A 54,311-nucleotide genomic window follows, 5' to 3' on the forward strand; every position below is an offset into this window, starting at 1 on the left:
GATCCCGTTGACGCCGGACGGCGAACTCCTCGCCGACGCGCCGATCGGCGTACAGACCGAGCAGGCGCTCGACAACCTCGTGGCCGTGCTCGACGAGGCGGGTGCGGCGCCCTCGGACGTGCTCAAAACGACCGTCTTCCTCGCCGACATCGACGACTTCGACGAGATGAACGAGACGTACGCGGGCTACTTCGAGGCGTCGCCGCCCGCCCGGTCGGCGGTGCAGGCCGGTGCGCTTCCGAAGGGCGTCGGCGTGGAGATCGAAGCCGTCGCCGTCGTCGAGTAGATGGCCGACGACTCCGCCGAGGGGGCCGCTGACCGACCCGGCGTTCCGGCGACCCCTCGGGCGCGGGTGCGGTCCGCGGCCCTGTGGGGGCTCGTCGGCGGGTTCGCGTTCCTCGTGCTCGCGCAGGGGTACCTGCTCGTCATCGGCGGTCTCCCGGTCGGATACGTCGGACTGTTCGTGCTCGCTGGGGGGATCGCCGTCGCGTCCGGCGGGATCGCGTACGCCGTCGAACACCGGCTCCACGCGAAAAGAAGGACTTAACAGTCCCACCGGATTAACTCAGACCGAGCCAGGATGGCCGAGTGGTAAGGCGCACGCCTGGAAAGCGTGTTCCCTTCTGGGATCGGGGGTTCAAATCCCTCTCCTGGCGTTTCTGATGTCATCGCCCTCGTAGCCTCGCCTAGCGATGCGGTTCGGCGGCGCCGTCGACGTTTCTACACACCGACACAAGACTCATATGTATGGGTAGTGTTGTCACGGGTGACGATGCCAGACACGAAATCAGGTCGCGAGCAGAAGGGACAGAACAAGCGCCGGCAGTTGGAGAGTCACCTCAACCGACGCGAGCTCGACGCCGCCGACGAACCACCGGAACCGACGATCGACGAGGTCGACTCGGAGTACCTCACCGACGCCGACGAATTGGATCGGTGACCGCTCGCGGCCGACCCCGCTTCTCCGTTCTCGTTCGGTAACTCGCTCGACGGACCACCGGCGGATCCCGACAGCGACGCCCGACCGCAGGTCTGGCGACGCCTGATGACCGCTCCAGCGACGGCCAACCACGATCGAGCGACGCCACCGGTGGCGACGCACGCACAACGCGTCCCAGGAAAGCGTTCGCCGTTCGGGGAACTCCTCGAAGTCAGGGGCCCGGCAGAGACATATATAAACACACCAGATGAGGCCCTTCGATCGGATCGAAGTCCCGTGCTAACTATACACATAAACGGTACCCGATAGCCGCAGTGTACTGCGGTTTTTCTACCACACCGGCGGGCTACCGCGGTTCCAGACGAACACCAGTCAACAACACATTTATATAGAATCACAATCAATCAAACGGTGTATGAGTCAGCGAATGCAGCAGGGTCAGCCGATGATCATCATGGGCGACGACGCCCAGCGCGTCAAGGACAAGGACGCACAGGAGTACAACATCTCCGCGGCGCGCGGCGTCGCCGAGTCCGTACGCTCGACGCTCGGGCCGAAAGGGATGGACAAGATGCTCGTCGACTCGATGGGCGACGTCACCATCACGAACGACGGCGTCACCATCCTGCAGACGATGGACATCGACAACCCGACCGCCGAGATGATCGTCGAAGTCGCCGAGACGCAGGAGGACGAGGCCGGCGACGGAACGACGAGCGCAGTCGCTATCGCGGGCGAGCTCCTCAAGAACGCCGAGGATCTCCTCGAACAGGACATCCACCCGACAGCCGTCATCAAGGGGTTCAACCTCGCGAGCGAGTACGCCCGCGATCAGGTCGACGAGGTCGCCACGGAGGTCGACGCCGACGACACCGAGGCCCTGAAGAGCGTCGCCGAGACGTCGATGACCGGCAAGGGCGCGGAGCTTGACAAGGACGTGCTCGCCGACCTCGTCGTCCGAGCCATCCAGGGCGTCACCGTCGAGGCCGACGACGGCTCTCACGTCGTCGACCTGGCGAACCTGAACATCGAGACGCGCACCGGACGCGCGGCCGGCGAGTCCCGGCTGCTCTCCGGCGCCGTCGTCGACAAAGACCCGGTCCACGAGGACATGCCGACCGACTTCGAGGCGGCCGACGTGCTCCTGCTCAACGACCCGATCGAGGTCGAGGAGGCCGACGTTGACACCTCCGTCAACGTCGACTCCCCCGACCAGCTCCAGCGCTTCCTCGATCAGGAGGAAGAGCAGCTCCGCGAGAAGGTCGACAAAATCGTCGAGTCGGGCGCCGACGTGGTCTTCTGTCAGAAGGGGATCGACGACCTCGCCCAGCACTACCTCGCGAAGGAGGGCATCCTCGCCGTCCGTCGGACGAAGAAGTCCGACCTCAGCTTCCTCAAGAACGTGCTCGGCGCACCGATCGTCAGCGACCTCGACTCGCTCACCGCCGACGACCTCGCGGTCGGGTCGATCACCCGCGACACCGAGGAGGAGCTGTTCTACGTCGAGGGTGAGGACGCCCACGGCGTCACGCTCCTTCTGTACGGCACCACCGAGCACGTCGTCGACGAGCTCGAACGCGGCATTCAGGACGCCATCGACGTGGTCTCGACGACCGTCTCCGACGGGCGCACGCTCCCCGGTGGCGGCGCCGTCGAGGTCGAGCTCGCCAGCCGGCTGCGCAACTACGCCGACTCCGTCGACGGCCGCGAGCAGCTCGCCGTCGAGGCGTTCGCCGACTCGCTCGAACTGATCCCGCGCGTGCTCGCCGAGAACGCCGGGCTCGACGCCATCGACCTGCTCGTCGACCTCCGCGCGGCCCACGAGGCCGGCGACACCGACGCCGGGCTCAACGTCTTCTCCGGCGAGGTCGAGAACACGACCGAGGCCGGCGTCGTCGAGACGGCCCACGCCAAGGAGCAGGCGATCGCCTCCGCCGCCGAAGCGGCGAACCTCGTCCTGAAAATCGACGATATCATCTCCGCGGGCGACCTCTCGACCGGCGGCGACGACGACGAGGGCGGCGCCCCCGCCGGCGGCATGGGCGGCATGGGCGGCATGGGCGGTGCGATGTAAGCGAGGTTCCGAACGAACCACCTCCCGGCCGCGAATCGCCCGTTTAACTACGCACGCTCGCGTTCCCCCATTCCAATTTTTTGAACCCCGGCCGAAGAGCTGCGGCGCTCGCCGGTCGATCGTCGCGGCCAACGGGCCGGTAAACCCGAAGCAGCACTGCCGCTAGGCAACTGATAAACGGAGGAGATCGAGGGCGGCGGCCCGTTACTTGCCCTGTCGGTCGTTTCCGGTGACGCTCGGGCGGGTCTTCTCCGTACCCTTCCCGCGCGTGCGCTGGCCGCGACCCTTGGTGCCGGCGGAGGTGAGGCCGCGGAAGGCGCGCCCCTTGTGGTCGTCCGAGGTGATCCACCCGAGGTCGTCATCGTTCTCGATCGCGGGGTGGTTCGGGTCGACCAGAATCACTTCGTGCCACTTCTGGGAGCCGTCCTCACCGACCCAGTAGGAGTTGAGCACGCGGAGGTTCCGGTACTTGCGCGACGCGCGCTCCTCCGAGATGCGCTGGATCGATTTGCGGCGCGAGAGGCGGTTGACGCCCTGGCGCTTCGAGCGGCGACCCGCCTTGAAGCGCTGCTTGCGGGAGCCGCCCTTGCGGACGCTCACGCGGGCGACGACGACGCCCTGCTTCGCCTTGTAGCCCAGCTCACGGGCCTTGTCCAGGCGGGTGGGGCGCTCGATACGCTCGATGGCGCCCTCGTCGCGCCACTCCTGTTTGCGCTGCCACTGTAGCTCTGCCAGTTTCCCCTCCTTGGGGGACCGCCACGCCTCCTTGATGTGCGAGTAGAAGCTTCGTGCCATATGTTGTCCGCGGACGGTTGCGATTCAGCCGCGAAGCGGCCACATGTCGTCTCGTCCCGGGGTGCGGCGTCGACAGCGACATCGAACCGGCCCCGGCGGCGAGTGCCCGCTGTGTCCGCACCAGCGAGTTGTCCGTAATTCCCGCGGTTCCCCCTTAACCGCTTCGCTACGGCGTTCGCGTGGGTGACGGTGGCACCCGTGGTCGGGAACGGAGAGGAGTCCGTCCGAAGATCCCACACGTCGCGGCGCTACTCCGAGGCCGGCCCGTAACGATCAGTGTCTAGATCCGCCGTGTCGGGATGAGCCTGGATCCGGTTCGCGAAGTCGGGGTCATCGTCGGTCACGACGGGTTCGTCGAGTGCGATAGCTCCCACTCCGCGTCGTCGACGCCGACGCGCTCGTGCTCCGACCCGGCCTGTCTCGCCGCAGAGCTCGCAGTCCCGGTGGTCACCGCGCATCGGTCACGATGATGAGATCGCGTCTCGCGGTCGGCGCTGCGTAGTGCCGTCGCTCGGCGGTCGAGGCGTGGCGGAGCGCGATAAAGAAAAGCCGCGAAGGAGTCGACCCGTGAGGGCCGATAGTTAGCGAGTGTGGTGAATCGCTGCTGCGTTACTCGTTACGCCGCGTCGCGAGGAGCGCAGCCGCGATGAGGGCGACGAGCGCGACGAACAAGACGCCACGATTCAGAACCATCATGGCTGTCGTCGGTGTCGTTGATGGGGAGCAGGTCAGTCGCATCGTCGCCAAAGCGGAGAGATTCCGTGCGTGTAGCTCAGCAGCATGATCGTGATGAGGTGTGCCGACAGCGATCAGCGTCGCCAAGGGAAACCGCCTTCTCTCGGCGCGACCGAAACGATTAGACCGTCCGCGCGCATAGGCCGACGTGGGCATCCCCGCTCCCGCACGCGACCGGGCACCGATCAAGTAGGGTCTTCGCCCGGTCGTCTGCGGTCAGTTTTCGGCGTCGATCTGCACCACTCTCCGGAGCGACGGCGACGGGAGCCGACGATGACGACCGGAGGTCTCTCGCCGAGCCGCGACACCGACGGGCGTTCGGAGCGGCTGCCGGCGGCTCGGTCCGAGCGAGTATTCCCCAGAGACTCCCCGAATAAGAACGCTCTTGTGAATCCGGGGTGGACGGAGCGGTATGCCCAAGATAAGCGTCGAGATCCCGGGCGAGCTGCTCGAGGACCTCGACGACCACGTCGGCGACGAGGGGAAGTTCGTGAACCGCAGCGACGCCGTCCGCGCGTCGATCCGCAAGACGCTCGACGTACTCGACGAGATCGACGCCCGACACGATCGGCTCGACGACGGGGACGAAACCGATCGCGGCGACGACGGGAGCGATGAGTAGCCGGACGGACGGGCGCGCCGGGACCGGCGGGACCCGCGGCCCGTTCGCGGCCGACCCCCTCGACCGCTCCGCGGTGGCCGCGGTCGGGCTGATCACGCTGTTCGTGGTCGCCCTGGCGACCGCGCAGCTCACCGCCGCGAAGGTGATCGCCCTGCCGCTCCCGGTCGCGCTCCCGGTGGTCGGCCCCGAGATCACGCTGCCGGGCGCCGCGCTCGCGTACGCGCTGACGTTCCTCGCGTCCGACTGCTACGCCGAGCTGTACGGCCGCCGCGCCACGCAGGTGGTCGTCAACGTCGCCTTCCTCGCGAACTTCCTCGTGCTCGCGCTGGTCTGGTCGACGCTCGCCGCGCCGGGCGTGAACCCCGAGGTCGCCGCCGCCTTCGAGACCGCGCTCGGCCCCGCGGCCAACGTCGTCGCCGGCAGCCTGCTCGCGTACGTCGTGAGCCAGAACTGGGACGTGTTCGTCTTCCACGCGATCCGCGACCGCACCGGCCGCAGCATGCTGTGGCTGCGCAACGTTGCCTCGACCGCCAGCAGCCAAGCCATCGACACCGCGATCTTCGTCGGCGTCGCGTTCTATCTCGCTCCGACGCTGCTCGGCGTCGGCAGCCCGCTCCCGGGGAGCGTCCTCCTCGCGCTCGGGCTCGGCCAGTACCTCCTCAAGCTCGCGATCGCCGTCCTCGACACCCCGATCGTCTACCTCGTCGTCGGGGCGGTACGGGAGTAGCGGGTTCCGGCTCCGTTCTCCACGTTCCTACGCTCTTTCTCCGCCCTCGTTTCACACCACCGCGAGCGCCCGCGCGGGCGACGCCGGCAGGTCCGCGGACACGCGCTCGAACGACTCGCCGGCGTCGGGGGTCCGGTAGAGCCCCTCGTTGTGTACCGCCCAGACCACCCCGTCCGCTCGCCCGCTCGCGAGGACCGCCCGGTAGGTCCCCTCGCCGGTCGGGATCCCTCGACCGTCGAGCCGCTCGAAGCGGGGAGCCGAGCCGGACGCGGTGCGCCGGTAGAGGTACGCCTCGCCGCGTCGGTGCGCCGCCATGGCGCCGGTGGCCGCGCTCACGATGGCCGTCTCCGGATTCCCCGGATCGACCGCCACCCCCCAGACGTACCCGTGGTCGAACCCGCGGTCGACGACCCGCCACGACTCTCCCCGGTCGTCGCTCTCCGCGAACCCGTCACCCGCGGCCGCGTACACCCGGTCCGGCGCGTCCGGGTGCGTCGCGAGCGCGTGGGAGTCCCGACGCGACCCCTCGGGACGGTCCGTCCACGTCTCGCCGGCGTCGGGGGTGACGACCAGCGCGCCGGCCTCGATCCCCACGAACCACCGCGCCGGATCGGCCGGACACGGCTCGATCCACCTGACGTGGTGAGTGTCGGGGCGGGGCGGAAACGACCACTCGGGCGCTGACGGAACGGCTGTCAGCCCGCCGACTCGCTCGGCGGTTCGTCCGCCGTCCGTCGACCGATACACTCGGGAGGGTTCGGTACCGATCCAGACGGTCGCGGGATCGTGCGGGCTCGTCGCGATCGCGGTGACCGCCTCGGGTCCGGCCCCATCCGGCCCGAGGCTCTCGCTCGCGACGCGCTCGAAGGACTCGCCCCCGTCGGTCGAACGGAACAGCCCCGCGTCGAACGTCCCGGCGAGTACCCGGGCGTCGGCGACGTCTTCCGAGGGAGTGGCCTCGCCGCCCGAACCGACCGAGAGGCACTCGACGCTCCGGTCCGCCAGCCGGAGCGACGCCGATCCCGTCTCCGGATCGACGAGACGGAGCCCGTCGTCGTACCCCACGTAGACGCGCGCGTTCATGGCGTAGCGTTCGACGTGCGGCGGCAAAAGCCTTCGACGGGCGCAAGAGACTTATCCGACGCACCCATGAGAACAGTACGCATGGATCTCCGCGTACAGGGGGATGTTCCCCCCGACCCGTTTCTCGGCGCCGCCGACCTGTTCGAGACCGAGTGCTCCCTCGACGACCCGGTCCACGTGAAGGTGCGCGAGGACCCCGACGAGCGGACCTGGGCCGGCCACTACGACGGCTACCACGTCCTGAACGTCTCGAAGCGCGCCGCCACCAGCGCGATGGCCCGCGAGCTCGCCGTCCACGAGCTCTCGCATATGGCCCGCTACGAGGAGGGCCACGCCTCGCACGTCCAGTCGACGGAGGAAGCGCTGTACCTCGGGCTCTCCGGCGAGCAGGTGGAGCGCCGCAAGCTCGCCCACTGCTACCAGATCGCGAACCACATGAAGGACATCTACGCCGACGACATCACGCTCTCCGTCGCACCCGCGGACAAACTCCTCGGCTTCCTCGAGTCGACCCTCGCGGCCGCGGTCGCCGACCGCCCCGAGGTCTCGCGGGACGGCACCCAGCCGGTCACGGGCGGCGCGGACCCGGAGATAACTGCGGTCAACGCCGCGTTCGCGCTCGCCTTGGTCGAGCGCCACGACATCGCCGGTCCGGGCCACCGCATCTACGACCTCGCGCGCGCGGCCGGGAGCGACACCGACGCGGTCGACGTCGACGCGTTCAAGCGTCGGTTCCTCGACCTCGGTCCCGATCCCTCCGAGAGCGACTACCGGAAGGCCCTCGTGGCGGCCGCTCGCGCGTACGCCGTTTAAACCCGCGAGAAGAGCCGGTTTCGGATCGAGCCTGACGAGCGACGAGTCGGCAGGGCGCGACGGTCCTGTATAACCAAGAATGCAGTCGGCGCGCGCCTCCGAGTGGCCGATAGGCCGCGAGGAGCGCGTGCGAGGGACGCCGCGAGCGCTTTCAAGCGCGAGCGGCGAGGCTGGGGAGGCGTGAGGTGCCGTGCGGTTGCGGGTGGGTGGGACGCAAAGGGGCAGCCGCGAGGACGAAGCTCGACGACGTAAGGACCACAGCGAAGGAGCGGAGCGACTGAGCGAGGACCGCAACGAGTCGCGCGAGTCCTCGCGGCTGGGGCTTTGGAGGTGGCCACTGCGGAGTCACCGATCGCGTCTGACCGAGCGACTGGGGCTTTGGAGGTGGTCACCCTCGATCCGCCGTCAGTAATCAGTTATAAGCGATCGACAGAACTACCAGAGACGCTCTCCGTCCGATCACTGTTCACGACAACGTACTACTCCGCGTCGTTCGGGGGCGCTTCGGGCTCGGCACCCGGCTCCGCCGCCTCTTCCTCGGCGATCGACTCGGCCGTCTCGGCGGCGTCAAGCACGGTCACCCGCGCGGACATGATCCGGGTGTTGTCCACGCGCTCGATCCGGATCCGGATCCCGTCGAACTCGATCTCCTCGCCCTCCTCGACGAGACGCCCGGCGCGGTTGAAGACGAAGCCGGCGAGCGTCTCGAACTCCTCGCCTTCGGGGAGGTCGATCCCGAGTATCTCGTTGACCTCGTCGATGTTCACCTCGCCCTGCACGACGGCGACGTTGTCCTCGATGAACTCCACGGGGGCCTCCTCGTCGCCCTCCAGGATCTCGCCGACGATCTCCTCGACCATGTCCTCCAACGTGATGATCCCCTCGGTGGTGCCGAACTCGTCGATGACGGTGACCATCTGGAGGCGGTTGTCCTGCATCTCCGCGAGCAGCTCGTCGGCGTTCTTCGACTCGGGGACGTGCAGCGTCGGCTTAACGACCCGCGCCAGCGACGGCTCGCCCTCGGAGTAGCGCAGCTCGCGGACCAGGTCGCGCACGGTCACGACGCCGATGATGTTGTCGAGGTTCCCCTCGTAGACGGGGACGCGCTCGTGGTCGGCCTGGATACACTTCTCGATCGCCTCCTCGACCGAGGACTCCTTGGCGACCGCGGTGACGTCGAGGCGGGGCGTCATCACCTCCTTGGCGATGGTGTTGTTGAACCGGAAGATGCGGTCGAGCATCTCCCGCTCCTCCTCCTCGATGACCCCCTCGCGCTCGCCCGTCTCGATGATGTCCTGAATCTCGTCGCGGGTGACGTACGTCGACTCGATGGCGGACGACCCGCCGATCACCTTGTTGACTCCCTTCACGATGTAGTCGAACAGGACCACGAGCGGGTACAGCGCGTATTCCGAGAGCTTGAGCGGGCGGGCGATCCGGAGCGCCCACGACTCGGTGTTCTCGACGGCGTACGACTTCGGCGCGCTCTCGCCGAAGATCAACACGAGCGTCGTGATGCCGAACGTCGTCGCCAGCACCGACTCGCCCCGCGAGAGGTAGATCCCGAACAGCGCGGTCGCGATGGAGGTCATCGCCACGTTGACGATGTTGTTCCCGACGAGGATCGTCACCAGCAGGCGGTGGGGGTTCTGTTTCATACCCCGGATCGTCTCCGCCCCTGTTACCCCCTCGTCGACGAGGCTGTCGACGCGGTGTTGCGGCAGCGAGAACATCGCGATCTCCGACGAGGAGAAGAACGCCGACAGCCCGACCAGGACGAGAATCGCGGCGACGCCGAGGACGGTCACGACGCCGTCGCCGGGCATCGGTAGCTGGAGGACATCGGCCGCCGACACGCTGGACGACAAACCCATATTCGTTTGCTTTCTGGCTCCCCGCGATTAAAGCGTTCCCTTCGCACACTCACTGTGCCGGTCGAGTAGCGATTACGGTCGGCCGCGCTCGGTCGAGCGACGATCACCGAACCGGCGATCCGGAGGGCTCCGCCCGCGAAGTACCGCCGCCGACATGATTACCCGTCTCGCCGGCAAACGGCGATGTATGAGCGACCCACCGATCACCTTGTACCGACTGCAGGCGTGTCCCTACTGCGAGCGCGTCGCCCGCACCCTGAACGAACTCGACGTGGCGTACCGGTCGCGGTACGTCGAGCCGATGCACTCCGAGCGCAACGTCGTCAAGCGCGTCTCCGGGGCGCGCAGCGTCCCCGCCATCGTCGACCGCGAGACGGGCGTGACGATGTCCGAGAGCGCGAACATCGTGGAGTACCTGAAGGGAACCTACGGCGAGGGGGGTGCCTGAAATGCCCGACTTCGACGTCGTCTCGCTGCCCGAGACGGACCACGTCGCCGAGGGCGACACGGCGCCCGACTTCACCCGACCGCTCGTCGACGAAGAGTACTGGGAGGACTGCGCGCTCGACGAGGCCGTCGACGGGCCGACCCTCCTGCTGTTCCACCCGATGGACGGCGCCTTCCAGGCGACGTACCTCCACAACACGGTCGACGACCACGGGTGGGCGGCCGATCTGGACGTGCTCGGCGTGTCGATCTCCTCGCCGTACGCCCACAAGCGCCTCCTCGACGAGCGTGCCGACGGCGTCCGGCTCTTCTCCGATCCCGGCGCGGGCGTGATCGAGGCGTACGGTCTCGCACACGACATCGACGGGATGAGCGGGATCACCGAGACGCGACCCGCCGTGTTCCTCTTGGACGCCGACCGGACCGTCGAGTTCGCGTGGGTCGCGAGCGAACACCCCGAGTTCCCGGACGCGGAGGCGATCGGCGACGCGATCGACCGGCTCGTCGACTGACTGCGAAACTGACCGCGCAGACGATCGCCACCCCCGGCACCCGGTTGCCGGTGCCGATCGTCACCCCCACTCGTTACCCTTTTTCGCGACCGCCACGAACGCGATGGTGTGACAACGGACAGCGACACCCTCCGACGAGCGGCCGAGGCGGTCGCCGACGGCGATCTCGTGGTCTACCCGACCGAGACGGTGTACGGGCTCGGCGGCGACGCGCTCGACCCAGACGCGGTCGAACGGGTGTTCGATCAGAAGGGACGAGAGCGCTCGAATCCGCTCTCGCTCGGCGTCCCGAGCGTCGACGCCGCGCTCCGACACACCAAGCCCACCGAGTTCGCGATCTCGTTCGCCCGGGCGTTCCTCCCCGGCCCCGTGACCGTGGTCGTCGAGCGCGGCGACGCGGTCCCCGACGCGCTCACCGCCGGACGCGACCGCGTCGGGATCCGCGTTCCCGACCAGCCGGTCGCCCGCGACCTGCTCCGAGAGACCGGACCGCTCACCGCGACGAGCGCGAACGTGTCCGGACGGGGGAGCGTGACGAGCCTCGACGACCTCGGCGACCGGATCCGCGAGGGTGTCGCTGTGCTGATCGACGACGGCGAGACGCCCGGCACGGAGAGCACCGTGGTCGATCCCGAGGCGAGGACGATCCACCGCCGCGGCGCGATGGCCGGCGCCATCGAGGCGTGGCTGGACGATCCGCCGGTGTGAGAACAGAGTCGAAACCGCAGACGGACGGCGGCGTCAGACCGACAGTTCGCCCTTCGCTTTGATCACGTCGAGCTCCTCGGCGTCGATCGTGTCGACGTCGAGCCAGTGAGGGACGTACTCGCGTTTGTCGTAGGCCTCGCGCTCGTCTTCGGTGCCGACGGTACACCAGAGCTGGGGCTCGTCCGGGCCGTGCCAGCCGCCCTGGACGTTGATACCGAAACACACCAGCTCCTCGCCCTCGTACTCGATCACCGCGTCCCGCCGGATCCCGGGGTCGCCGCGAATGATGAGGTGTTGCATATCCCGTCGTTCGCGGCATCCCCGCTTAATCGCTTCGATACCGCGGATTCGGGTGGGCGGGTGAGAAGTGGAGCGGAACGGAGCGAGGACGGGAACGGAGCGAGACGGGAACGGAGCGAGGGAGGAAGCGGTGTCAGGTGGAGTAGTAGTACTCGCCCTCGCGCTTCTGCGAGCTGTCGAGCTGCGAGCCCGGCTTGTTGATCCGGGGGCGGCCCGTCCGCTCGTCGCGGCGGAAGGTGATGTCCAGGTCCGCGAGGAACTCGTTCATCCCGTCGCGCATCTCCTGGGGCGGAGTCGCGTGCCCGCGCTCGGCCGGCTCGCCGTCGAACACCATCAGGCGGTCCGCGAGGAGATCGATCATGTAGATGTCGTGGTCGATCACCATCACGGTCGCGTCGTGATTCTCGGCGTACCGGCGGATCGCGGTCGTCGCGCGCACCCGCTGTTCCACGTCGAGGTGAGCGGATGGCTCGTCGAGGAGGTACAGGTCGGCGTCCTCGGAGAGACACGCCGCGATGGCGACGCGCTGGCGCTCCCCGCCCGACAGGTCCGAGAGGTTCTGCTCCATCACGCGGTCGAGCTGGAGCGGCTGAGCGATCTCGGTGTTCCAGTAGGAGCTGCCGAACTCGTCGGTGATCGAAGAGAGGAAGGCGTCGACGCGCATCGGCTGGTCGATATCGATGTACTGCGGCTTGTACGAGATGTCGAGCGCGAAGTCGAGCTCGCCTTCGTCGGGCTCAAGCGAGCCCGCGAACAGCTTCGCGAGCGTCGACTTCCCGATCCCGTTCGGGCCGACCACGCCGAGCACCTCGGAGCGGTTGATTTCGCCGCCGTCGACGTGAAGCTCGAACTCGCCGTCGCCGTACGACTTCGAGAGCTCGGGGTACTCGATCAGCGTCTCGCTGCGCGAGGAGACCCGCGGCGCGTGCTCCTCGAAGGTGATCGCGGACGGTCGGATCCGCATGTTCTCGTTGTCCAGATACCCTTTCAGGTACTCGTTGATCCCGTTGCGGACCGACTTGGGATCGGTGATGACCCCGTACGCCCCCGGCTCCCCGTACGCGACGTGGAGGGTGTCGGCCAGGAGATCGAGGATGGCGAGGTCGTGCTCGACGACGAGCATCGAGCGCTCGGCGGTGTCGTCGTCCGCGAGCTCGCGGATGAGTCGCGCGACGACCATCCGCTGGCCGATGTCGAGGTACGGCGTGATCTCGTCGAGGAAGTAGAAGTCGGCGTCGCGGGCGAGACACGCCGCGATGGCGACGCGCTGCAGCTCGCCGCCGGAGATGGAGTCGATCGGCTGGTCCATCACCGGCGCGATGTTGAGCCGGTCGATGAGGGAGTCGAGCGCGCCGCGCTCGTCGGTGCGCTCCAGCAGCTCGCGCGTGTTGCCGTCGAACTGGTTCGGGATCTGGTCGACGTACTGCGGCTTGCGGGCGACCGTCACCTCACCCTCCTTCAGCGATTCGAGGTAGTTCTGCAGCCCGGTGCCGCGGAACCGGTCGAGCACGCGCTCCCAGTCGCCCTCCGACTCGTGGTCGCCGAGGTTCGGGACCATCTCGCCGGCGAGCGCGTGGACCGCGGTCGACTTCCCGATCCCGTTCGGGCCGAGGATGCCGGTGACGTTGCCCGGTTTCGGCGTCGGGAGCCCGTACAGCGAGAAGGCGTTGTCGCCGTAGCGGTGAACCGGGTCCTCGTCGAGCTCGGAGGGGAGGTTGATGATCTCGATCGCGTCGAACGGACACTTCTCGACGCAGATTCCGCAGGTCTCACCGAGGCAGATCTCCTCGGAGATGTGAATCTGGTCCGGGTCGCCCTCGACCGCGTCTTCGCCGCGTTCGGTGATGCACTCCTTCCCCGTCCGGTTGGGCGGGCAGTAGTTCGCGCACTCGTAGTTACACCGGTCAGGCTGGCACCGATCGAGGTCGACGACGGCGATGCTGTCGTCCGCCATCTTACGCCACCAGTTGCACGCCGGAGGTCGCAAGCACGGTGTAGCTGATGAACCACAGCGTGAACGTCAGAAACGCCACGTAGAGGTTGTCCTTGACCCCGAAGTCGCCGACGCCGATCACCTTGTACAGCGGGAACTGGGCAACCACGAACGCGCCCATCACCAGCACGCCGGTGGTGCTGGCGGCGTCAACCGGATCCGTCCCGACGTACGCGGCCGAGACGACGCCGGCGGCGATCCCCGCGAGGCAGCAGATCGTCGTGACGACCACGCTTCGGGTATGGCCAGAGATCCCCGAGTCGTCGCTCATACGAGTCGATCCGCGAGCACAGGTGAAAAGCCGTTCGTTCCGCCGAGCGCTCGGGCCCGAACGCCGCCGACGGGGACCGCCCGACCCGTGACGAACCGCTGTAACGACCGCAGAGGTGACTCGGCAGCTCCGGAGTCGACCCGGCAGGCGCTGGCGGCGAAGCGCGCGCGAGCGACATCGCTGACTGACTGGTCAGTTTGCCGGAGAGATACCGGATTATATTGCCACATCGCTCGCCAATAACCAGCAGAAATATCCGGTAACGGCGACGGATCGCCGGGTTGAACGCGGTGACGCATCAACATTTATGACGATGTGCGGTTTCCGTTCGTAACGATGGAAGGAACCCAAACGGAGGGACTCGACGACCTCCCGCCGAGCGCCAAGCTCGTCTTCAAGGTGCTCGAGTACAACGGGCCGTTGACCCAGAAGGGGATCGTCCAAGAGTCGATGCTGTCGGCTCGAACCGTCCGCTACGCGCTCGAGCGGCTGGAAGGGATCGACGTCGTTGACGAGGACGTGTACTTCGCGGACGCCCGGCAGAACCTCTACAAGCTCACCGAGCCCGCGCAGGAGTTCACCGGCGACGAGAGCGACGCGTCCTGTACCGCCGACTGATCGACGCGGTCTCCAATCTTCTACTCGCCGCCCTCTTCGGACTCGCCAGGCATGTCTCGCGCCCCGCGAACGGCTTCGGCGACGGTGAGTGCGATGGCGACGAGCAATGCGAACGTCGCCGCCAGCACGAACGCCAACAGCAGGAACCACGCGTCCGGCCCGAACAGCGGATACTCTCGGGTGTCGATCACCGGCCCGAGCAGTTCCAGCGTTCGAACCGCGTACAGCAGGACCGCGAGGGCCGCACCGGCGACGAGTCCGACGCGGACGTTCCGGTAGAACGCCAGCGACTCCAACAGCACGAGCATCGGCGGCTTGGTCGACGGGTCGGTCGGACTGTCGTCGCTCACGGACGCCCTTGCGAGCGCGCGCGCAAAGAGCCATCGGAACGATCGGGACCTCGATCGGCATGGTCTGGACCTCGCAAGGGAGAATCGACTCGCAGGGGAACCGAGGCGAAGCGACCCCGACTCGGGAGACGATCACGATCGAAAATCGGTGTTTCAGGAGCTGAAAACGCGAGAAAGGCGTCAAGTAGGGCGGGACAAATGTTGGCGTATGGCCAGAGTTGTGCTGTCGGCGTTCCCGATGATCGACCCGGAGACGTACCGCGAGACCCTCGACGACGCGGTGGACGAGCCCGTCGAGATCGAGGTCGCCGAACTGGGGTCGACCGAGCGCCTGATCGAGGCGGCAGCGGGCGCCGACGCGGTGGTGACCGACATCAACACGCCGGTCACCGCCGAGGCGCTCGACGCGCTGGACCTCCGGGTAGTCGTCCGGTCGGCGGTGGGCGTGGACAACGTGGACGTGGGCGCTGCCGCCGACAACGGCGTCACCGTCACTCGCGCCCCCGACTACTGTACCGACGAGGTGGCGACCCACTCCGTCTCGCTGCTCCTCGCCGGTCTCCGGTCGCTGAAGCGGTACGACGATCACGTCGCCGCCGGCGGATGGGGTTGGGAGCCCGGGCGGCCGATCCACCGCGTGAGCGCGTCGACTATCGGGTTCGTCTCGTTCGGTCCGATCGCACAGCGCGCGGCCGAACAGCTCGCCGGGTTCGGCGCCGACCTCGTCGCCTACGACCCGTTCGTGGAGGCCGAAGACATGGCGGAGTACGGCGTCGAGAAGGCGGCGTTCGACGAGCTGTTCGACCGCGCCGACCACGTCGGCGTCTACGCGCCCCTGACGGACGCGACGCGGGGGATGGTCGACGCCGACGCGCTCGGTCGGCTCGACGAGAGCGCGGTCGTCGTCAACGTGAGCCGCGGACCGGTCGTCGACGACGCGGCGCTGCTCGACGCGCTGGAGTCGGGATCGATCAAGGGCGCCGCCCTCGACGTGCTCGACGACGAACCGCCCGAGGACGACCCGCTCGTCGGGCGTGACGACACGGTCGTCACGCCACACGCGGCGTGGTACAGCGAAGAGGCGCGCGACGACCTCAACCGAAGCGGCGCCGCCGACGTGGCGGCCGTCCTCAACGGCGATCCCCCGGCGGGGCGGGTCGATCCGGACGCCGACTGGCTGTAGCGGGGAACGCGCTACCGCGGATCGTTACAGTCGGTCGAGGGCGTCGAAGCCGTCTTCGTCGCCGTCGCTGAGGTCGTCTTCGTCACCGCCGTCCGATCCCGCCTTGGCCGCGTCGAGCGCGCCGTCGTCGAGCCCCGCAGCGAGGCCGGGGCCGAGATCGTAGGTGTCGCGCACCGTCTGGGCCAGCACGCCCTCGCGGTCGAAGACGACGTAGACGGCGACGAAATCGTGGGCGGCGGGACGGAGAACGAACACCTCGCGGGGGTCGTCGTCCTCTCGCGACTCGTTGACGCGCGCGACGAGGGGCTCGACCGGGATCCGTCCCGCCCGGAGATCGGCGAACGCGTCGCTTCCCGGCGCGTCCGCGAACAGGTACAACGCGCCGTTCGGGTCGCCGTCGTTCGACCGGGTGGTGATCGAGCCGACCGCCTCCCCCGCGGAGCGGATCTGGTCCCACGCGTCGACGGCGGCTTCGAACATCCCCTCCACGCCGTCCGCGTAGCGAAAGCGACTCTCCCGGACGGTTTCGACATCCGCGAAGCGGGCCGAACCGTCGGTCCACGCGAGCGTCGCGTCGACGACGACCCCCGGATCCAGCGACGCCACCCGGTCGGCGAGGTCCCCCTCGTACCCCTCGGCGGCGGCGTACAGCGGGTCGAACCGATCCTCGGCGTCGGGGTCGGTCGGGTCGATCGGCTCCTCCGGATGCTCGACGAGAACGAACTCCTCCGGTGGATCAGACGGTCCGGTCCCGTCGATGTCGGGACGGGGGCGGCGGTCGTGGACGCGGAAGCGGCCGCTCGTCGTCGGTTCCATACCCGACGGTCGGGCGGCGAGCGGAAAAGCGGGTCGGAACGGGAGCGCGCGTCGGGGACGCGGCGGCGACGGCCGCAGGGGATCCGTGTCGTTATGGGGCGGGCGACCCAAGCAACCGGTAAATGGGGATCCTCGAGGACAAGTCGAACGCCCGGGTGTTCTACAAGTACCTCTCGAAGGTGTACGACAAGATCAACTGGTTCAACTGGAACGAGGAGATGCGCGCGGAGGCGCTCTCGTGGCTGGAGTTCGGCGACGATCCGAAGGTGCTCGACGTGGGGTGTGGCACCGGGTTCGGCACCGAGGGGCTCCTCGAACACGCCGACGACGTGCACGGGCTCGACCAGAGCGTCCACCAGATGGAGAAGGCGTTCGAGAAGTTCGGAAGACACGACCGCGTGAGCTTCTACCGCGGCGACGCCGAGCGGCTCCCGTTCCGCGACGACACGTTCGACGTGGTGTGGTCCTCCGGCTCGATCGAGTACTGGCCGAATCCGATCGAGGGGTTACGAGAGCTCCGCCGCGTCGCGAAGCCGGGCGGGCAGGTGCTCGTGGTCGGCCCCGACTATCCGCACAACCGCGTCCTCCAGCGGGTCGCCGACGCGATCATGCTCTTCTACGACGAGGAGGAGGCCGACCGGATGTTCGAGGCCGCCGGCTACGAGACGTACGAACACCACATCCAGCAGTCGACGCCGCGGAGCCCGCGTGCGATCACGACGGTCGCACGGGTCCCCGAACGGTAGCGGGTGACGCTCGAACCCCCGTTCCCCACCCTCGCTCCTTATCCCGAGTCGACGACCGCCTCCAGCGTCGCAACGGGTCGTCCGTCGACCGAGATATCGACGGCCACGGTCCGACCGGGTTCGAGGGTCGGATCGTTCGTCTCCGCGACTCGGAACGACGCCGTCCCGCCGACGCGCCAAGCGCCGTCTGTCGCGGCGTTGAACGCGCCGGTCGGTCCCGGGTGGAACCCGGCCGCCGAGAAGAACGGGACCGGCGGCTGCCGGGCGAGCGGTTCGCCGTCGACCCGCACACGGACCGTCAGTTCAGTCGCGTTGAGCGCGTCGCCGCCTCGGTGCGTGACCGTAATCCGGTCGTCGGTCGCCGACAGCGACAGGGCGGTCGTCGGCGCCGGTTCGGTCGGAGCGCCGATCGTCGCGGTCACGACCCCGCCCGCGAGCACGACCGTGATAGCGAGCAGCAGGACGCCGGCGACGGGCACGAGCGCACGGGAAGAAACGACGGTCGACCCCGTAGCAACGGCCGCCGGTCTCGTCTCGGTCGGTGGGCTCCCCCCGGCCGATTGGTCGGTGTCGGTTGGCACGGGGGGAGTGCCGCGGGATCCGTGAAAAGCGTCGGGGGCAGCCGCGATCCCTACGCGTCGTCTCCCGCAACCGGACGCGGCGTCGCGATGGGTTCGAGGTCGTCGACGAACACCGCGCGGGGCTCGTCGACGACGGTGACCCGATAGGACTCCGGGGGCGAGAGCGTCCGAACCACACCGTCCGCGTTGGTGGTTCCGATCGTCTGACTGTCGCCGCCGCCGACGCTTTTGGTGACCGTAACGTCGGAGACGGGCTCGCCGGTCTCCTCGTCACGGACCGTGACTGTCACCGGACCGCCGGCGTAGCTGCGGTCGACGGTGACGTTGAAGCCGTCCCCGGTCTCGGAGACGAGTTCGGTGTCGGGGAACGCGTCGAGCGCGAGGCGTTGGTGCTCCACGAACACCTGACTCGTGCCCCCGCTGACGAAGGTGCGCAGGACACCGAAATCGTGGGGAATGGTGATCCGCTGGACCGAACCGGCGCCGAAGGCGTCGGGTTCGCGGAGCGACGCCGTCTCGGGGTAGGCGGCCGACGTGACTTCGATCGCCTCGTCGTTCCCGATCGCTCCGCCACCGCGGTCCCAGCGGTCGAGCCGGAAGACCTCACGGACGTACTCGCCGTCGATGATCGCCGCCAGCACGACCGACTGGTTGCTCGACTCAATGTACAACTCAGTGGCCGCCACCTCGCCGCGCGCGGCCGAGAGCGCGTAGTCGCGGACGGGGCCCTCGTACACCTGCAGCGCGACTTGGAGCTCGTCGAGCCGAGTCGGAGAGCTGAACCCGTCGGTCTCCTCGGCTAGCGCGTCGAGCGCTTCCAGTCGCGCGTCGTACTCGCGGGCGGTCGCGGCGATCCGGACGAGCTCGTCGAGGAGCTCCCGGTCGGAGAGTTCGCCGGCGGCGTGTGCGCTGAACGCCTCGGCCTGTCGGCTGTTGAGCGTCACCTCGTCGCGCTCGACGCGGTTGATCGCGGCGAGGATACGGCGCTGCCGCTCCGGCGTCGTCTCGGCGGCCTCGACCCGCTGAACGACCGCCGCGGTTTCCATGGCCGCGTCGGTCTCGTCGACGGCGAACCCGACCGACGAGCCGAGGTTGGCACCGCGGCTCCCGGATCCGAAGCGCGTCTCGCTGTCGCTCGGCGTGGACAGCGTCCGGAAGGTGAGGTTCTCCGAGGCCACCTGCGGACGGCCGCGGTCGCCGTCGCCGCCGGCGAGCACGCCGGTCGCCGCGGATCCGACGCGCGTGACGGTTGCATCGGTGCCCTCGACGACCGAATCGGGGGCGGTCGCGGGGTCGGCGACCGACCCCGCGACGGCCGCCGGGGACGCCGCGCCGACGATCGACGCGAACAGAAGCAGCAGCGCGAGGGAGACCGGGAGGGCTCTCATACAGCGTTGGTTCGCGTCAGGATATAAAAAATCCACCTCAACGAACCGACGGGCCGGCCGGGATTCGGAGCCGGTTCGGTGGCCGCGAGCCCGTCGGCGAGCAAAACGAACGATGGAAAGCGTTTTGCCCGGCGCCTGAGTGCCCTGATCCGTATGCGGAACGCCCCGTCTCGCGCCCTCCTCGTCGGGCTAGTGGCCGTCGCACTCGTTGCGAGCGGCGTCGCGCCCGTCGCGGGAGCCGCCCCCTCGCCCGCACCCTCCCTCGACGCGGGCGCGTCGGCCGGCGACGCGTCTGCCGTCGACCCGCTGGCCGTCGACCCGTCGGCCGCCGAACAGATCGAAGAGCCGTTCGACCCGGCCACGTCGACGCGGATTCTGATCGAGCCGACGCCGGACCGGGACGCCCGGTGGACCGTGTCCGTCAGGTACGCCCTCACCGATGGGGCCGACCGCGCGGCGTTCGACGCGGTCGGAGACAGGTTCGTCGAGGGCGAGATCGGGCCCAAAGCGGCGCTGTTCGAGGGGTTCGCTCGTGAGGCCAGTCGGAACGTCGACCGAACGATGCGGATCGAAGACGCCGCGCGCGAGGTCGTCGTCCACGACGACCCCTCGTCGTTCGGCGTGGCGAGCGGCGAGACGGCGGCGGTCGGCGAGCTCCGCCTGACGTTCGTCTGGACCCAGTTCCTCGACGAAGACGGCGAGAACCTGGTGCTGGGCGACGCGTTGACGACACCCAACGGCGGGACGTGGCTGCTCTCGCTGGAGGAGGGGCAGACGCTCGAAGTGGCGACGCCGGAGGGGTACACCATCACCGGGACCTCGGACGCCACGGACCGGCTGCGGGACAACGCCGTGATCATCGAGGGGCCGCGCGTCTTCGGCGAGGAGGAGCGGGTCGCGGTCGTGTACGCGCCGGCCGCCTCGCCTCCGTGGACGATGATCACCGCCGCGATCGTCGTCGCCGCCGTGCTCATCGCCGGGAGCATCGTCGGATACCGACGCATCGACGGCGGTCCGGCCCCCGCGTCGGGCGGGAGCACGAACGGGGCGACCGTCGACAGCGACGGCGGAGAACGCGCCGGCCCCGAAGGGCGCGACGACGCAGAGGGCGCCGCGGGCGATCCCGACCCGACGGTCGACGGACCGGAAGCGGGCGACGACGCGACACCCGAGGGGGACGACGAGGACCTCTCGCTGCTGTCCGACGAGGAGCGCGTCGAGCGCCTCCTCGAGGAGAACGGCGGGCGGATGCGACAGGCCGACATCGTCGCCGAGACCGGGTGGTCGGACGCGAAGGTGTCACAGCTGCTCTCCGCGATGGCCGATGCGGGGCGCGTGGAGAAGCTTCGGCTGGGGCGCGAGAACCTGATCTCGGTTCCAGACAGCGATGGAGCCGGCGGCGACGACGGTCGCTCCGACAGCGAGCCCGGCGGCAACGGCGAATCCGAGAACTGAGGCCGATTCCGGGGACGGGAGCGGAGCGATCGGGAGTGGATCGCGAAAACTGTGCCCCCACGGTGCGGCGTTCCGAAAGCTCTTACAGGTCGAACGACGGAATGTTGATCATGAAAGTTCTGGTGACAGTCAAGGAAGTCGCGGAGCCGGACGACGACTTCGCGATCGAGGGCACCGACATCGCAGCGTCCGACCTTGAGTACGACCTCAACGAGTGGGACGACTACGCGGTCGAGGCGGCGGTGCAGCTGGCTGAAGCGGGAATTGCCGACGAGGTCGTCGCCGTCACCATCGGGCCGGAGCGCGCGGAGGAGACGATCCGGATGGCGCTCGCGAAGGGTGCCGACCGCGCCGTGCGGGTCTGGGACGACGCCTTCGAGGCGGGCTTCGCCGACGTGCCCGCGAAGGTCGCGACGTTCGAGGCGGTCGTCGAAGCGGAAGAGCCCGACCTCGTTCTCGGCGGCGTACAGGCCGCTGACACCGGGTTCGGCGCGACGGGCGTCGCGCTCGCCGAGCGGATCGGCTTCGAGCACGCCGCCGTCGTCAACGACCTCGAGGTCGACGCCGACGCGAGCGTCGCGCACGTTCACCGCGAGCTGGAGGGCGGCGTCGAGGAGCTGACCGAGGTTGACCTCCCCGCCGTGCTGACGGTTCAGACGGGGCTCAACGAGCCGCGCTACGCGAGCCTCCGCGGCATCCGGCAGGCCCAGCGCAAGGAGATCGACGCGACGGATCTGGCCGACCTCGGGCTGTCGGCCGACGACGTCGAGAGCTCGCTGACGATCACCTCGATGTACGAGCCGGAGAGCGAGTCGGACGCCGAGATCATCGAGGGCGACGCCGGCGAGAGCGCGTCGCGCCTTGCTGAGGTCCTCCGCGAGAAGGGGGTGAGCGCGTGATGTCCGACGTGCTCGTCGTCTCGGAACACCGTCGCGGGGAGCTTCGCGACGTCTCCTACGAGGCAATCGAGGCCGGCCGTGAACTCGCCGACGCGCAGGGCGGCGACCTCCACGTCGCGGCGGTCGGCGGCGATGTCGACCGGTTCGCCGAGGACCTGAACCGCGAGGGCGTGGACGCGGTCCACGCGGTCGCGAACGGCGAGGAGTTCGACCACAACGTCTACCAGTCGGCGGTCGGTGCGCTCCTCGAGAAGACCGACGCGGAGACGGTCGTGGTCCCCAACTCGGTCAACGGGCTGGACTACGCGCCCGCCGTCGCCGAGGCGTACGACCTCCAGCTGGTGACCGACGCGATCGGCTTCGAGTACGACGACGGGCTGACCGTCACCCGCGAGATGTACGGCTCGAAGGTGGAGACGACCGTCGACGTCGACGGCGACCGCTTCCTCCTCACCGTCCGCGGCGGCGAGTGGGCGCCCGCGGAGGGCGTCGGCGACGCGTCGGTGGAGTCCGTCGACGTCGACCACCCTGACTCCGGCGCGCGCGTCACGGGCTTCGAGGAGGTCGGCGGCGGCGACGTCGACATCGCCGACGCGGACGTGCTCGTCTCGGTCGGGCGCGGCATCGAGGAGGAGGAGAACTTGGAGCTCGTCGAGGAGCTCGCCGACGCGCTCGGCGCGACGCTCTCCGCATCGCGGCCGATCGTCGACAACGGGTGGCTCCCGAAGAACCGGCAGGTCGGGCAGAGCGGGAAGGTCGTCACCCCGGACGTGTACATCGCGGTCGGGATCTCCGGCGCGGTCCAGCACGTCGCCGGGATGAAGGGGTCGGACACGATCGTCGCGATCAACACGGACCCGAACGCGCCCATCTTCGACATCGCCGACTACGGCATCGTCGGCGACCTGTTCGACGTGGTTCCCGAGCTCGTCGACGAGTTCGCGTAGTCGACGCCGGCCTCGGTCCGGCAGCAACGTTCTTTTGGTTCGGCTGAGTACCGGCCGATGTCGACGGCGTCCGCCGTCGCTCACGATGACCCCGATCCGCACCGCCGTCCCGACCGTCGAGGAGGCGAGAGCGCTGCTGACCGGGCTCCGGCGGACGGCCGATGTCGACGTCGACGTCGACGCGATCGCCGCGGAGCTGGCGGACGACGAGCCGGACGCGGCGCTGCTCGATCTCGTCGCGACGCCCTTCGCGTCCGTCGCGGACGTGGACGAGCGGCTGGCCCGAGCCGAGTCGTACCTCCGTGAGCGCGGCGACCGGCGCGCGGTGTTTCTCACGGTGTACAGTCGGATGACGGCGACCGTCAGAACGGCGATCGACGACGGCGCGTTCATCGACGCGGAGTGGGCCGCGTCGTATCTCGTCGCCTTCGCGGAGCGCTACCGCCGGGCGCTGGTCGCGTTCGAGCAGCGGGACTTCGAGTCGCTCCCGCGTCCGTGGCTGATCGCCTTCGCCGCCGGCGCTCGCGGCGAAACGCTCGTCGCGCAGGACGCCCTGCTCGGCATCAACGCGCACATCACCTACGACCTCACGTACACGCTCGGCGACATCGGCATCGACCCCGACCGCGACGCCAAGCGCGCCGACCACGACCGGATAAACGCGATCCTCGCGCGGCTCGTCCAGACCGCACAGGACGCGCTGGTCGAGACGTACGCCGCGGTCGGGATTGCCGGCATCGACCGGCTGCTCGACCCCCTCGACGACCGGTTGGCCCTCCTCGGGCTGAAAGGGACTCGGGAGTTCGCCTGGCGGAACGCCGTGTTGCGCGCCGACCTCCCGGCGTGGGCCGGCGAGCGGTACGTCGACTGGCGCACCGAAACGCTCTCCACCGGCGCCGCGGCGGTCGTACTCGCACCGGACGGCGACGGCGACACGGCCGCGCGGCTGCGCGACGCGGAGGCCGAGGTCGACGCGGCGAGCGCGTTCTGTGAAACGGTCCGGCGGCGGCTGTGAGCGGATGGGTGCGGGAGAAACACCTATCAGGGTCGTCGCAGATGTGACGGTTATGCCACATATCCGGGGGACGATCCACGGCGTCGCCGCGATGGTGATGCTCGTGGTCGGCTCCATGCTGACGAACACGATCCGCGCGGAGTACGAACTGTTCGCGCAGCTCGCCGCGACGACGACGCATCTGCTCGTCGACGTGGCGAACCTGCCGATCTCGAGGGAGATCGCCGAGGTGGTCGTGCCCGTCGGGGTGCTGATGGGGATCTGGGTGTTCGCCTACGAGCTCCAGCGGCTCTCGCGGAGCGGCTGACGGCCGAGCGCCGCGGCGCGAACCGGCTGGCGCCGCGCTCCGTCGCGACCCGTTCTCGGGGCGTTTATCACCCCGCCGACCCTCCGATCCGGCATGAGCGAGGCCGACGAGCAGACGGCTGCGACCGCGACCGGCCGGGAGATCTGGATCGAGAAGTACCGGCCGCAGTCGCTCGACGACATCCACGGCCAAGAGGAGATCGTCGAACGGCTCCAGAGCTACATCGAACAGGACGACATCCCGCACCTTCTTTTCAGCGGTCCTGCCGGAGTCGGAAAGACGACCGCAGCCACCGCCATCGCCCGACAGGTGTACGGCGAGGACAACTGGCGCGGCAATTTCCTCGAGCTGAACGCCTCCGATCAGCGGGGGATCGACGTGGTGCGCGACCGGATCAAGGGGTTCGCGCGGTCGTCGTTCGGCGGCGACTTCCGGATCGTGTTCCTCGATGAGGCAGACTCGTTGTGCGTACCGCCGGGAACCGAAGTTGTGACGGGATATCCGTCGAAGCCCGAAATAAAACCGATCGAGGAGGTGAGTACCGAGGGCGAACCGATCCCGTCTGTCGATTTCGAGACCAACGAGATACAGTCCGACAAAGGGAAACTCGTCGACTCCGGTACCGCGGATTTCCTCCAAGTGGAACTGGAGGACGGCCGAACCACGATTGCGAGTCCGACTCACCCGTTCTTCGTGGTCGGCGAAGATGGGAGACTCGTAGAGAAGGAGCTCAGAGAACTATCATCGGGGGACGAAATCGCGGACTTCAAAGACGAGATCGGGGTGTCCCAGTGCGAGATCTGTGAGTCGTGGACGGCGGGGCGGTTCTGTTCCGTCGAGTGCAAAAATGAGGGCCACAGCCGGAAAATGCGCGGAGACGGTAACCCGATGCACGGGACCGAGTGGTCCGACGAGCGGCGAGAGAAGATCGTCGAAAAGCTCTCTGACGGTCGCTTTGCGGGGAGTAACAATCCGAATTACGGCGGGGATTTCCATGGCGTCAACGTGTGGGAAATGGACGAGGAGACAGTGGAACGAGTCCGCGAGACGATCAGCGAGATGCGGTCGGGAACGTCGTGGGAAGAGTGGGTTGTCGACGCAGATCCCGACGAGGTGAAAGCAGACATCGGCGCGGCCACGGTCGAGTGGTGGGAAAGCTTGGACGACGACGAGAGACAAGCGGTAATCGAAAAGAGCGTCGAAAACTGTGACTATCCGGTTTGTGACATCAGCGGCGACAATAACCCGATGCGTGATCCGGAAGTCGCACAGAAGGTGTCCGAAGCGCTGAAAGGTCACGAGCCGACCGGCGGCAACATCAGGCACAGCGACGAACTCGGACATCTGGTTCGATCCGACTGGGAGTACGATGTCGCGAAGGCGCTGCAGGAAGAAGGCATCGAGTACGAGTACGAACCGGCATTCGAGCTGTCTGACTCCGTATACCACCCCGATTTCCTGCTCGGAGACACGGTAATCGAGGTCAAAGGAGTCGCCGAGCTTTGGGGGCAGACGGAGAAAGTCGAGGAGTTCCTCGAGACGTACGGCGACGAGTACACCTACGTCGTGGTCGGCGACGGCGCCATGCCTCACCACGAGCACTACGAGAAAGAGGAGTTCGAACCGGCGGTCGTCACGGACGGCGGACTACAGGGCGTCCAGACGGTCGCGATCGACAGCATCGAATACAGCCATCGCGGCAAGGCGTACAACATTAGCATGGAGGACACTCCCAACTTCATGCTCGCAAACGGGGTGTTGACGCACAACACCGATGACGCTCAGTCAGCGCTTCGCCGGACGATGGAGCAGTTCTCCGACAACACGCGCTTTATCCTCTCGTGTAACTACTCGTCGAAGATCATCGACCCGATCCAGTCGCGCTGTGCCGTCTTCCGCTTCTCGCCGCTCTCCGACGAGGCCGTCGCCGCGCAGACCCGCGAGATCGCGGCGGCGGAGGGGATCGAGGTGACGGACGCGGGGGTCGACGCGCTGGTGTACGCGGCCGACGGCGATATGCGCCGCGCGATCAACTCGCTGCAGGCGGCGGCGACGACCGGCGACGTCGTCGACGAGGAGGCGGTGTACGCGATCACGGCGACCGCGCGGCCCGAGGAGATCGAGTCGATGGTGACGAACGCGTTGGAGGGGGACTTCTCGCGGGCGCGGGCGACCCTCGACACGCTCCTCACGGAGACGGGGATGGCCGGCGGCGACGTGATCGACCAGCTCCACCGCTCCGTCTGGGAGTTCGACCTGACCGAGCGCGAGGCGGTCGCGCTGATGGAGCGGATCGGCGAGGCCGACTACCGGATCGCCGAGGGGGCGAACGAACAGGTGCAGTTGGAGTCGCTGCTCGCCTCGCTGTCGCTGGAGGAATAGGTCGTCTCCCGCTCGGCGGCTCGTTCGGATCGCGGGCGGCGCCGCCGGACGTGTTTTTTAAGCCGGACGCGCGCCGACGGAGCGTATGCTCGTCGTCGTCTCGGACACCCATTCACGCGAGGAGTCGAAGCTGCAGGGGCGGACCGCGGAGGCGGTCCGCGAGGCCGACCTCGTCATTCACGTCGGCGACTTCTACCGCGAGCCGGTGCTCGACGCGTTCGAGTCGGCCGCCCGAACGCTCCGGGGCGTGTACGGAAACAACGACGACGCCGCGATCCGCGACCGGCTCCCCGAAGTGCTGACCGTGGAGTACGAGGGCGTCCGGTTCACCGTCACGCACCGGCACCGCAGCGGCGACACCGGGCTCGTGATGCTCGCCCGGGAGCGCGACGCCGACGCCGTGATCTGCGGCCACAGCCACCGGCCCCGGTTCGACGACTCGGGCGCGCTCCCGATACTGAATCCCGGGAGCCACGCACAGCCGCGCGGGAACCGTCCGGCGCACGCGGAGCTCGAACCGGCCTCCGAGGGGGCAAGCGCGCTAACCGGGAGCCTCGTCACGCCGGGCGGTGAGGTCTTCGAGGAGTTCCGGATCGATCCCTGAGTCGGGCGTGGGTGGGCGACAGCGGCTGGGAGCGGTCGCTGGCCGGATGAAAACGCCCGCCGAACGGGGTGGCAGGGGGACTGAAGGGCATCGGCGGACGGACACGACACCCCGCCCGGTCGGTCACGCCGGGACGCAGGGGGGGAGGGAGCATGGAGTGACCCGAACAGGCAAGCGTTATCGGTCGTCGCGGCTCGCCAGGGGGTGACCGAATGTGGGGAGAGGGCCGAAGCGGGGGTCGCATCGATAACTTGTGTCGGTGAGATCATATAGGTGACTGAGACACAAAGGCGCGTTTTAGTCACCGACTGACGGTGAGCGCATTACCCCGGCGAGAGAGCCGATCGGAATCGGCGGGCGACCGGGGTGCCGAAACGCATAACACCGTGCCGACGGATCCGACTGTATGCTCCCGGTCGAACCGTTGTTCGTCGTAATTCTCGTTGTCCTACTCGGCTTCTTCTTCTTCGCCTTTCTGCTGGTCCGGCGCACCCTGACGGGGCTCCGCGAAGGGTTCGAAGACGGGCAGCAGTAACATGGTCGTCGCAACCGTCGCCACCCTCGGCGTCGCCGCCGCCGCCAGCCTCTTCATGGCGTGGTCGATCGGCGCCGGCTCCTCCGGATCGACGCCGTTCGCTCCGGCCGTCGGCGCCAACGCCATCTCCGTGATGCGCGCGGGGCTTGTCGTCGGGGTGTTGGGGCTGCTGGGCGCGATCCTCCAGGGCGCGAACGTGACTGAGGCGGTGGGAACCGAACTGATCGGCGGCGTCACCCTCACCGCCGGCGCCGCCATCGTCGCGCTGCTCACCGCGGCCGCGCTCGTCGCGATCGGCGTGTTCGCCGGCTACCCGATCGCGACCGCCTTCACCGTCACCGGCGCGGTCGTCGGCGTCGGCCTCGCGATGGGCGGGGATCCGGCGTGGCCGAAGTACACCGAGATCCTCACGCTGTGGGTGCTCACTCCGTTCGCCGGCGGCGGCGTCGCCTACGTCGTCGCGCGGGGGCTCATCGGCGACGCGCTCCCCGAGCGGCCGCTCACCGCCGCGCTCGCCGGACTCGTCGGCGCGCTTGTCGCGAACGTCGGGTTCGCGCTGCTCGGTCCGCCGGGCGAGCAGGCGTCGTTATCGGCGGCGATCGGCACCGAAATCGGCGTCGGCGCGTTCGGGGACGCGCTCGTCACGGCCGCGGTCGCGGCGGTCGTCGCGGCCGCGGTGTACGCCGATCTCGGTCGGGACCGCGAGGGCGCCCAGCGCCGGTTCCTCCTCGCGATGGGCGGCCTCGTCGCGTTCTCGGCCGGGGGGTCGCAGGTCGGCCTCGCCATCGGGCCGCTCGTGCCGATATTCAGCGAGGTCGGGGTCCCGTTGTGGGCCCTGCTCGTCGGCGGCGGCGCGGGGCTGCTGGTCGGGTCGTGGACCGGCGCGCCGCGGATGATCAAAGCGATCTCGCAGGATTACGCCTCGATGGGACCGCGGCGGTCGATCTCGGCGCTCATCCCGTCGTTCGCGATCGCGCAGACCGCCGTCGCGTTCGGGATCCCCGTCTCGTTCAACGAGATCATCGTCTCCGCCATCGTCGGCGCCGGCTACGCCGCGGGCGACGCCGGCGTGAGTCGGTCGAAGATGGGGTACACCGTGTTCGCGTGGATCGCGTCGCTCGTCGGCTCGCTGACGCTCGGGTTTAGCGTCTACACCGCGGTGCAGTTCGTGATCTGACGGCGATCCGATCGGCGAACCGCGGTGGTCCGGCTATCATCCGGCTATCGTCCGGCGTTACCGGCGGCTCGGCGGCGGATGACTTCGAAACCCGAAGGGCACCGCGCCGGCGTCGGCTACTCGTCGTCCGGGTACGTCGGCAGCCGCGCGGAGCGGGCGCTCCCGTCGACGGACGCGAACGGGAGGTCGGTCCGCGTCGCCGACACCTCCGCGCCGTCGACGCGCACGGTGGGGGCGGCGAGATCGGCGTCGAACCGGACGAGCGCCAGCGCGATCGGATCGCCGGCGGCGGGGCCGACCGCCGCGCGGGTCACCTCGCCGACCGCCTCGTCGCCCGCGAAGACGGCGGCGCCGGGGGAGGGCAGGAGCGCGTCGTACTCCTCCGGGTCGGTGTCGCCGTCGATCTCGGCGGTCGCGTCGGCGAGGCCGTCGAGGGCGAGCCCGACGAGTCGGCGGCTCGGGCGCCCCTGGTTCTCGACGCGGGAGACGACCTCCTGTCCGACGTAACACCCCTTCTCGAAGTCCAGCGCGTTGCGGAGCCCGAGGACGTTCGGGACCGTCCCGTCCAGTTCGTACTCGAAGAGCGGCGTGCCGGCTTCGAGCGAGAGCGCGTCCCACGTCCGGTACCCGAACGGCGCCGCGTTGAGCCCGCGGTTGATCAGGGTGTCGAGCACCTCTTCGGCGTCCGCGGCGGCGCAGACGACCTCGTACCCCTCCTCGCCCAGGGGGGCGTCGCTCGCGATGACGGTGACGCCCGCGTCGACCATCGATCCGCGGACGAACGAGAGCGGCTTCTCGGGGGCGCCCGGCCCGCCGAGCACCGAGGCGATCTTCTCCGTCGACTTGGGCCCGTGAACCCCGAAGACGGCGAGCTCGTCGGAGATGTCGTCGATCGCCACGTCCTGGATGAACACCTTGTCGGCCCAATCTTCGGCGACCGCCTCGGTCCGCTCCGGCGGGAGGAAGACGAGCAGGCGCTCGTCGGCGTTGTACACGTACATGTCCGTCTCGATCCCCCCCTGCGGATCGAGCAGGAGCGCGTACACGCCCTGCCCGTCCTCGTCCGGGACCCGGTTGGAGACGGCGTTGTCGACGAACTCGACGCGGTCGTCGCCCGTGACGGCGAGGACGCCGTACCCCATCTCGATCGCGCCGACGACGTTGCGGACCGCCTTGCCGACGCGCTCTGGTTTCCCGTAGTGATCGACCACTTGCCGGCCGCCGCGGTCGCGGTACACCGCGCCGTGGGCACCGTGGGTGTCGGAGACGAGAGTCATACCGGTAGAGAGTCGGGGGAGCGGCAAAAGGTCGCTGGCTTCGGCAGGCCCGAGCGAGGCCGCGTCCCCGCTCGCGCACGCGCCGTGTCGCTACAGTCCGAGCCGGTCGCGGACGGCGTCGATGAGGGTGTCCGAGCTATCCTCGATCTGATCGTCGGGATCGGGGATGACGCGGTCGTGCGCGTAGACACGCACCCGTTGCTCGCTCTCGACGGTGATGAGCGAGTCCGCTTTCAGCGTCGACAGCGCCTCCTCGACGGCGTCGATGTCAGCGTCGACGGCCGCGCGAAGCTCCAGCACCGTCATCCCCTCGTCGCCGCGGTCGACAAGCGCGTCCAACAGCGCGACCTCGACGTCCGGCCGGTCGCGGTACTCCGGCTTTGCGGCCATACGCGGTAGTTGGACAGGATGCGGTTTACGTCTACCGGCGGGAACCGAGTCGCTCCCGAGCGACGGCGCCCTTATCGAACGAGCCGCGAACAGGAGCCGCAGAGGTTCTCCTCTTTCACGTCGACCTCGCGGACGGTCGGGGAAAAGGACATGACGCACTTGCTGTTGTCGCAGTGCTCCAAACCGAGGGTGTGACCGATTTCGTGGACGACTTCCTTGCGGACGCGGTCGGCAAACACGTCGACTGCGGGCTTGGTGGAGACGCCCCCGTCGGAGGACGTTCGGAGCCGGTGAGTGGAGATCACGGAGCCGTTTCCGTTGAGGTACGCGAGTCCGAACACGTAGTTCCGACGGCGGTAGTAGAGGTCGCGCGGGGTGATTCCGATGTTCTTCTCGCCGCCGCCGACGCGACCGACGGTCTCGATCAGGTCCTCGGCGCGGTACTGATCGCGGCCCTCGTCGTAAGCCGCCCCGGGAATCGGCTGGTCGTCGTGGACCGTCACGTCGCAGTCGTACACGGAGCGGAGCGCGGCGGAGGCCTCGCGTTTCACGCGGGGCGTGACCTCCCCGACTGGGACGATGTCCACGAGCATGGAATCGCTTATGACCGCCGCAATCATAAAGCCCGCGCCGTGGTCTCACTCTCTCGCCGGGCGCTGGTCGACGAACTCGCCGAACACGACACCCTCGTCGAGGTCGGCGTCGGCGACCGACCCGAAGTCGCGAGAGCGCTCGCAGAGCGGGGCTGTCGCGTCGTTGCCGTCGACATCGAACCGGGGGATCGAACCCGGTCGGCCGCGAGAGAAACCGACAGCGGATCGGTCGCGGGGTCGCTTCGGATCCGCCGGGGGAACGTGCTCGCGCTCGCGGACGGGGAGCCGGAACGCGACGCCGAGCCGCTGGTTGACGAGAGCGGCCGCATCACGGGTGAGGCGGCCGATCGTGTCGCGACCGGTGCGGACGGCCGCGCGGCGGTCGACGCGGTGTACGCGTGTAACCTGCCGGCCGAGATCCAACGGCCGACCGTCGCGCTCGCCGACCGTCTCGACGCCGGCTGCGTGTTCACCACCCTCGGGTTCGAGGAGCCGGTCGTGCCGGTCCGACGGCGCACGATCGAGGGGACCGTGCTGTACGTCGCACGCGACGGCGACCGCGAGGGGCGATCGGCCGACCCCGTGTGAGGCGGGAGTCCGAGAGGCGCCCGATTCGACGAGAACCCGGAACGTTCTTTCCCGCTCCTGCCAGCCTACGGGTATGCAGGTCGACGCAGTCGTCCTCGACATCGACGGGGTGTTGGTCGACGTGGCGGACTCCTACCGGCGGGCGATCATCGAGACCGTCGAGCGGGTGTGTGAGAAGACGATCGATCGCGACGGCGTCCAGGCGTTCAAGGACGCCGGCGGGTTCAACAACGACTGGGAGCTGACGAACGCGGCCGCCCTCTACGTGTTGGCCCGCCGCGAGGGGCTCGGGATGGACGTCGAGACGTTCACCGACCGGGTGGCCGAGGGGGGCGGCGGGCTCGGCGCCGCGAAGGCGGTCGTCGGCGACCTCCCCCGGGTCGCACAGGCGCGGGTCCGCGACCAGTGGGACACCGACCTCCTCCGCGAGACCTTTCAGGCGCTGTATCTGGGCGAAGAGCTGTACCGCGAACTGGAAGGCGGCGAGCCGCCGCTGTCGGCGCCGGGGTATATCCACGACGAGCCGACGCTGATCGACGCGGAGACGATCGCCGCCCTCACCGACCGGTTCGACGTGGGCGTGCTGACGGGACGGCCCGCAGCCGAGGCGGAGATCGCCTTAGAACGCGTCGGCCTCGACGTGCCCGACGACCACCGGTTCACGATGGACGACTGGGAAGAGGGGAAGCCGCACCCGCGGGCGCTCGTGGAGCTCGCGGAACGGTTCGACGCCGACCGCGTCGCCTTCGCCGGCGACACCCTCGACGACGTGCGGACCGCGCGCAACGCCGACGACGAGGACCCGAGCCGCGTCTACTACGGGATCGGCGTCCTCACCGGCGGCCTGACCGGCGACGAGGGACGCCGGAAGTACACCGAGGTCGGCGCCGACGCCGTCATCGAAGACGTGAACGGGCTCGTCGAGCTGTTGGAGTAAAAAGATGGGCCTTGCCGGATTTGAACCGGCGATCACTCCGTTATGAGCGGAGGGCTTTGAGCCAGACTAAGCTAAAGGCCCGTGGTGCGGGCTAAACGGGACGAGCCCTTTAGCGTACCGAATCGGTGTGATCGCCGGACGGGACCGGGAGTGAACTTGTCGATAGAAAGCCGGAGTCGTCACCAAACGGTATGCGGAGTAGGAACGGAAAGAGGCGCCGAAGCCAGGACTCGAACCTGGGACCGCCTCGTTAACAGCGAGGCGCTCTACCAACTGAGCTACTTCGGCTCGATTCAGCGTACTCGATTCGTTTTGATAGGGCTTTCGTTTCCGCCCGACCCGAGTGCGATCGGTTGGCGCACCCAGATCGCTCCCAGCCGCCGTCTCCCGATCGACTCGCAGAGCACGCCACTCGCCCGGTGACCGACACGTTTTCGGCCGGACCGCGAGAAGCGAGTTTCATGGACGATCTCGAGGCGGTGCTGTCGCGGGTGCGCGACCGAGTGGTGCCCGAGCCCGCTGAGCGCGACCACCTGCGGACGGTCGCCGCCGAACTCGCCGAGCGGACGCGAGCAGCGATCGCGGACCTCCCGGTCGACGCCGACGTGGTGCAGGTGGGGTCGACCGCCCGCGGTACGTGGGTCTCCGGCGACCGCGACATCGACCTCTTCGTGCGGTTCGACGCCGACCTCGACCGCGAACAGCTGGAGGAGTACGGGCTCGCCGTCGGCCACGCCGTCCTCCCGGACGGCCACGAGGAGTACGCCGAACACCCCTACGTGAAGGGGACCCACGAGGGGTTCGACGTGGACTTGGTCCCCTGTCACGACGTCGAGACCGCCGGGGACCTCGTCTCCGCCGTCGACCGCACCCCGTTCCACGACGCGTACCTCTCCGCGCGGCTGGACGACGATCTCGCGGACGACGTCGTGCTCGCGAAGGCGTTCCTGAAAGGGATCGGGGCGTACGGGAGCGACCTCCGCACCGAGGGGTTCTCGGGGTACCTGACCGAGCTGCTCGTCCTGGAACTCGGGGGGTTCGTCCCCCTCGTGGAGTCCGCCCGGAGCTGGCACCCGCCGGTGGAGTTCGACCCCGAGGGGCACGCCGAGCGGACCTTCGACGACCCGCTCGTCGTGGTCGACCCGACCGATCCGACGCGGAACGTCGCGGCCGTCCTCTCGGCGGCGAACCTCGCGCGGTTCCAACACTACGCCCGCGAGCTGCTCGCGGCGCCGAGCGAGGACCCGTTCGAGCCGGCTGACCCCGCCCCGCTCGACGCCGGTGACGTCCGGAGCCATCTCGATCGACGGAACACGACGCCGGCCGCCGTCGTGTTCGACGCTCCCGACGTGGTCGACGACCAGCTGTGGCCGCAGCTCCGGCGGTCGCTCGACGGGATCGTCCGGGGGCTGAACGAGCGCGGGTTCGACGTGCTCCGCGCGCGTGCGATGACCGACGCGGAGGGCCCCGATCGCGAGGGGGGCGGCGCCAAGCGCGCGGCGCTGTACGCCGAACTGGAGGTCGCAGAGCGGCCGGCGGTGGCGCGCCACGAGGGACCGCCGGTCGCGGTGCGGAAACACGCCGCGAGCTTCTACGAGTCGTACGCCGACGACGTGGATCCGGAGACGTACGGCCCGTTCATCGACGGCGATCGCTACGTCGTCGAACGAGAGCGGGAGTTCACGACGGTCCGCGAGTACCTCGAGAGCGACGCGGCCGGCGACGTGGCGCTCGGCGCGCAGGTGGAGCGGGAGTTCGCCGAGCGCGACGTGCTGGTCGGCGACGCGGTCGCGACCCTCGCGCCGGCGTTCGGGGTGCCACTCAGGGAGTTCTACGAGCCGCACCCGTGAGCGCGTGGCGGGAGCCCGAGAGCCGAGAGTGAGGAACGACTTGACGAGAGAGGGGGGCTACCGAGAGAGTCGGTCCGAGACGAGGTAGACGAGCGCGACGAGCGCGACCAAGACGGCGCCGATCGCCGACATGAACGCCGCGACCTGCGGAAAGACCAGCCAGAAGGCGACGTAAAACGAGAACGCGAACGCGAGCAGGCCGGCGATCATGACCCCGCGGGTCGGGTTTTGGACGGCCGCAACGAACGCGCGCTGGGGGAGCGAGAGGGTCCCGAAGTCGATCGGCGCGTCCGCCGAGTCGGGAGAATCCGCCGCGTCGGCGGTAGCTGCGGCGTCGGCGGTGCCGGGAGCATCGGGCTGGGCGTCCGCGGGCGGAGCGTCTGCCGTGGACCCGTCTGGGGAGCTTCCGTCCTCGTCGTCGGTCACGAGACCCAGTAGGGCACGGAGGCGCCTGTACCTGTCGTTCCCCGAGGTCCGATCAGGCGGAGTCCCGGCGGCGTCCGTTCCGCGTCGGCGCGCCTCCGGCGGTTATCTCGGACCCCCCGAATCCGCAGCGCATTCCGGAGATCCGTCTCCGGGGGACTCCCCCGCGACCGCGGCGGTCCGGCTCGCGCGGGGGCTCCCGCCGCCGTGCGGGGTCCGGCGCTCACGGACGCGAACGGTGTGTGCCGTTTCCGTCGCGTCGTCGACGACGAGCGCCTCGCCGGTGTCGGTCGGAAGCCGCGAGGCGAGGTCGCCGGCGAGGTAGGTCGCCTCGGCCTCGGCGAGCCGATCGAGGTCGCGTTCGGCGGTGAGACGATGGGCGACGATCAGGTCCGACTGGGAGACTGCGACGCTCGGCACCGCGCCGGGACGCTGCGTCGCACAGACCAGCGAGACGCCGGGCGCGCGACCGCGGGTCAACAGCGTCCGGAGTGCCGGGTCGGCGACGCCGCCGAAGAAGGCGTGCGCCTCGTCGATCAGGAGCCACGGGAGGCGGTCGAGGTCGCCGTCGATCCGGGCGTCGTAGAGTCCCCGAGCGACCGCCCGGACGACCGCGGCCGCGGCCGCCTCGGGGACGCCGGCGAGGTCGATCACGGTCGGGTCCCCGCCGGCGAGACGGGTGACCGGCGGCGCGGTCGCGTCGAACACGCCCCACGACTCCGCGAGTCGGAGGTGGTTCGTCGCCGCGCGCCGGTCCGCCGCGGGCGCGTCCGCGTCGTCGACACGGTCGCGGAGCGTCGCAAGCGAGGGGGAGGGGTCCGCCTCCTCCCGGTCGTCTCCGGCGTCGGTGGCGGCGTCGAAGGCATCGGCGACGACTCGCCACGCCAGGCTTCCCGGGCCGCTCGCCGGGTCGAGGCCGAGCAGGTCCGGCCACGCCTCCGGCGGGATCGCCGTCGGTCGGATCCGCGGTTCGACGACCCGTCCGCCTGCGGCCCGGAGCCCACCGAAGACGCCCATCGGATCAACCACGATCGGCGCGACGCCGCGCGAGGCCGCGAGCCCCTCCGCGAGGACGCCGAGCGTGTACGACTTGCCGGTGCCCCGCTTGCCGAAGACGACGCCGGCGTGTGGCGTATCCGCGTCCACGCCGACACCGGCTCCCGCGCTCCCGTCGCGCGCGAGGAACGATCCGAGCCGAATGGTCGGGAGACGGCCGCCGGCGGTTTCGCCGTCCGCTCCGGCGGGAGAACTCTCGTCGGGGCCGGCTCCACCGTCCGAACCGGCTTCGCGTCCGAGCACGTGCATAGCCGCGGTGCGCCCGGTATCGCACAAAAGGCCCGGGGAGAACGCGGTCGGTAACAGCCCGCCGGAGTGACGGTCGCGGGCGAGAGACGGTTCCCCCGACCTGCTCGGTCGACCCCGTCCAACTATTTATCAGTGATACCGCGGCCACCGGCGGTATGCCGCACTCGAAACGGGACGGACGCACCGCGAACAACCGATCGTTCCGCGCAGACCGACGGGCGATCGAGGGGTTGCCGGTCAGGCTGGTCATCGCGCTCGTCGTCGGCGTCGCGAGCCTCAGCGTGATGATGGGGATGATCGGCGATATCGAAGGGCTGTCGGCGACGGAGCTCGACGCGCAGCCGCAGCCGGAGGTGACGACGCCGGGCGACCAGTCGCTCGACGTCGCCGTCCTCGATCCGGACGGCTCCCGCGTCGCGGACGCGACGGTAATCGTCCGAAGCGGATCGGCACAGATAGACGGCGTCGCCACCGGAACGACGAACGAGGACGGGATGGCGACGGTCGATGTCGACCCGGAACTGGGGCCGAATCAGCCGGACGGCACCCTCACCGTCGAAGTGAAACCACCCGCGGAAGGCGACTACGTCGACGAGCGCGGGAACACGGAGGTGCTGGTGGTCGCGGAATGATCAGAGGCGGTCGTCCCAGTCGATCCAGTCCTGCTCCCAGCCGTGCCGCGCGAAGTGACCCTGCTCGGCGCGCTCGGCGTCCTCGCGGCGGGTGCGGTTCCGCTCGACGCCGCGCTGCTCGCCGTCGACGAGCATCGGCTGGAGGCGGGCCGGACCGGCCGTTTCGACCGTCCGGAACCCCGTCGGGGCGGTATCGTCGTCGATCGCGTCGTCGGTCGCGTCTCCCGCCGAGTCCGGCTCGATCGCGGCGATCGTTTGCACCGCCGTCCCGCGGGGGTAGACGATCCGGCCATCGTCGGCGAGCTGCTCGCGGAGCGCGCGCGGCGGCTCGACGACTCCGGCCTCGAGGAGGATCCGGTCGTACGGGGCGTATTCGGGGAGCCCGTTCGCCCCGTCCCGCCGGTCGACGAGGACGGCGTCGTATCCGGCCGTCGAGAGGTTCGACCGGGCGAGCGCGACCGCCTCGCGGTCGATGTCGACGGCGTGGACGTGCCTCGCGCCAGCGATTTCAGCGAGCAGCGCGACGGAGTAGCCGACGCCCGCGCCCACGACGAGCACCTCGTCGCCCTCGTCGGCGTCGAGCGCGGCTAACAGCCGCACGACCGTCGCGGGCGCGAGCGACCGGTCCCCGTTGCCGCCGCCCCGGCCGGTCTCGCCCCCGGCCGTCGAAGCGTCGTCGACGAACGGGTCACGTGAGACGCGTTGGAGCGCCGCTAACACGGGCTCGTCCAGCGTCTCGCCGATCTGGTGTTCGAGCCCCTCGATCATGTCGGCTCGAAGCGACGCCTCGTCCATAGCGTGGCTCGGTGCTCGGCCCTCTAAAAGCGCTCGCTCGGTGTCGTGCCGCGTGTCACCGAGTCGCCCGTCACCGCATCGGAACGAACCGGACACCGCCGTGGTCCTCGCGGTCGACGCCCTCCGCTCCGATCGTCAGTCTGACGAGCCGCTGCGCGCCGGCGCGACCGACCGGCGCGACGACCCGGCCGCCCGACCGCACGCGCTCGACGATCTGGTCGGGGACTGCATCGGTCGGCGCGCAGGTCAGATACGCGGCGTCGAAAGGCGCTTCGTCGCGGAACGCTGTTCGCCCGTCGCCGGCCTGGACGGTCACGTCGTAGCCGAGCCGCCGGAGCCGTTCGCGGGCCGATTCGGCCAGCTCCGGGACGTACTCGACGCTGTACACGTTCCCCGGGCCGACGATCTCGGCGACGACGGCGGCGTGGTAGCCGCAGCCCGTACCGACCTCCAACACCCGGTCGCCCGGTCCGACATCGAGCAGGTCGGTCATGAGCGCCACCATATGCGGCGCGCTGATCGTCTGATCGTGGCCGATCGGGAGCGGCCGGTCGGCGTAGGCGCGCGATCGGTGACCCTCCGGGACGAACGCGTGTCGCGGTACCGATCCGATCGCCGCGAGCGTCCGCTCGTCGACATCGAGCCGGCGACGGAGGCTGGCGACGAGGTCGCGACGGGCCGCTTCGTGGTCGGCGTCGTCCATGGGCCATCGTAGCACGCGAGGTGTGGAGAAAGTGTTGGCGTGAGAAGGGGGGCGGGGACGAGAACGGAGATGAGAACGAAGATGAGAACGAACGCGGGGAGCCTACGCCACGTCGATCCGGTGGCCCTCGTCTGCCACGTCGGCTGTCTTCGGGAGCGTGACGGTGAGCACGCCGTGGCGGTACGTCGCGCTCGCGTCCTCGTCGACGACGGGTCCGGGGAGGTCGACGGATCGGGTGGTCGACTCGTGGCGCCGCTCGCGTCGGAGGTAGCGACGGTCCGCCTCGTGGTCTCCGTCCTCGCGCTCCGTGTCGCGCTCGGCGGTGATCGTGAGCCGTCCCTCCGTCGCCCGCACGTCGATGTCCTCGCGGTCGTACCCCGGGAGGTCGGCCATGACGACGAACTCGTCGTCGTACTCGGCCACGTCGATGTCCGTCGTTCGGAGGTCACGCCCCCACGCGCGGTCGCCGCCGAAGGAGGCGCGGCCGAGGAACTGCTCGATCTCGTCGAAGGGGTTTGTTCTGTTCATGGTCACCTATAGAGACGCGTTCAGTGGTATTAAAGACGACAGGATAGCTGATAGCTCGTGTCAGCCGGCTCGGAAGACGCGAAGCGACGGCGACGAGAGAGCCCGAACCCTGACCGGTCAGTTCACGTCGATGCTGTGGCCGGCGGAGTCCGACGACGCCCGTTTGAGGAGGATGACGGTGAGCACGCCGTCGTCGTACGAGGCGGTCGTGCCGTCGCGTTCGACCGGTTCGGGGATCGGAACCCGGCGCGACACCGAGCGGCGGCGGCGTTCGTGGCGGTGGTAGCGAACCGCCGCGTCGCCTCCGGCCTCAGAGCCGACGCCCGCGTCGTCAACGCTGTCTTCGTCTCCGGCCGCGTCGGCTTCGCCGACCGTCGCCTCCGCGTCCCGGGTCTCCTCGCGGGTGGCCGCGATCGAGAGCGCGTCGTCGTGAAGCTCCACCTCGATCTCGTCGGCGCCGTAGCCGGGGAGATCGGCGAGCACGGTGATCGACTCGTCGTCCTCGATCACGTCGACGGCGACGTCGCGGGCCCCGGGGAATCCGGGCACCTCGGGCCCCGGCGCGTCGAGCGTGCCGCCCAGCTCCTCGAACTCCTGTCCCATCCGTTCGAGCAGGTCCTCTATCTCGGTGAAGGGATCGCGTCGCGTCATACAGGACAGGATTCGACGCGGAGCGACTTGAACGTACGGGCGGGTCGCCGAGCAGAGGGGAGCGACGGCGACGCGGCGAGGAGGCGACCTCAGAGGAACGGCCGCCAGTAGTACGGGCTCACGAACCCCTCGATGAACGCGGCGACCGCGATCAGCGCGCCGACTCCCACCAGCACCCAGAACGCGCGTTCGAGCACGTCGGCGAACGCCTCGTGAGACAGGCGACCGCGGAACGTCCGCCACGAGACGATTCCGAGGTGGATGCCGAGGGCTCCGGAGATGAAGAGCGCGGGGATTTCGAGAACCCCGTGGGGGACCACGAACGCCACCAGCGCGGCGAGGTTCTCCTCCAACGCCGCGACCGCGCCGAGCGCCAGCCCGTTGAACGCGATCGACGAGATCGCCGGGATCACGAGGGCGACACCTCCGAGGGAGGTCGCGATCGCCACCGACCAGTTGTTCCCGAAGAAGTTGAGGGCGGCCGCCGGCGGGAGATGGCCGACCAGCCGCGAGTCGATAGACGTGGTGACCGCGCCGACGAAGGGGTCGGCCGCGAGCCACCCGACCGCACCAAATCCGACGCCGACGAGGACCGCGACCGCGTGTAACCCCGGCGTTCGCCGGACGAACCCGGTCATCTCACGCCAGCCGCGGCGGACGCCGTCGAGGAATTGGTCGCGGAGGCGAGCGTCGACCGGGTCGACGGGCGCGACCGCACCGCGGTGGTCGCCGTACAGGACGGTCTTGAGCAGGTCGAGCGCGGGGGCGGCGACGACCGCGCTGGCGAGCGCGACGACGGCCCCGCCGCCGAAGAACGCGAGCGCGGACGCGGCCGAGGAGATCGCGACGAGCACGCCGACGGCGACGACGAGGTACGCGAGGGCGTCGACGGGGTTCGATCGGATGAACCCGGCGGCCCCCTCGACGGCGCCGATCACCCCCGTCTCGTCGACGACGACCGCGGCCGGTGCGAACGCGAACACCGCGCGAACGAGGAGCAGGGCGACCAGTCCGACGAGCAGCGCGACGAGCGCGACGAGCGCGCCGAGGAAGGGGTTGACGAGGGACGCCCCGCCGACGGCGACCCCGGCGAGCAGCAACACGCCGGCCCACAGCAGAATCTCGGCGACGTAGAGGCCGAGGAACGTGAGCCAGCGTCCTCGCACGCCGGCGATTCCGGCGGTGAGTCCGCGACCGCCGCGGACGCGGCCCGCGACCGCCGACATCTGTCCGGCCGAGACGGCGGCGTACGTCAGGATCGCCAACAGGAGCGTCGCGGCCGTGCCGACGGTGAGGAGGAGGATCGCGGTCGGCGACGCGAGGGGTTCGAGCGCCGGGGCGACGCTCTCGGCCCACGCCTGGACCGCCTCGGGGTCCTGCGTGTCGGGCGGCGTCAGGTCCAGGTCGGCGAGCGCTCGGCGCGCGTCGGCGAGCCGACCGGTCAGCTCGTAGTGGAGGTACGTTCCGGCGACCGCAACGAAGAGGCCAACGCGAGCGACGACGGGGACCGCCGTGCCGAGGAGGTAAAACGGGAGCAGGTCGGCGGGACGCCGTCGGAGGGTCGACGCGGTAGCGGAGACCGCGGAGGACAGGTCCATGCGAACCGGTTCGGCCGTCTGATACTTAAAAACCCGAGCGGTGGGGGTCACTCGGAGGTGCGATCGGCCGGCTCGGTCCGCTCCGACCCGTCCGCCGGCGACGCGTCGACGACCTCGTCGCTCCCGCGCTCCGCCATCATCTCCGCGGCGCGGCCGGCCCACCCCGAGTAGCGGAAGCCGACGATGACGACGAGCGCCATCCACGCGTACGCGAGGAACACGCCGACGTACGCCCCCCGTGGACCGAGTCCGGCCGTCCGCCCGAGCAGCCACGACGCGCCGAGAAAGAGGCCGAACATCCCGGAGACGCGAGCGACGAGCGGGACCCTGGTCTCGCTCGCGCCCTGCAGCGCGCCGGAGAGCGCGGAGAAGCAGACCAAGACCGCCCCGGCGACGCCGTAGACGCGAGCGAAGTCGACCGCGTACGCGATCGTCGGGCCGTCGTCGGTAAAGAGGGGGACGAGCCGGGGCGCGAGCGCGACCAGACCGAGGCCGATCGAGCCGACCGTGAGGACGCCCAGTCCGGCGACCGCCCACCCGTTGAACCGGGCTTCGTCGGGGTCGCCGGCGCCGAGCGACTGCCCGACGAGCACCGAGGCGGCGACGTTGTACCCCCGCGAGAGCGGGCCGGTCACCTGTTGGTACACCCGCCGCCCGATCTGGAACCCGGCGTTGACCGACTCGCCGAAGCCCAAGAGGAGCGCGTTGAACGGGAACTCGGCGAGCTCCGAGCCGAACCCCTCGAGCACGCGGGGGGCGCTCACTCGGAGGAGCTGGCTCGCGATCGTGAGGTCGCGGGGGCGCGCGAACGACGCTTCGGTCCACGGGCCCCAGATGGCGAAACAGAGGAGCCCGGCCGTGAGCACGTTGGCGCCGGCGGTCGCGAGGCCGACGCCGACGACCTCCAGCCGCGGGAGACCGAACAGGCCGAGCCCGAGGACGACCGACCCCGCGATGTTGACGGAGTTGGCGGCGACGTTGACGTACATCGGCGTGCGGGTGTCGCCGGTCCCCTGGAGCGCGCGGGCGGCGACCAGGGCGACGTGGCGCGCCGGGGCGGTCGCGAAGACGATCGCGAGGTACGTCGACCCGAGCGCGACGACGTCCGGGGAGGTTCGGTCGCCGACGAGCCGCCCGAACACGTCGATCGCGTACTCGCCGAAGAAGAGTCCGAAGAACACGAAGGGGATCCCAGCGAGCGCGCCGACGAGGATCGCTTGCGTCACCGCCTCGTCGCGCGTGTCGGTCGCGCCCGCGCCGGTGTCCTGCGAGGAGAGCGCGATCGCCCCGCCGCCGAGGCCGAGCCCGATCCGGAGGGGAAACCGAGCGTAGAGGTCGGCGAGCCCGATCGCGACCACGGCCGCCGGCGAGAACAGCGCGGTGACGAGGATGTCGGTCGTCCGCATCGCGGTGCGGAACGTCTGCTCGGCCATGACCGGCCACGCGAGCGCGAACACGCGCGTCCAGACGCGCCGCAGCCGCGAGAGGTCCATGTGTCACCGCGGAGGGCCGGACAGGCTTTCACCGTATCGGAGGCGGAGAGCGCCGCCGGACGCGACCCGTCAAGCGCCGGACACCGTCCCCCTCCGGCTTCGTTCACCCCTTCGTCGCGGCCCCTACCGCGAGCCCGCACGTGGGAGCGTCACCGTGATCCGCGCACCGCCGTCGTCGGACTCGCCGATCGAGAGGTCCCCGTCGTAGCTGTCGATCAGGGTCGAAACGATCCGGAGGCCGCCCAACGCATCGTCCTCGGCCGCTCCCTCGCCGAGCAGCGAGTCGCGGTGTTCCGGGGGGATCCCCGGACCGTCGTCGGCGACCGTCAGCGAGACGTTGTCATCGCCGACGCGGACGACGACCCGGACGGTGACATCGGGGCGGCCGTGTTCGATCGCGTTCTCGACGAGGTTGTCGACCACCGAACGCAACCCCTCGTTCGCCCGGACCGGCGCCGTGTCGGCGATGTCCGCGTCGATCGTCACTCCGCGACGGTCGGCGACCCCGGCCAGCACGTCTCGCGTCGTCTCGGCGAGGTCGACGTGTCGGAGCGGTGCCCGTCCGAGGAGGGCGTCAGCGACGGCGCCCGTCGCCTCGATCCGGTCGAGGCCCTCGTCCGCCTTCCGCGCGATGACGGCCGACGTGGACGAGGGGGCGTCGAGAGCTGAGTCTGGCGGGGAGTCGGAGCCGAGCCCGCCCGGCGGCTCGTCGGCGCTGGGGGCCGCTCCCCCGTCCATCAGGTCGGCGTACCCGCGGATCGCGGAGAGGTCGTTCCGGAGGTCGTGACGGAGGAGACGGTTCACGAAGGAGACGGCCCGCGTCGCGTCCCGCGCGCGCTGGGCCTCGGCCGCGCTCCGGACCGCGTAGTAACCCGCAACCGTGCCGGCTAGCGCCCCGGCGCCCGCGGCGACCAGAAGCGGGAATGCGGGCTCGACGAGCCGGCGCCCCTCGAACGCGCGAACGAGGAGTGTCGCGCCGATCGCGCCGACCGCCGTGAGCCCTCCGGCCACCGTCCACCGGGCGATACGGCGCTCCTCGTCCGAGGAAAACCCCATCGCAGCGATCCGGTAGCCGGCGTAAACGACGGCGGCCGCGATCCCGCCGTCGAGCGCAAGCGCGAGCAGCGGCCCGGTAGCGCCCGTGACGGATCCGATCTCGAAGCCGTGATGGGCCGTCGAGGCCAGCAGCAAGAGCGCCCCAATTCCCGCGACAACGCGGTGACCGCGGGGTCGATACATGCCGTCACTCACCGATGGGATGGGGAAAAATCGTTTGGATTGGAGGCGGAGAGCGCCGCCCGAACGTTGAAGCGTGCGAACGACGCACACAGCCTATGGACGTCTTCGTGTACGGGACCCTGACCGAACCGGAGCGCGTCGCCGGGGTGCTCGACTCGTACGTGTACGTCGGCCCCGCGACGCTGTTCGGACTCCACCTCGTCGAGGGGCAGTACCCGACGCTCGCGCCGGGGGGAGAGACCGCGGGACGGCTCCTCCGCACCGAGGAGCTGGACGCGCTCGACGCGTACGAGCGCGTCGGGGAGGGGTTGTACCGCCGGGTGGCGATCCCGCTCGAAGCGCCCGACGGACATCCGGACGAGGCGGCGGTGTACGTCGGCGACCCCGACAGGCTCGACGCGGACGCGACGTGGCCGGACGCCGGAGACGGCGGCGACCGCGACGGTGCCGGAGGAGACCGCGGCAGCGACGAGTACGGGTTCGCCGATCGGGTCGACAGCTACCTCGAACGGGAAGCCGTCCGGGTGCGCCTGACCCCCTGAGATCGCGTCTGACGGAGAGATGACGGCGCCGCAGTCGTGCGCTTTCACTTTCACTCCGCTAGCCCCACCTTTTTGTATTCGGCACGTCTCGTTCCAGTCGCACGTCACACGCGTGCATTCCCCCTTTCACAGACGGCGAGCCCGTGGCTCGGTACGAACGGCGGTCCTGTGGCTCAGTTACGAACCGCGAGCCCGTGGCTCGCCTCGTTCGACGGCGAACCGCGACGGAACGGACCGGAACCGATTAGCGGCCGGCGCGGCGACACCGGGGCATGATCAGCCTCTCCGACGTTCGCGACGCGCGCGAGCGCGTCGACGAGGTGGCCCGGCACACGCCCTTGGAGCGGTCGCGGAGCTTCTCCGAGATGAGCGGCGCTGACCTCCACCTCAAGCTGGAGAACTTCCAGCGCACCGGCGCGTTCAAGATCCGCGGGGCGATGAACCGGATCGCCACCCTCTCCGACGCCGAGCGCGAGGCCGGCGTGGTCACCGCGAGCGCGGGGAACCACGCGCAGGGCGTCGCGCTCGCGGCCGACCGCGCGGGCGTCGACGCCACCGTCGTGATGCCGAAGTTCGCGCCCGTCTCCAAGGTGAAGGCCACCCGCGGGTACGGGGCGAGCGTCAGGCTGGAGGGCATCGACTACGACGAGGCGCAGGCGTACGCCCACGAGCTCGAACGCGAGGAGAGCCGGACGTACGTCCACGCGTTCGACGACCCCGTGGTGATGGCGGGACAGGGGACGCTCGGCCTGGAGATCGTCGACGACTGCCCCGAGCTCGACACGGTCGTCGTCCCGATCGGCGGCGGCGGGCTCATCTCGGGCGTCGCGGTCGCGATCAAAGAGCAGCTCCCGGACGTGCGGGTCGTCGGCGTGCAGGCCGAGGGCGCGGCCTCCGCCGGCGAGTCGCTGAAAACGGGCGAGGTCCACGAGATCGACAGCGTCGACACGATCGCCGACGGGATCGCCACCCGATCGATCGGCGAGCAGACGCTCGACGTGATGACTGAGTACGTCGACGAGGTCGTCACGGTCGACGACCGCGAGATCGCCTTAGCGCTCACGCTCCTGTTAGAGCGCGCGAAGACGCTCGTCGAGGGGGCCGGCGCGGTCGCGCTCGCGGCCGTCCTTTCGGAGGCGTTCGAGTACGAGGAGGACGAGACGATCGTCGCCGCGCTCTGCGGCGGTAACATCGATCTCAACCGCCTCGGCACCGTGATCCGGCGCGGGCTGGTCCAGATGGGCCGGTACCTCAAGATCACCATCGACCTGAAGGACCGGCCCGGCGAGTTAGAGCGCGTCTCCAGTATCGTCGCCCGCACCGGCGCGAACGTGTACGCCGTTCACCACGACCGCACGTCGCGAGACGTCGCCGTCAACGCCGCGGAGCTCGAGCTGGAGCTGGAGACCGACGACGCGGAACACGCCGCCGACATCATCGACGCGCTCGAAGCCGACGGCTACGTGGTCGAAGTGCTCTCGTGATCGCAGACGGCTCCGGAGAACCGACCGACCGAGAACGCCACCGACAACGACGCGTCGGCCCCGCTACTCGTCGTCGAAATCGTCTTCGCTCGCCGCGGTCGTACAGACCGGACAGCCGGTGTCGAGGATCGTCTCCCGCATCTCGTCGTTGACCTCGATGGTCTGCGTGCAGTCCGAGCAGGTGAATTGAACGGTGGGCACGCTTGCTCTCGTTGTCGGAGACGGCGTCGGGCGATATAAATGACCGGCTTCCGGGTCGTTGCCGCGCGATCCCGCTCTTACTCGGTCCGGGGGACCGCGTACGCCCCGAGCGCGAGGAACGCGACAGCGAGCGCCGAGAGGACCGCCAGATCGCCGATCCACGGCCCGGGCTCGTGGATGATCGCTCGCGTCCCCCGCGCGAAGTACGTCAGCGGCGAGGCCGCGACCGCCGGCAGGAACCACTCCGGCAGCAGTTCGGGCGAGACGAACGTCTCCGAGAGGAACAGAAGCGGGAGCGCGACCGTGTTGCTCGCGGCGATCACGCCGTCCTGCGAGTCCGCGAGCGCGCCGAGCAGCGCGCCGAGCCCGCAGAAGAGCGCCACCGCGACGGCGACGAAGACGGGGAGGGCCGCCAGCGCGGGCGAGACCACCGGTTCCGCGTCGGTCACGGCCAACACGAGGCCGAGGATGAGCAGGCTCGCCGCGCCGATGATCGCGACGTTGACCAGCGTGTGGGCGAGCAGCCACTCGACGCGCGAGAGCGGCGTCGTCGCCAGCTTCTCGAACCGGCCGCCGTCGCGGTGGCGAGCGATCTCGGAGCCGACCCGCGACAGCGGCGTGAACAGCACGACGACCGCGAGGTAGCCGGGGATGTAGTAGCCCGCGGGCTCCGCGAACAGCCCGCCTCCGGTCGGCTGCGTCTGGACCAGCGCGCCGAAGATCATCACGAGGATCACGGGGAAGAAGAAGGTGAAGAACACCGCCGTCCGCCGCCGGAGGAACGACCGCGCCGCCGCGCTCGCCTCGGTCGCGATCCGACCGACGCGGCTCATCGGTCACCCCCCTCCGACGCGAGCTCGCCGAGATCCCCCGTCCGCGGCGAGTACTCCTCTCCCGTGAGCCGGAGGTACACGTCCTCCAGCGAGGGTTCGGACCACGCGAGCGACTCGAAGGCGACGCCGGCGGCCTCCAGCGCGTCGACCGCGTCGCCGATCTCCTCGGGCCGAACGCCGCGGATCCGGAGACCCTCACTGGTGGATTCGACCGCCGGCACGTCCTCACCCGCGGCCGCGGCCTCCCCGGTCGATCCGCCCGAGCGTTCCGCTCGGAGCGTCTCTCGGAGCGCCTCGACGTCGGCCTCGGCGGCGGGATCGTCGAGCGTGACCGCCAGCCCGGGGTCGCCCCCGTGAGCGGCGATGAGTTCGTCTGGGGCGCCGACCGCGACGACCGCGCCGTCTCGGAGGAGCGCGACGCGGTCGGCGAGCCGCTCGACCTCGTCCATCGCGTGGCTCGTGAGGAAGACGGTCGTGCCGTCGCCGGCGAGCCGCTCGATCAGCCGGTGGATCGAACGCCGGCCGGCCGGGTCGATCCCGGTGGTCGGCTCGTCCAGAAAGAGGAGGTCGGGGTCGTTGACGATGGCGGTGGCGACGCAGGTCCGGCGCTGCTGGCCGCCCGAGAGCGACTCGTACCACGCGTCGGCGTCGTCGGCCATCCCGACGTCGCGCAGGACGGACGCGGTGTCGCGCGACGCGTCGTACAGCCCGCCGTAGTAGTCGACCAGCTCGGACGCCGTGAGCCGCTCCGGCGGGTCGAACGACTGCGGGAGCAGGCCGATCCGCTGCGGGTCGACCTCGCGCGGCGGAACGCCGAACACCCGCAGGTCGCCGTCGGCCTCGGTCGTCCCGGTCAGCGCGCGGACGAGCGTCGTCTTCCCCGCGCCGTTGGGACCGATGAGCCCGAACACCTCGCCGGGCTCGACGCGGATGTCGACGCCGTCGAGCGCGTCGACCTCGCCGTACGACTTGCGGACGCCCTCGCCGACGACGACCGGGGCGGTGCCAGCGGCGTCGGGGGCGTCGCGGTCCGGCTCCCCGTCCTCGGCCGCGGACGCCGTCGCGGCCGCAGTCTCGTTCATGCGAACGAGTCGGGGTGCCGCGCGCGTAAGGGTTGCTCTTCCGGTCGGGCGGGGGGAAGGCGGACGAGAGTGGAAGAGAACGGGAAACAGCCGGGACGGCGCTCCCGGTCCGTTACGCCTAAGCGACGGCGAGCCGACCCACGGCGTATGCACTACCACGAGGCGGCGGCGTTCCTCTTCGACCTCCGCCGCTTCTCGGTGAAGCCGGGGACCGAGCGCGTGGCGGCCTTACTCGACCGGCTCGGGAACCCGGAGGAGGACGTGTCGTTCGTGCAGGTCGCGGGATCGAACGGGAAGGGGAGCACGGCGCGCATGACCGAGTCGGTCCTCCGAGAGGCCGGGCTCTCCGTCGGCCTCTACACCTCCCCGCACCTCTCCGCGCTCGCCGAGCGGGTCCGAGTCGACGGGCTGGCGATGACCGAGGACGCGATTGCCGACTTCGTCGAGGAGGTGAAGCCGTGGCTCGTCGAGCGCGCCGCCGCCGGCGAACCGCTCACCTTCTTCGAGGTCGTCACGGCGATGGCGATCCGCGACTTCGCGCGCCGCGAGGTCGACGTGGCCGTCTTGGAGGTCGGGCTCGGCGGCGAGTACGACGCCACCAGCGTGGTCGACCCCGTCGCGACCGCGGTCACCAACGTCTCGCTCGAACACACCGCGGTCCTCGGCGACACGATCGCGGAGATCGCCCGCACCAAAGCGCGGATCGCCGACGCGGGCGCCCCCCTCGTCACCGCCTGCGAGGGCGAGGCCCTGTCGGTCGTTCGCGAGGTCGCCGCCGACGCGGGCGCCGCGGTCGCGACGGTCTCGGGAGCGGGCGAGGACAGCGAAGCCGCCGACGAAGACCCCGCCATCTCCGTCGCCTACGAGGGCCGCGTGAGCCCGACCGACGCCGAGGTGACGCTGTCCGGCGAGGCGGCCGGAACCTACCGGATCCCGCTCGTCGGCGACCATCAGGCGACGAACGCCGGGATCGCGGTCGCGCTCGCCCGGCGCACCGCAACCGCCCTCGGTGACGGGAGCGACGCCGACCTCACCGACGCCGCGCTCCGCGACGGGCTCGCGCGGGCGACGTGGCCCGGCCGGTTCGAGGTGGTCGACACGGAACCGCTGACGGTGCTCGACGGCGCGCACAACCCGGCGGCCTGCCGGACGCTCGCGGGGACCCTCGCCGAGTACGGCTACGATGACCTCCACCTCGTGTACGGCGCCATGCACGACAAGGACCACGCGAGCGCCGCGAACGCGCTCCCCGACGCCGCCTCCGCGATCACCTGTCGCCCCGACCTCGACCGCGCGGAGGACCCCGAGGTGTTGGCCGCCGCGCTCCGGACGGCGGGCGTCGGCAACGTGACCCCCGGGGGCGACGTGGCCGCCGCGCTCGACGCCGCTGTCGAACGCGCCGCCCCCGGCGACTGCGTGCTGCTCGTCGGCTCGCTGTTCGCGGTCGCGGAGGCCCGCGCGGCGCGCATGCGGACCGTGACGCCGCGGCGGATGGGGGGCGGAACGAGTCCCGCCGCGAACGCGGCGCAGGCGCTCGACGCCGGGGGGGTTCCCGCCGGGGACGACTCTGGCGTTGGCCGACGCGAGGGGATCGACCACCGCGTCCTCTCACTCCGGCTCCGCGGCGACCGCGCCGAGCGGATCGCCGTCGCCCTCCGCGAGGAAGGCGGCGACGCGGCGATCGGCGGGCTCGGCGCCGGCGGGGGACGAGTTCCCGGCGGCGAGCGCGTGCCCGTCACGCTGGCGGGGACGGTCGCGGAGTACCGCGACCTGCTCGACCGGCTCCGCGAGCGCGAGGGCGACGGGTTCGCGGGCGTCGCGGACGACATCGCCGACCGGCTCGGGATCGGCGACGGCGACGAACCGGCCGCCGCCGGACCGACCGCCGCCGACTACCCGTGGACCGACGGCACCGCGGTCATGGGCGTGCTCAACGTCACGCCCGACTCCTTCCACGACGGCGGGCGACACGCGGGCCTCGACGACGCGGTCGCGGGCGTCGAGCGAATGGCCGAGGCGGGCGTCGACATCGTCGACGTGGGGGGCGAGTCGACGCGACCCGGCGCCGAACCTGTGCCGGTCGACGAAGAGATCGACCGAGTCGTCCCGACCCTCGAAGCGATCGAGTCCGTGCCGGCGGTCGCCGACGGCGACGTGCTGGTCTCGGTCGACACCCGGAAGCCGGCTGTCGCGGCGGCCGCCCTCGACGCCGGCGCCGACATCATCAACGACGTGACCGGGCTGGCCGACCCGGAGATGCGCGAGGTCGTCGCCGACGCCGGCTGCCCGGTCGTGGTGATGCACAGCCTCGACGCGCCCGTCGATCCGACGAACGACCCCGAGTACGACGACGCGGTCGACGACGTGATCGCGGCGCTCCGCGAGCGCCTCGCGCTGGCCGAGACCGCCGGGATCGACCGGGAGAACGTGATCGTCGACCCGGGGATCGGCTTCGGCAAGTCGGCCGCCGAGGCGTTCGAGCTGATCGACCGCGTCGGGGAGTTCGACGCGCTCGACTGCCCGGTGTTGATCGGCCACTCGCACAAGTCGATGTACGGGGCGGTCGGCAGAGCGCCGGACGACCGCGAGCACGCCACCGTCGCCGCGACCGCGCTCGCGGCCGACCGGGGGGCCGACATCGTCCGGGTCCACGACGTTGCCGAGAACCGCGCCGCGGTCGACGTCGCCGCCGCGGTGAACGGCTCGCGCTCCGAGGACGGAGCGTCGGCGGGGAGCGACCCCGACGAATGACGGCAGCGTTTTGCGTCGCGACCCCCTCGCGCCGGTATGGCCCGGCGTCTGCTGCTCGGCTGTAGCGCGGTCGGGAACACGCTCGTCGAGCGCACCCGCGACTCGCGCGGCGAGCTCATCGCGATCACCGACGACACCGGGTGGGCCTCGACCCTGCGCGACCGCAACGTCGCCACCGTGGAGGACGACCCGACCGACCCCGCGACGTATCCCGACAGCGCCGCGGTCGTGCTGGTCGCCAGCGACGATCCGGAGCGAAACGTCGCCGCCGCGGAGGCCGCCCGACGCTCCTACCCGGACGCGATGATCGTCGCACACGTCGGCACGGATCCGACCGCGGCCCAACAGGACGCGCTGGAGGCGGTCGCCGACCGCGTCGTCGACCCGGTCGAGGCCGTCGTCTCTCGCGTTCGCGAGGCGACCGGCGCCGACGCCGACGAGGAGCCGTCCCGGCTGTTTCGCGTCCTCCGTAACCTCTCCGGTCCCCTGCTCGTCGTCGCCCACGACAACCCCGACCCCGACGCCATCGCGAGCGCGCTCGGGCTGACGCGGATCGCCGAGTCGGTCGGCGTCCCCGCGGACGCCTGCTACGGCGGCGAGATCGCCCACCAGGAGAACCGCGCGATGGTGAACCTGCTGGACCTCCCGCTGCAGACCTTCGACGGAATCGACCTCGACGACTACGGCGGGGTCGCCCTCGTCGACCACTCGCGCGCCGGGATCAACGACAGCCTCCCGGAGGGGTATCCGGTCTCCATCGTCGTCGACCACCACCCGCCGAGAGGCCCCGTCGCGGGCGAGTTCGTCGACATCCGACCGGACGCGGGCGCGACGAGCACGCTGATCGAGGAGTACCTCTCGCGGCTCGGCATCGAGCCGGACCAGCCGCTCGCGACCGCCCTCCTGTACGGGATCCGGATCGACACGAAGGACTTCACGCGGTCGACCTCGATCCCCGACTTCGAGGCGGCCGCGTCGCTGTCGGCGTCCGCCGACGAGTCGACGCTCGAACGCGTCGAGAGCCCGAGCGTGAGCCCGGAGACGCTCCGCGTGCTCGCCCGCGCGATCGAGGGGCGAGACGTGCGCGGCTCGACCGTCGCCTCCTGCGTCGGCGAGATCGGCGACCGCGACGCCCTCGCGCAGGCGGCAGACCGCCTCCTCGATCTGGACGGGATCACGGTGACGTTCGTGTTCGGCTACATCGACGGTGTCATCTACGGCTCTGCACGGGCCCGCGGCGCGGACCTCGACGTGGGCGAACTGCTCCGCGACGCGCTCGATCCGGTCGGCTCCGCCGGGGGGCACGCGACCATGGCCGGCGCGCAGGTCTCGCTCGGCATCTTACAGGAGGTGTCCGACGAGGAGTCGCTCGAAGACGTCGTCGAGGCGTTCGTCGCCGGCCGGTTCTTCGAGGCGCTCGACGACGCCCCCTCGCCGCCGACGGGGGCACTGCGGGAGTTCCCGACCGACTGAGGTCGGTCATCCCCGGATTCCGGCGCGTTCCGCCGCTTCGACGCCCGACTCCCCGCTGTCGCGGCGGGCGCCTCGCTCGGTTTCCCGTCACTCGCGCCCGAGGGCGCAACCTACATACTTCGCGACGGCGAATCGGTACGTATGACCGACGACGTCGTCGAACACCGCCGACTGATCATCGCCGGCACCGGTATCGCGGGACTCTCCGCGGGAATTTACGCCGCGCGGTCGAACAACGACCCCCTCCTCATCGAGGGCGACGAGCCGGGCGGGCAGCTCACGCTCACCACCGACGTGGAGAACTACCCCGGCTTTCCCGAGGGAATCTCCGGGCCGGAGCTCATCAACAACATGAAAGAGCAGGCGACGAAGTTCGGCGCCGAGACCCGAAACGGGGTCATCGTGGACGTGACCAAAGAGCCCGCGGGCCACTTCCGCGTCGAGCTCTCCGACGGCGACGTCTACACCGCCGACGCCTTCGTCACCGCCTCGGGGGCCAGCGCCCGCACGCTCGGCGTCCCCGGCGAAGACGAGCTGATGGGATACGGGCTCTCGACGTGTGCGACCTGTGACGGCGCGTTCTTCCGCGGCGAGGACATGCTCGTCGTCGGCGGCGGCGACGCCGCGATGGAGGAGGCGAACTTCCTGACGAAGTTCGCGGACACCGTCTACGTCGCCCACCGCCGCGAGGAGTTCCGCGCCGAGGACGTGTGGATCGAGCGCACGATGGAGAAGGTCGAGGACGGCGAGATCGAGCTCCTCCTCAACACCGAGCTCACCGAGATCCACGGCACCCCCGAGGACGGCGTCGACCACGTCACCCTCGTCGAGCACCCTGACGGGCACCCGAAGGAGAAGCTGGAGGACGCGGCCACCGCCGACGAGGTCGACGAGTACGACTTCGACGTGGGCGCCGTCTTCTTCGCCATCGGCCACACCCCGAACACGGACTTCCTGGAGGGGACGGGGATCGAGACCGACGACGACGGCTACCTGATCACCGAGGGCGGCCGCGGCGGGAACCAGACCGCGACGGGCGTCGAGGGGCTGTTCGGCGCGGGCGACGTGGTCGACTTCCACTATCAGCAGGCGGCCACGGCCAGCGGGATGGGCGTGAAGGCCGCGCTCGACGTCGACGAGTACCTCACCGAGCGCGAGCGCGCCGGCGAGCTGTACGAGCCCGAGGTCGACGCCGCGACCGCGGACGACTGAGGCGCTTCGTGATACCGGGTGGGATACGGGAGCGTTCGGCCCCGTTCCGGGAACGCGATCGCTCGACGGTGGATGACTCAAACCGTTCTTTCACTTATATCAGGTGTTATACTCCTCTCTCCTGTTGTTCGACACACAATGAATCGACGCGGGCTGTTCGCCGTCGCCGGGGTGCTCGTGCTGGTGGGCCTGGTCGGGACCGGGAGCGTCATCGCCTTCGCCGGCTCCGGACCGGGCGGGGTGGGCGGGCCCTTCGGCGACACGAGCGATCCGCCGGCGTTGCTACACTTCGAATCGGCCGGGGCGCACTGTCCCGACGACTTCTCGGCCAACAGCTCGACGGCCGTGAGCGCCGGCGCTGCGAACACGGAGATTACGTACTCCAGAAACGTCTCCCTGCCGGGGCCTTCGCACGCCGTCGGCGGCCCGACGTTCGAACGGGTGAACGCGTCCGCCTACGTCCTCGATGTCCCGATGGCGGAGACGGAGAACGCGCCGCGGTCGTGTTCGGGCGTCGCCCGCTACAACGGGACGATGCGGATTCCCGCGGGCGACGGCCCGTGGACCCTGATCGTCAGACACGACGGCGAGACGGTCACCACGCTGCGCGGTGACTCGAACCGCTCCCTCCTCGGCGGCTCGACGAGCGTGAGCGGAAGCGCTTCGGCCTCGGACTCCGCGACCAACTCCACGAGTTCGTCGGCGTGAACTGCGGGAGACCGCCGTCGAAACCCGATCGCTCTCGGTGATAACCGAACTCCGACAGCCCGGCGGCGCCAACCTCCAAATCCCCGGCTGGAAGGGCGAAGCGCGACGACGCGAGGACCGAAGACC

General features: G+C 69.9%; 56 protein-coding genes, 3 tRNA genes and 3 pseudogenes (1 of these 62 running past the window's edge). 35 read left to right on the forward strand and 27 right to left on the reverse strand.

Annotated elements, in window-relative coordinates:
• From ACT4MF_RS07035 to thsB, 5 genes are all read left to right on the forward strand, one after another.
• On the forward strand, nucleotides 1-286 hold the 3' portion of the coding sequence (locus ACT4MF_RS07035; protein ID WP_444682071.1) for a Rid family detoxifying hydrolase. It extends 95 nt beyond the left edge of the window; 286 of the gene's 381 nt are visible here — the last part of the coding sequence; the start codon falls outside the window, past its left edge; the stop codon is at nucleotides 284-286.
• Nucleotides 287-547, forward strand: coding sequence for a DUF7981 family protein (locus tag ACT4MF_RS07040; RefSeq protein WP_444682070.1), 261 nt, complete (start codon nucleotides 287-289; stop codon nucleotides 545-547).
• 27 nt (nucleotides 548-574) lie between these two features.
• A tRNA-Ser gene (locus tag ACT4MF_RS07045) sits at nucleotides 575-656 on the forward strand.
• A 116-nt stretch (nucleotides 657-772) separates the two neighbouring features.
• On the forward strand, nucleotides 773-940 hold the full coding sequence (locus ACT4MF_RS07050; protein ID WP_444682069.1) for a hypothetical protein: 168 nt from the start codon (nucleotides 773-775) through the stop codon (nucleotides 938-940).
• 427 nt (nucleotides 941-1,367) lie between these two features.
• Nucleotides 1,368-3,014: a thermosome subunit beta gene (thsB, locus tag ACT4MF_RS07055; RefSeq protein WP_444682217.1), complete on the forward strand. Its 1,647-nt coding sequence runs from the start codon at nucleotides 1,368-1,370 to the stop codon at nucleotides 3,012-3,014.
• 204 nt (nucleotides 3,015-3,218) lie between these two features.
• Here thsB and ACT4MF_RS07060 read toward each other — a convergent pair whose 3' ends face one another.
• Nucleotides 3,219-3,809 (reverse strand): 50S ribosomal protein L15e, encoded by a 591-nt coding sequence (locus ACT4MF_RS07060; protein WP_004049324.1) that lies wholly within the window; start codon nucleotides 3,807-3,809, stop codon nucleotides 3,219-3,221.
• Between the two features lie 1,147 nt (nucleotides 3,810-4,956).
• Here ACT4MF_RS07060 and ACT4MF_RS07065 point away from each other — a divergent pair.
• Together ACT4MF_RS07065 and ACT4MF_RS07070 are read left to right on the forward strand one after the other, a co-directional pair.
• Complete coding sequence (locus ACT4MF_RS07065) at nucleotides 4,957-5,166, forward strand: ribbon-helix-helix domain-containing protein (protein WP_099255854.1); 210 nt, start codon at nucleotides 4,957-4,959, stop codon at nucleotides 5,164-5,166.
• On the forward strand, nucleotides 5,159-5,893 hold the full coding sequence (locus ACT4MF_RS07070) for a queuosine precursor transporter (protein ID WP_099255855.1): 735 nt from the start codon (nucleotides 5,159-5,161) through the stop codon (nucleotides 5,891-5,893). Before ACT4MF_RS07065 ends, ACT4MF_RS07070 begins: the two co-directional genes overlap by 8 nt.
• A 51-nt stretch (nucleotides 5,894-5,944) precedes the next feature.
• Here the strand turns inward: ACT4MF_RS07070 and ACT4MF_RS07075 are convergent, their stop codons facing one another.
• Complete coding sequence (locus ACT4MF_RS07075; RefSeq protein ID WP_444682068.1) at nucleotides 5,945-6,976, reverse strand: WD40/YVTN/BNR-like repeat-containing protein; 1,032 nt, start codon at nucleotides 6,974-6,976, stop codon at nucleotides 5,945-5,947.
• A gap of 81 nt (nucleotides 6,977-7,057) precedes the next feature.
• Here ACT4MF_RS07075 and ACT4MF_RS07080 point away from each other — a divergent pair, with 81 nt between their 5' ends.
• Nucleotides 7,058-7,789 (forward strand): DUF5781 family protein, encoded by a 732-nt coding sequence (locus tag ACT4MF_RS07080; RefSeq protein WP_099255857.1) that lies wholly within the window; start codon nucleotides 7,058-7,060, stop codon nucleotides 7,787-7,789.
• 479 nt (nucleotides 7,790-8,268) lie between these two features.
• Here the strand turns inward: ACT4MF_RS07080 and ACT4MF_RS07085 are convergent, their stop codons facing one another.
• Nucleotides 8,269-9,663 (reverse strand): hemolysin family protein, encoded by a 1,395-nt coding sequence (locus tag ACT4MF_RS07085; protein WP_099255859.1) that lies wholly within the window; start codon nucleotides 9,661-9,663, stop codon nucleotides 8,269-8,271.
• Nucleotides 9,664-9,850: 187 nt separating this feature from the next.
• On the opposite strand from ACT4MF_RS07085, the gene ACT4MF_RS07090 reads away from it, so the two are divergent.
• The 3 genes from ACT4MF_RS07090 to ACT4MF_RS07100 all read left to right on the forward strand — a co-directional run bounded on the left by ACT4MF_RS07090 (nucleotide 9,851) and on the right by ACT4MF_RS07100 (nucleotide 11,330).
• Nucleotides 9,851-10,111 carry a glutaredoxin family protein gene (locus ACT4MF_RS07090; RefSeq protein ID WP_099255860.1) on the forward strand — a complete coding sequence of 87 codons (261 nt, stop codon included), beginning with the start codon at nucleotides 9,851-9,853 and terminating at the stop codon, nucleotides 10,109-10,111.
• Between the two features lies 1 nt (nucleotide 10,112).
• Nucleotides 10,113-10,622, forward strand: a complete 510-nt coding sequence (locus ACT4MF_RS07095; protein ID WP_099255861.1) for a redoxin domain-containing protein — start codon at nucleotides 10,113-10,115, stop codon at nucleotides 10,620-10,622.
• A 108-nt stretch (nucleotides 10,623-10,730) separates the two neighbouring features.
• Nucleotides 10,731-11,330, forward strand: coding sequence for an L-threonylcarbamoyladenylate synthase (locus ACT4MF_RS07100; RefSeq protein WP_444682067.1), 600 nt, complete (start codon nucleotides 10,731-10,733; stop codon nucleotides 11,328-11,330).
• A gap of 33 nt (nucleotides 11,331-11,363) precedes the next feature.
• On the opposite strand, the gene ACT4MF_RS07105 is transcribed toward ACT4MF_RS07100, so the two are convergent.
• The 3 genes from ACT4MF_RS07105 to ACT4MF_RS07115 form a co-directional block, all read right to left on the reverse strand.
• The gene (locus ACT4MF_RS07105) at nucleotides 11,364-11,630 is read right to left on the reverse strand and encodes an HAH_0734 family protein (protein WP_004049300.1); all 267 of its coding nucleotides are present in this window, start codon (nucleotides 11,628-11,630) and stop codon (nucleotides 11,364-11,366) included.
• Nucleotides 11,631-11,763: 133 nt separating this feature from the next.
• Nucleotides 11,764-13,584, reverse strand: coding sequence for a ribosome biogenesis/translation initiation ATPase RLI (locus tag ACT4MF_RS07110; RefSeq protein ID WP_444682066.1), 1,821 nt, complete (start codon nucleotides 13,582-13,584; stop codon nucleotides 11,764-11,766).
• 1 nt (nucleotide 13,585) lies between these two features.
• Nucleotides 13,586-13,894 (reverse strand): EMC6-like membrane protein, encoded by a 309-nt coding sequence (locus ACT4MF_RS07115; RefSeq protein ID WP_099255864.1) that lies wholly within the window; start codon nucleotides 13,892-13,894, stop codon nucleotides 13,586-13,588.
• 336 nt (nucleotides 13,895-14,230) lie between these two features.
• On the opposite strand from ACT4MF_RS07115, the gene ACT4MF_RS07120 reads away from it, so the two are divergent.
• Nucleotides 14,231-14,512, forward strand: coding sequence for a MarR family transcriptional regulator (locus tag ACT4MF_RS07120; RefSeq protein WP_099255865.1), 282 nt, complete (start codon nucleotides 14,231-14,233; stop codon nucleotides 14,510-14,512).
• Between the two features lie 20 nt (nucleotides 14,513-14,532).
• Here ACT4MF_RS07120 and ACT4MF_RS07125 read toward each other — a convergent pair whose 3' ends face one another.
• Nucleotides 14,533-14,820, reverse strand: a complete 288-nt coding sequence (locus tag ACT4MF_RS07125; RefSeq protein ID WP_444682216.1) for a DUF7536 family protein — start codon at nucleotides 14,818-14,820, stop codon at nucleotides 14,533-14,535.
• A 250-nt stretch (nucleotides 14,821-15,070) separates the two neighbouring features.
• Between ACT4MF_RS07125 and ACT4MF_RS07130 the strand changes: the two genes are divergently transcribed.
• Nucleotides 15,071-16,045, forward strand: coding sequence for a C-terminal binding protein (locus tag ACT4MF_RS07130; RefSeq protein WP_444682065.1), 975 nt, complete (start codon nucleotides 15,071-15,073; stop codon nucleotides 16,043-16,045).
• A gap of 24 nt (nucleotides 16,046-16,069) precedes the next feature.
• Here the strand turns inward: ACT4MF_RS07130 and ACT4MF_RS07135 are convergent, their stop codons facing one another.
• Entirely contained in the window at nucleotides 16,070-16,861 is a 792-nt protein-coding gene (locus ACT4MF_RS07135) for a DUF6663 family protein (protein WP_444682064.1), read from the reverse strand.
• A 122-nt stretch (nucleotides 16,862-16,983) separates the two neighbouring features.
• Here ACT4MF_RS07135 and ACT4MF_RS07140 point away from each other — a divergent pair, with 122 nt between their 5' ends.
• A complete protein-coding gene (locus ACT4MF_RS07140; RefSeq protein WP_444682063.1) occupies nucleotides 16,984-17,607 on the forward strand; it encodes a methyltransferase domain-containing protein in 624 nt (207 codons plus the stop codon).
• A gap of 38 nt (nucleotides 17,608-17,645) precedes the next feature.
• Here the strand turns inward: ACT4MF_RS07140 and ACT4MF_RS07145 are convergent, their stop codons facing one another.
• Nucleotides 17,646-18,188: a type IV pilin N-terminal domain-containing protein gene (locus ACT4MF_RS07145; protein WP_444682062.1), complete on the reverse strand. Its 543-nt coding sequence runs from the start codon at nucleotides 18,186-18,188 to the stop codon at nucleotides 17,646-17,648.
• Nucleotides 18,189-18,238: 50 nt separating this feature from the next.
• Nucleotides 18,239-19,576 (reverse strand): DUF7094 domain-containing protein, encoded by a 1,338-nt coding sequence (locus ACT4MF_RS07150; protein ID WP_444682061.1) that lies wholly within the window; start codon nucleotides 19,574-19,576, stop codon nucleotides 18,239-18,241.
• Between the two features lie 153 nt (nucleotides 19,577-19,729).
• Between ACT4MF_RS07150 and ACT4MF_RS07155 the strand changes: the two genes are divergently transcribed.
• The 11 genes and pseudogenes from ACT4MF_RS07155 (at nucleotide 19,730) to ACT4MF_RS07205 (ending at nucleotide 28,897) form a co-directional block, all read left to right on the forward strand.
• Entirely contained in the window at nucleotides 19,730-21,031 is a 1,302-nt protein-coding gene (locus ACT4MF_RS07155) for a helix-turn-helix transcriptional regulator (RefSeq protein ID WP_444682060.1), read from the forward strand.
• A 110-nt stretch (nucleotides 21,032-21,141) separates the two neighbouring features.
• Nucleotides 21,142-21,930, forward strand: coding sequence for an electron transfer flavoprotein subunit beta/FixA family protein (locus ACT4MF_RS07160; protein WP_444682059.1), 789 nt, complete (start codon nucleotides 21,142-21,144; stop codon nucleotides 21,928-21,930).
• The gene (locus ACT4MF_RS07165) at nucleotides 21,930-22,877 is read left to right on the forward strand and encodes an electron transfer flavoprotein subunit alpha/FixB family protein (protein WP_099255871.1); all 948 of its coding nucleotides are present in this window, start codon (nucleotides 21,930-21,932) and stop codon (nucleotides 22,875-22,877) included. The genes ACT4MF_RS07160 and ACT4MF_RS07165 overlap by 1 nt, the downstream gene beginning before the upstream one ends.
• An 85-nt stretch (nucleotides 22,878-22,962) precedes the next feature.
• Nucleotides 22,963-23,892: a DUF5995 family protein gene (locus ACT4MF_RS07170; protein WP_444682058.1), complete on the forward strand. Its 930-nt coding sequence runs from the start codon at nucleotides 22,963-22,965 to the stop codon at nucleotides 23,890-23,892.
• Nucleotides 23,893-23,944: 52 nt separating this feature from the next.
• Nucleotides 23,945-24,199, forward strand: a complete 255-nt coding sequence (locus tag ACT4MF_RS07175; protein WP_180271811.1) for a hypothetical protein — start codon at nucleotides 23,945-23,947, stop codon at nucleotides 24,197-24,199.
• Nucleotides 24,200-24,292: 93 nt separating this feature from the next.
• A pseudogene (locus ACT4MF_RS07180) lies at nucleotides 24,293-24,664 on the forward strand (AAA family ATPase); the annotation flags it as partial.
• Nucleotides 24,665-24,733: 69 nt separating this feature from the next.
• A pseudogene (locus ACT4MF_RS07185) lies at nucleotides 24,734-25,957 on the forward strand (replication factor C small subunit); the annotation flags it as partial.
• Nucleotides 25,958-25,969: 12 nt separating this feature from the next.
• A pseudogene (locus ACT4MF_RS07190) lies at nucleotides 25,970-26,581 on the forward strand (replication factor C small subunit); the annotation flags it as partial.
• Between the two features lie 85 nt (nucleotides 26,582-26,666).
• Nucleotides 26,667-27,185 (forward strand): metallophosphoesterase, encoded by a 519-nt coding sequence (locus tag ACT4MF_RS07195; protein WP_099255874.1) that lies wholly within the window; start codon nucleotides 26,667-26,669, stop codon nucleotides 27,183-27,185.
• 406 nt (nucleotides 27,186-27,591) lie between these two features.
• Nucleotides 27,592-27,720: a DUF7859 family protein gene (locus ACT4MF_RS07200; protein WP_275539527.1), complete on the forward strand. Its 129-nt coding sequence runs from the start codon at nucleotides 27,592-27,594 to the stop codon at nucleotides 27,718-27,720.
• A gap of 1 nt (nucleotide 27,721) precedes the next feature.
• Nucleotides 27,722-28,897 carry an inorganic phosphate transporter gene (locus ACT4MF_RS07205; RefSeq protein WP_099255875.1) on the forward strand — a complete coding sequence of 392 codons (1,176 nt, stop codon included), beginning with the start codon at nucleotides 27,722-27,724 and terminating at the stop codon, nucleotides 28,895-28,897.
• A 116-nt stretch (nucleotides 28,898-29,013) separates the two neighbouring features.
• Here ACT4MF_RS07205 and ygfZ read toward each other — a convergent pair whose 3' ends face one another.
• The 3 genes from ygfZ to ACT4MF_RS07220 all read right to left on the reverse strand — a co-directional run bounded on the left by ygfZ (nucleotide 29,014) and on the right by ACT4MF_RS07220 (nucleotide 31,157).
• Nucleotides 29,014-30,174: a CAF17-like 4Fe-4S cluster assembly/insertion protein YgfZ gene (gene ygfZ, locus ACT4MF_RS07210; RefSeq protein WP_444682057.1), complete on the reverse strand. Its 1,161-nt coding sequence runs from the start codon at nucleotides 30,172-30,174 to the stop codon at nucleotides 29,014-29,016.
• A 90-nt stretch (nucleotides 30,175-30,264) separates the two neighbouring features.
• A complete protein-coding gene (locus ACT4MF_RS07215; protein WP_099255877.1) occupies nucleotides 30,265-30,564 on the reverse strand; it encodes a DUF6432 family protein in 300 nt (99 codons plus the stop codon).
• Nucleotides 30,565-30,635: 71 nt separating this feature from the next.
• On the reverse strand, nucleotides 30,636-31,157 hold the full coding sequence (locus tag ACT4MF_RS07220; RefSeq protein WP_099255878.1) for an archaemetzincin family Zn-dependent metalloprotease: 522 nt from the start codon (nucleotides 31,155-31,157) through the stop codon (nucleotides 30,636-30,638).
• 39 nt (nucleotides 31,158-31,196) lie between these two features.
• Between ACT4MF_RS07220 and ACT4MF_RS07225 the strand changes: the two genes are divergently transcribed.
• The gene (locus ACT4MF_RS07225) at nucleotides 31,197-31,745 is read left to right on the forward strand and encodes a UPF0146 family protein (protein WP_444682056.1); all 549 of its coding nucleotides are present in this window, start codon (nucleotides 31,197-31,199) and stop codon (nucleotides 31,743-31,745) included.
• A gap of 73 nt (nucleotides 31,746-31,818) precedes the next feature.
• Nucleotides 31,819-32,682, forward strand: a complete 864-nt coding sequence (locus ACT4MF_RS07230; protein WP_444682055.1) for a TIGR01548 family HAD-type hydrolase — start codon at nucleotides 31,819-31,821, stop codon at nucleotides 32,680-32,682.
• 5 nt (nucleotides 32,683-32,687) lie between these two features.
• Here ACT4MF_RS07230 and ACT4MF_RS07235 read toward each other — a convergent pair.
• Nucleotides 32,688-32,763, reverse strand: a tRNA-Ile gene (locus ACT4MF_RS07235).
• A 134-nt stretch (nucleotides 32,764-32,897) separates the two neighbouring features.
• A tRNA-Asn gene (locus ACT4MF_RS07240) sits at nucleotides 32,898-32,970 on the reverse strand.
• A gap of 173 nt (nucleotides 32,971-33,143) precedes the next feature.
• Between ACT4MF_RS07240 and cca the strand changes: the two genes are divergently transcribed.
• Nucleotides 33,144-34,532, forward strand: coding sequence for a CCA tRNA nucleotidyltransferase (gene cca, locus ACT4MF_RS07245; protein ID WP_444682054.1), 1,389 nt, complete (start codon nucleotides 33,144-33,146; stop codon nucleotides 34,530-34,532).
• Between the two features lie 57 nt (nucleotides 34,533-34,589).
• Here cca and ACT4MF_RS07250 read toward each other — a convergent pair whose 3' ends face one another.
• Complete coding sequence (locus tag ACT4MF_RS07250; RefSeq protein WP_444682053.1) at nucleotides 34,590-34,958, reverse strand: hypothetical protein; 369 nt, start codon at nucleotides 34,956-34,958, stop codon at nucleotides 34,590-34,592.
• Nucleotides 34,959-35,060: 102 nt separating this feature from the next.
• The gene (locus tag ACT4MF_RS07255; RefSeq protein ID WP_444682052.1) at nucleotides 35,061-36,260 is read right to left on the reverse strand and encodes an ATP-binding protein; all 1,200 of its coding nucleotides are present in this window, start codon (nucleotides 36,258-36,260) and stop codon (nucleotides 35,061-35,063) included.
• Between the two features lie 155 nt (nucleotides 36,261-36,415).
• Here ACT4MF_RS07255 and ACT4MF_RS07260 point away from each other — a divergent pair, with 155 nt between their 5' ends.
• Complete coding sequence (locus tag ACT4MF_RS07260; protein WP_099255883.1) at nucleotides 36,416-36,892, forward strand: DUF7382 domain-containing protein; 477 nt, start codon at nucleotides 36,416-36,418, stop codon at nucleotides 36,890-36,892.
• Here the strand turns inward: ACT4MF_RS07260 and ACT4MF_RS07265 are convergent, their stop codons facing one another.
• From ACT4MF_RS07265 to ACT4MF_RS07295, 7 genes are all read right to left on the reverse strand, one after another.
• On the reverse strand, nucleotides 36,893-37,687 hold the full coding sequence (locus ACT4MF_RS07265) for a protein-L-isoaspartate O-methyltransferase family protein (RefSeq protein ID WP_444682051.1): 795 nt from the start codon (nucleotides 37,685-37,687) through the stop codon (nucleotides 36,893-36,895).
• A gap of 70 nt (nucleotides 37,688-37,757) precedes the next feature.
• Entirely contained in the window at nucleotides 37,758-38,390 is a 633-nt protein-coding gene (locus tag ACT4MF_RS07270; protein ID WP_099255885.1) for a protein-L-isoaspartate(D-aspartate) O-methyltransferase, read from the reverse strand.
• Between the two features lie 102 nt (nucleotides 38,391-38,492).
• Nucleotides 38,493-38,918 (reverse strand): Hsp20/alpha crystallin family protein, encoded by a 426-nt coding sequence (locus tag ACT4MF_RS07275; protein ID WP_099255886.1) that lies wholly within the window; start codon nucleotides 38,916-38,918, stop codon nucleotides 38,493-38,495.
• A gap of 117 nt (nucleotides 38,919-39,035) precedes the next feature.
• Complete coding sequence (locus tag ACT4MF_RS07280; RefSeq protein WP_444682050.1) at nucleotides 39,036-39,569, reverse strand: Hsp20/alpha crystallin family protein; 534 nt, start codon at nucleotides 39,567-39,569, stop codon at nucleotides 39,036-39,038.
• Between the two features lie 89 nt (nucleotides 39,570-39,658).
• On the reverse strand, nucleotides 39,659-41,167 hold the full coding sequence (locus tag ACT4MF_RS07285; RefSeq protein ID WP_444682049.1) for a stage II sporulation protein M: 1,509 nt from the start codon (nucleotides 41,165-41,167) through the stop codon (nucleotides 39,659-39,661).
• A gap of 47 nt (nucleotides 41,168-41,214) precedes the next feature.
• Complete coding sequence (locus tag ACT4MF_RS07290; RefSeq protein WP_444682048.1) at nucleotides 41,215-42,660, reverse strand: MATE family efflux transporter; 1,446 nt, start codon at nucleotides 42,658-42,660, stop codon at nucleotides 41,215-41,217.
• 123 nt (nucleotides 42,661-42,783) lie between these two features.
• Complete coding sequence (locus tag ACT4MF_RS07295) at nucleotides 42,784-43,899, reverse strand: ATP-binding protein (protein ID WP_444682047.1); 1,116 nt, start codon at nucleotides 43,897-43,899, stop codon at nucleotides 42,784-42,786.
• A gap of 95 nt (nucleotides 43,900-43,994) precedes the next feature.
• Between ACT4MF_RS07295 and ACT4MF_RS07300 the strand changes: the two genes are divergently transcribed.
• Nucleotides 43,995-44,441: a gamma-glutamylcyclotransferase family protein gene (locus ACT4MF_RS07300; RefSeq protein WP_444682046.1), complete on the forward strand. Its 447-nt coding sequence runs from the start codon at nucleotides 43,995-43,997 to the stop codon at nucleotides 44,439-44,441.
• Nucleotides 44,442-44,713: 272 nt separating this feature from the next.
• Complete coding sequence (gene ilvA / locus ACT4MF_RS07305; RefSeq protein WP_444682045.1) at nucleotides 44,714-45,925, forward strand: threonine ammonia-lyase; 1,212 nt, start codon at nucleotides 44,714-44,716, stop codon at nucleotides 45,923-45,925.
• 63 nt (nucleotides 45,926-45,988) lie between these two features.
• Here ilvA and ACT4MF_RS07310 read toward each other — a convergent pair whose 3' ends face one another.
• The 3 genes from ACT4MF_RS07310 to ACT4MF_RS07320 form a co-directional block, all read right to left on the reverse strand.
• Entirely contained in the window at nucleotides 45,989-46,126 is a 138-nt protein-coding gene (locus tag ACT4MF_RS07310) for a DUF7560 family zinc ribbon protein (protein WP_444682044.1), read from the reverse strand.
• A 77-nt stretch (nucleotides 46,127-46,203) separates the two neighbouring features.
• Entirely contained in the window at nucleotides 46,204-46,959 is a 756-nt protein-coding gene (locus ACT4MF_RS07315) for an ABC transporter permease (RefSeq protein ID WP_444682043.1), read from the reverse strand.
• A complete protein-coding gene (locus ACT4MF_RS07320; protein ID WP_444682042.1) occupies nucleotides 46,956-48,041 on the reverse strand; it encodes an ABC transporter ATP-binding protein in 1,086 nt (361 codons plus the stop codon). Before ACT4MF_RS07320 ends, ACT4MF_RS07315 begins: the two co-directional genes overlap by 4 nt.
• A 147-nt stretch (nucleotides 48,042-48,188) precedes the next feature.
• Here ACT4MF_RS07320 and folP point away from each other — a divergent pair, with 147 nt between their 5' ends.
• The 4 genes from folP to ACT4MF_RS07340 all read left to right on the forward strand — a co-directional run bounded on the left by folP (nucleotide 48,189) and on the right by ACT4MF_RS07340 (nucleotide 54,185).
• Nucleotides 48,189-50,792, forward strand: coding sequence for a dihydropteroate synthase (gene folP, locus ACT4MF_RS07325; protein WP_444682041.1), 2,604 nt, complete (start codon nucleotides 48,189-48,191; stop codon nucleotides 50,790-50,792).
• A 36-nt stretch (nucleotides 50,793-50,828) separates the two neighbouring features.
• Nucleotides 50,829-52,265 carry a DHH family phosphoesterase gene (locus ACT4MF_RS07330; protein ID WP_444682040.1) on the forward strand — a complete coding sequence of 479 codons (1,437 nt, stop codon included), beginning with the start codon at nucleotides 50,829-50,831 and terminating at the stop codon, nucleotides 52,263-52,265.
• 141 nt (nucleotides 52,266-52,406) lie between these two features.
• On the forward strand, nucleotides 52,407-53,477 hold the full coding sequence (locus ACT4MF_RS07335) for an NAD(P)/FAD-dependent oxidoreductase (RefSeq protein ID WP_444682039.1): 1,071 nt from the start codon (nucleotides 52,407-52,409) through the stop codon (nucleotides 53,475-53,477).
• 138 nt (nucleotides 53,478-53,615) lie between these two features.
• Nucleotides 53,616-54,185, forward strand: coding sequence for a hypothetical protein (locus ACT4MF_RS07340; protein WP_444682038.1), 570 nt, complete (start codon nucleotides 53,616-53,618; stop codon nucleotides 54,183-54,185).
• The last annotated feature ends 126 nt before the right edge of the window (nucleotides 54,186-54,311 follow it).

Origin of the sequence: Halorubrum sp. FL23 (assembly GCF_052439115.2) — an archaeon.
Lineage (GTDB): Archaea > Halobacteriota > Halobacteria > Halobacteriales > Haloferacaceae > Halorubrum > Halorubrum persicum.

Coding starts and splice junctions, on each gene's coding strand:
- ACT4MF_RS07040 (WP_444682070.1), top strand. CDS start 287: ATGGCCGACGACTCCGCCGAGGGGGCCGCTGACCGACCCGGCGTTCCG.
- ACT4MF_RS07050 (WP_444682069.1), top strand. CDS start 773: ATGCCAGACACGAAATCAGGTCGCGAGCAGAAGGGACAGAACAAGCGC.
- thsB (WP_444682217.1), top strand. CDS start 1,368: ATGCAGCAGGGTCAGCCGATGATCATCATGGGCGACGACGCCCAGCGC.
- ACT4MF_RS07060 (WP_004049324.1), bottom strand. CDS start 3,809: ATGGCACGAAGCTTCTACTCGCACATCAAGGAGGCGTGGCGGTCCCCC.
- ACT4MF_RS07065 (WP_099255854.1), top strand. CDS start 4,957: ATGCCCAAGATAAGCGTCGAGATCCCGGGCGAGCTGCTCGAGGACCTC.
- ACT4MF_RS07070 (WP_099255855.1), top strand. CDS start 5,159: ATGAGTAGCCGGACGGACGGGCGCGCCGGGACCGGCGGGACCCGCGGC.
- ACT4MF_RS07075 (WP_444682068.1), bottom strand. CDS start 6,976: ATGAACGCGCGCGTCTACGTGGGGTACGACGACGGGCTCCGTCTCGTC.
- ACT4MF_RS07080 (WP_099255857.1), top strand. CDS start 7,058: ATGGATCTCCGCGTACAGGGGGATGTTCCCCCCGACCCGTTTCTCGGC.
- ACT4MF_RS07085 (WP_099255859.1), bottom strand. CDS start 9,663: ATGGGTTTGTCGTCCAGCGTGTCGGCGGCCGATGTCCTCCAGCTACCG.
- ACT4MF_RS07090 (WP_099255860.1), top strand. CDS start 9,851: ATGAGCGACCCACCGATCACCTTGTACCGACTGCAGGCGTGTCCCTAC.
- ACT4MF_RS07095 (WP_099255861.1), top strand. CDS start 10,113: ATGCCCGACTTCGACGTCGTCTCGCTGCCCGAGACGGACCACGTCGCC.
- ACT4MF_RS07105 (WP_004049300.1), bottom strand. CDS start 11,630: ATGCAACACCTCATCATTCGCGGCGACCCCGGGATCCGGCGGGACGCG.
- ACT4MF_RS07110 (WP_444682066.1), bottom strand. CDS start 13,584: ATGGCGGACGACAGCATCGCCGTCGTCGACCTCGATCGGTGCCAGCCT.
- ACT4MF_RS07115 (WP_099255864.1), bottom strand. CDS start 13,894: ATGAGCGACGACTCGGGGATCTCTGGCCATACCCGAAGCGTGGTCGTC.
- ACT4MF_RS07120 (WP_099255865.1), top strand. CDS start 14,231: ATGGAAGGAACCCAAACGGAGGGACTCGACGACCTCCCGCCGAGCGCC.
- ACT4MF_RS07125 (WP_444682216.1), bottom strand. CDS start 14,820: ATGCTCGTGCTGTTGGAGTCGCTGGCGTTCTACCGGAACGTCCGCGTC.
- ACT4MF_RS07130 (WP_444682065.1), top strand. CDS start 15,071: ATGGCCAGAGTTGTGCTGTCGGCGTTCCCGATGATCGACCCGGAGACG.
- ACT4MF_RS07135 (WP_444682064.1), bottom strand. CDS start 16,861: ATGGAACCGACGACGAGCGGCCGCTTCCGCGTCCACGACCGCCGCCCC.
- ACT4MF_RS07140 (WP_444682063.1), top strand. CDS start 16,984: ATGGGGATCCTCGAGGACAAGTCGAACGCCCGGGTGTTCTACAAGTAC.
- ACT4MF_RS07150 (WP_444682061.1), bottom strand. CDS start 19,576: ATGAGAGCCCTCCCGGTCTCCCTCGCGCTGCTGCTTCTGTTCGCGTCG.
- ACT4MF_RS07155 (WP_444682060.1), top strand. CDS start 19,730: ATGCGGAACGCCCCGTCTCGCGCCCTCCTCGTCGGGCTAGTGGCCGTC.
- ACT4MF_RS07160 (WP_444682059.1), top strand. CDS start 21,142: ATGAAAGTTCTGGTGACAGTCAAGGAAGTCGCGGAGCCGGACGACGAC.
- ACT4MF_RS07165 (WP_099255871.1), top strand. CDS start 21,930: ATGTCCGACGTGCTCGTCGTCTCGGAACACCGTCGCGGGGAGCTTCGC.
- ACT4MF_RS07170 (WP_444682058.1), top strand. CDS start 22,963: ATGACCCCGATCCGCACCGCCGTCCCGACCGTCGAGGAGGCGAGAGCG.
- ACT4MF_RS07175 (WP_180271811.1), top strand. CDS start 23,945: ATGCCACATATCCGGGGGACGATCCACGGCGTCGCCGCGATGGTGATG.
- ACT4MF_RS07195 (WP_099255874.1), top strand. CDS start 26,667: ATGCTCGTCGTCGTCTCGGACACCCATTCACGCGAGGAGTCGAAGCTG.
- ACT4MF_RS07200 (WP_275539527.1), top strand. CDS start 27,592: ATGCTCCCGGTCGAACCGTTGTTCGTCGTAATTCTCGTTGTCCTACTC.
- ACT4MF_RS07205 (WP_099255875.1), top strand. CDS start 27,722: ATGGTCGTCGCAACCGTCGCCACCCTCGGCGTCGCCGCCGCCGCCAGC.
- ygfZ (WP_444682057.1), bottom strand. CDS start 30,174: ATGACTCTCGTCTCCGACACCCACGGTGCCCACGGCGCGGTGTACCGC.
- ACT4MF_RS07215 (WP_099255877.1), bottom strand. CDS start 30,564: ATGGCCGCAAAGCCGGAGTACCGCGACCGGCCGGACGTCGAGGTCGCG.
- ACT4MF_RS07220 (WP_099255878.1), bottom strand. CDS start 31,157: ATGCTCGTGGACATCGTCCCAGTCGGGGAGGTCACGCCCCGCGTGAAA.
- ACT4MF_RS07230 (WP_444682055.1), top strand. CDS start 31,819: ATGCAGGTCGACGCAGTCGTCCTCGACATCGACGGGGTGTTGGTCGAC.
- cca (WP_444682054.1), top strand. CDS start 33,144: ATGGACGATCTCGAGGCGGTGCTGTCGCGGGTGCGCGACCGAGTGGTG.
- ACT4MF_RS07255 (WP_444682052.1), bottom strand. CDS start 36,260: ATGCACGTGCTCGGACGCGAAGCCGGTTCGGACGGTGGAGCCGGCCCC.
- ACT4MF_RS07260 (WP_099255883.1), top strand. CDS start 36,416: ATGCCGCACTCGAAACGGGACGGACGCACCGCGAACAACCGATCGTTC.
- ACT4MF_RS07265 (WP_444682051.1), bottom strand. CDS start 37,687: ATGGACGAGGCGTCGCTTCGAGCCGACATGATCGAGGGGCTCGAACAC.
- ACT4MF_RS07270 (WP_099255885.1), bottom strand. CDS start 38,390: ATGGACGACGCCGACCACGAAGCGGCCCGTCGCGACCTCGTCGCCAGC.
- ACT4MF_RS07275 (WP_099255886.1), bottom strand. CDS start 38,918: ATGAACAGAACAAACCCCTTCGACGAGATCGAGCAGTTCCTCGGCCGC.
- ACT4MF_RS07280 (WP_444682050.1), bottom strand. CDS start 39,569: ATGACGCGACGCGATCCCTTCACCGAGATAGAGGACCTGCTCGAACGG.
- ACT4MF_RS07285 (WP_444682049.1), bottom strand. CDS start 41,167: ATGGACCTGTCCTCCGCGGTCTCCGCTACCGCGTCGACCCTCCGACGG.
- ACT4MF_RS07290 (WP_444682048.1), bottom strand. CDS start 42,660: ATGGACCTCTCGCGGCTGCGGCGCGTCTGGACGCGCGTGTTCGCGCTC.
- ACT4MF_RS07295 (WP_444682047.1), bottom strand. CDS start 43,899: ATGTATCGACCCCGCGGTCACCGCGTTGTCGCGGGAATTGGGGCGCTC.
- ACT4MF_RS07300 (WP_444682046.1), top strand. CDS start 43,995: ATGGACGTCTTCGTGTACGGGACCCTGACCGAACCGGAGCGCGTCGCC.
- ilvA (WP_444682045.1), top strand. CDS start 44,714: ATGATCAGCCTCTCCGACGTTCGCGACGCGCGCGAGCGCGTCGACGAG.
- ACT4MF_RS07315 (WP_444682043.1), bottom strand. CDS start 46,959: ATGAGCCGCGTCGGTCGGATCGCGACCGAGGCGAGCGCGGCGGCGCGG.
- ACT4MF_RS07320 (WP_444682042.1), bottom strand. CDS start 48,041: ATGAACGAGACTGCGGCCGCGACGGCGTCCGCGGCCGAGGACGGGGAG.
- folP (WP_444682041.1), top strand. CDS start 48,189: ATGCACTACCACGAGGCGGCGGCGTTCCTCTTCGACCTCCGCCGCTTC.
- ACT4MF_RS07330 (WP_444682040.1), top strand. CDS start 50,829: ATGGCCCGGCGTCTGCTGCTCGGCTGTAGCGCGGTCGGGAACACGCTC.
- ACT4MF_RS07335 (WP_444682039.1), top strand. CDS start 52,407: ATGACCGACGACGTCGTCGAACACCGCCGACTGATCATCGCCGGCACC.
- ACT4MF_RS07340 (WP_444682038.1), top strand. CDS start 53,616: ATGAATCGACGCGGGCTGTTCGCCGTCGCCGGGGTGCTCGTGCTGGTG.